The organism is Klebsiella sp. C283 (assembly GCF_048822555.1).
In the GTDB taxonomy this organism is placed as follows: Bacteria; Pseudomonadota; Gammaproteobacteria; order Enterobacterales; family Enterobacteriaceae; genus Klebsiella; species Klebsiella quasipneumoniae.
Map to the genome: position 1 here is coordinate 167,296 of NZ_JBMEZS010000010.1, position 56,802 is coordinate 224,097.

The following is a 56,802-nucleotide window of genomic DNA, read 5'->3' on the forward strand; positions in this document are numbered from 1 at the left end:
GGCGATAACAAAAAGTAATGATAAATCTACTGTCGGGGAAAAATGCTGACGGTATGGCGTTAAATACCGTCAGCCGAGGTTCAGGCCTTCGCCCGGCGGGTGCGGCGCAGCATCCATGCCAGCTGCCAGAGGTTGATGAAGACGATAATGGCGGTGGCAATAAATACCCAGCGGAAGCCGGCCATCGCCGATACGGAGGCGCCAATCAGCGGCCCGGCGACGTTGCCCAGATACATAAACGACTGGTTATAGCCAAAAATGCGCCCGGTGACGCTGTCGCTGCTGTATTTCAGCAGCAGGGTCTGCACCGCCGGAAGCATCGCGCCATCGGCAAAGCCGAGCAGAAAACGTAGCGTCCCCAGCTGCAGCGGGGTGGTGACAAAGGACATGGCGAAGAACATCACCACCGCGCAACAGAGCGTCGCCAGCAGGATCCGCGAAGTGCCGATGCGGTCGCCAAGCTTACCCAGCCGTGGGGCAGAGATCAGCGCCGACACCCCGGGCACCGCGGCGATCATCCCGGCCAGAAAAGCGATATTGTTGCTGTCCGGCGCCATCGACTTGATAAACAGCGCCAGGATCGGGCCAATTGAGCCGTTGCACAACTGGATCACCAGGGTGGTGAAAAAGAGGCTGATCACCAGCCCCGGATAGGGCAAGGAGGCAAAGACCTGTTTCCCGGTGAGACGATCGGTTTTGCTGACCGGCGGGCGGCCCCCCTCTTTGATCAGAAACAGGGTGACCAGAAAACTGATGGTCAGCAGGATCGCCGTAATAAAAAAGACCATCCGCAGCCCGACGTGGTCCGCCAGGAAACCGCCCAGCAGCGGGCCGCCGATCACCCCGCTGATTTGCGCCGTCGACAGGGTGCTCAGCGCCCAGCCGCTACGCTCGCGCGGCACCTGGGAGGCCACCAGCGCCATGGCGTTGGGGATATAACCGGAGGTTAAGCCCATGATCGCCCGCAGGATAAACAGCTGCCAGACGTTGGTGGCGAAGGCCTGGAGTAAAATGGCGATCGCCATTCCCAGCGAGGCGCGCAGCAGCATCAGCTTGCGGCCTTTGCGGTCCGCGAGGCTCCCCCACATCGGCGAGACGATCGCCGAGACCAGGAAGGTGACGCTGAAGGTCAGTCCCGACCACATCGACAGCGCTTCATGCGAGGTGACGCCCAGCTGGGAGACGTAGAGGGGTAAAAAGGGGAGAATTTGACTGATCGCCAGGCCGGTAAAAAAGCACCCAAACCAGACGGAGATGAGATTAACCTTCCAGGATTCCATAACTACGCGTATTCATTAATGATTTGCCAATTATTACCTAGCTTAGCAATTTCATTCCACTGGTGTACTACCATAGATGCGCTGGCGGTGAGTTTGGTGTTTTATGAATGCGCATGAGAGGCTGACGAAGCATTTTCTGGTTATTCAGGCTGCTCACAGGGCTTTATGCTCAAAAGCAGAAGCCCTGCCCGCGCATGCCAAAGTGAAAATGGTTGGCGTGCGCCGCGTTATACTCCGGCCCCAGCGCGTTGCCGAAGTAAGGGCAGCTGTTGCTCAACAGCGCCGCCAGCCAGGGGTGAGAGCGCTCGCTGCGCCAGCCCTGCAGGACGCTGATGCGTCTGCCGTCCGTCAGGCGGAAGCCGCTAACATCAAGGGCATCCGCCGTCGCGTGTTCACTGCGCCGCGCCTGTTCCCGATGGTAGATATTACGGCAGGCGAAGCTGCCGAGATGATCGATCTGGCGCAGATCGCTGGCCATCAGCTGACGGGTCAGCGGCTTCGCCTGCTGTTCGACGTACAGCGCACTGCTGAGCGCCAGCGGGCAGCTGGCGAGGAAACTGCTGCTCAGCTGCACCGAGCCAAAATTAGCCACCCGCACCACGTTACGCAGCGGGCAGGCGCCCTCGCTGTCGGCCACCGGCTGGCTGGCGATGAGCCGTCGGCGGTTGGCCTCCGCCAGCAGAGAGGCGCACTGGTCGGCCGTCAGGCTGCGCAACTTGAACGACGTCAGCCAGCCCGGGGGATCGTCAAGGGCCAGCGGCGCCAGCGGATTCAGGTGTGGCGGCAGATAGCGATATCCTACCAGGCCCGCGCCGAGCAGCCCGGCCAGCACCAGCAGCGTCTTTCCTCTCACGCCCGCTCCCGTCAATTGATCAGGTAAATATTATGGCAGGCAGGCGGCGGTTTCACATGGTATGTTATGCCCTTTGATGTAATCTGGATGGAAGTTGAAATGGCAAAGATGAGGGTTGGGATCGTTTTTGGCGGTAAGTCGGCAGAGCATGAAGTGTCGCTGCAGTCAGCGAAGAATATCGTGGAAGCGATTGATAAATCACGCTTCGATGTGGTTCTGTTGGGGATTGATAAACAGGGACTATGGCACATCAACGACGCCGGCAACTACCTGCTCAATGCTCAGGATCCTGCCCGCATCGCCCTGCGCCCTTCAACGGTGACCCTGGCGCAGATCCCGGGCCGTGAAGCGCAGCAGCTGATTAACGCCGAAAGCGGCCAGCCGCTGGCGGCCATCGATGTAATTTTCCCCATCGTCCACGGCACGCTGGGCGAAGACGGCTCCCTGCAGGGGATGCTGCGCATGGCCAATCTGCCTTTCGTCGGATCCGATGTGCTGGGCTCTGCGGCCTGTATGGACAAAGATGTGACCAAACGCCTGCTGCGCGACGCCGGGCTCGCCGTCGCCCCGTTTATCACCCTGACCCGCGCCAACCGCGCGCAGTTTAGCTTTGCCGATGTCGAAGCGAAGCTGGGCCTGCCGCTGTTCGTTAAGCCGGCCAACCAGGGATCGTCGGTTGGCGTCAGCAAAGTTAAAAACGAAGAGCAGTACCATCAGGCGGTGGCCCTGGCCTTTGAATTTGACCATAAAGTGGTGGTAGAGCAAGGCATTCAAGGCCGGGAAATTGAGTGTGCGGTGCTGGGTAACGACCACCCGCAGGCCAGTACCTGCGGCGAAATTGTCCTCAACAGCGAGTTTTACGCTTACGACACCAAGTATATCGACGACCAGGGCGCGCAGGTGGTGGTCCCGGCCGCTATCGCCCCGGAGATCAACGACAAGATCCGCGCTATCGCGGTGCAGGCTTACCAGGCCCTGGGCTGCAGCGGCATGGCCCGCGTCGACGTCTTCCTCACCGCCGACAACGAGGTGGTGATCAACGAGATCAACACCCTGCCGGGCTTCACCAACATCAGCATGTATCCGAAGCTGTGGCAGGCCAGCGGCCTCGATTACACCAGTCTGATCACTCGCCTGATTGAGCTGGCGCTGGAGCGCCATGCCGCGGACCGGGCGCTGAAAACCTCCATGAACTAAAACGCGTTTACCCCGCCTGGCAGCGGCGGCCTCAGGCCTCTTCTGCCGGGCGGCGGCGGATCACAAAGCCCGCGATCCAGAAGCTTATCACCCAGGTGACCAGACCGACGGCGTAAGATTGCCAGCCCTGCGTCTCAAACCCCAGCAGCCCCACCACGCCATTAAGAATAAAAATTAACCCCAGCGCCACCGCGTAGTAGTGCCAGTCGCGGCGAATTTTATCAGTGAGCTTCATGCGGCCTCCAACAGCAAAAAACGCATCTTCGCATAGCCGCCCGCGGCGGTCTGTAGCGATATGGAGAATGTTGCTGGATTGCGACGCCGGTCTCCCTTTTCCCTTCCTGTGGCGCGGTTAACACAACGGCGAAAACAGGATTATTCCTGGAGGGCAATTACCAGCAATCTGATACTGGCGACGGCGTTGCACTGCCAGAATACCTGCCATAGAGCTGGAGAAAAAACCAGCAGTACAGAGGTGGGAGGGCCTATGGCTGAATTCAGTTTTTCAAAATCGCTTTTGGGAAATAAAAAAAGAGGGGCGCTGACCGGCAGCCATGTCGCTTACGGACTGTTCGTCCTGATCTGCTGCTGGGCCGGCGCGCAGATGCTCAGCATGCTGATCCACGCCCCGGGAGTCTTTGAGCGCCTGATGCAGGCCCAGGACGCCAGCCGTCCGCAGGTCGACATCAGTCTCGCCGTTGGCACCCTCTTTGGCCTGATCCCTTTTCTGATCGGCTGCTCGTTCATCGGGCTGCTGGCGCTCATTGTGCGCTGGCGTCGGCGCCGTTAACGCCGCGCCATACAGCTTGCCCGCCGCTCATCGACCCGTTTCGCAAACCACGCCGTCGTCAGATTACGGGTGATTTTCGGACTCTCAAGCTGGATCCCCGGCAACATCTCCCGCGGCAGGGTTTTGCCCGCTTTTTTATCCGCGAGGCGGAAAACCTGTTGATAGAGGTCAGTCTTCTCAAACGCCAGGCTGTCGCCCTTTTTCAGCTGGCTATGGATCTCGCTGTCGCTCATCTCCAGCTGGCCCGCCAGGCGGCGCACCGCCAGCTCGGTGCTGCCCGGCTCATCGCTGTCATAGCGGATAAGGTCGCCGTCGAGCGCCAGTTTCACCCCGCTGGCTTTCACCACCGCGTTCTGGAAGGCGGCGTTACGGCTGGCATACCAGCCGGCGTTAAAGTCGGCAAAACGGTACAGCGGCACGCTGTAGCTGGCCGGGTAGTTCAGCAGATGATAGGTGCCAAACCACAGGCCGCCGCGCAGGCTGAAGACCTCCTGGCGCACCGTACCGTTCATTTTCCACGGGTAGCCGGAGGTGTGCTGCTCGGCAAAGGCGATGCTGACCTGCATTGGGCCGCCGGTGTGCACCGGGTTCAGGGAGCCGAACAGCTTCTGCCCCATCGGCACCATCCCGATAAAGTCATCAAAAATAGCGCTCAGCTGCTTTTCCGTCTTCACGTTGTCCAGACGGTCGCTGTAGCTTTTGCCGTTTGGCGAGGTGATCTTCAGCGCGGTATGGACCAGAAACAGCGGAATGTGCATTTTTTCCGCCCGGCGGTCGATCTCCTGCCAGGCGATTTTATTCAGCCCCGGCACCACCGGGTCGGACTGATAATTGGACTCCTGCTGCGCGACCGCCAGCACCGAGCAGACGTTCTCTTCCGTCGGCGCCAGCTTCTGGCTGTCAAAGGCGGTGGCGATGGCTTGCGCCCAGGCCTCCCGATCCTTGACGCTGGCGGGCATTTTCTGCCGCACCACCGACGCCACGTCAACGGGCTTCTCGCCCTCTTTCAACACCGGCGCCTGTTGGCTGGTACAGGCGCTTAGCACCACGGCCGCCAGCAGCGTCAATGAACCGGGTATAATGCGCGATAAACGTGCGGCCATCCTGCTTCCTTGTCTTGATTAACGTAATGTCGGGATCGCTTCCTGCAACGGTTTGCCGTCCAGTTCGCGCTCAAAGCTGCGCAGACGTTTGTAGATGGACATCAGTTCCACCAGCGTCGTCCACGAGCTGATCAGGTACTGGAACGAACCGCGCACCTGGCCGAAAACGTTGGTAATTTGCGTCATCAGCCCGAGGGTAATCGTACCGGCAACGATCGACGGAAACAGCAGGAAAAGGCCGAAAACGTTATCCACCTGCAGATAGAGAATGCGGGCGATATTGAAATACATATAGTGGAAATAGAGACGGAAATAGTTGCGACGCACCGCGCTGAACAGCTCGCGCACCGTCGGCGGCGTGGCGCGGGTTTCATCGTCCTCGCCGTAGACCAGCTCTTTACGATAGGCCGCTTCCACGCGCTGGTTTTTAAACTCCAGACCCGGCAGCTTAATCCCCACCACCGCCAGCAGGCCGGTCCCCATCAGCGACCAGACGATCGCGGCAATCACCAGGCCATACGGCAAGTGACCGACGATGGGCAGGTCGGGAACGTGTTGCGAGAGCGTCACCAGCACAGGCAGGAAGGCGATCAGGGTCATCACCGCGTTGATAAAGCTCACGCCCATATCCTCCAGGGTGGAGGCAAAGCGCATGGTGTCTTCCTGCACACGCTGCGCGGCGCCTTCGATATGGCGCAGATGCTGCCAGTGGGCCATGTAGTGTTCGTTCATCGCCGTGCGCCAGCGGAAGACGTAGTGGCTGACGAAAAAGTTGTTCATCACGCCGATGATCACCGCGATGAGCGCGATGCCGAGAAAGATGCCGATCTCATGATAAAACTGGTTGATGCTGACCTTATGCGGGGTGGCCAGCGCGCTCTGGATCAGGTCATAGAACGGCGCATACCAGGCGTTGATCGCCACCCCCACTTCCACCAGAAACCAGGTGACGAAGATGATGAGCGACGTGCCGAGAATCGACCAGTACTGCCAGCGATGCGGGCAGTAGACAAACCAGAACAGCGCAAACACGCCGACGCAAAACAGATAGTAAGCGTAGAACACCAGATAGTTGAGCGACCAGAAGCGCGCCGCGCTGATCGCCACATCCTGCGATGCCCCGGTGACCCGCAGCAGCCAGTCGCCGCCGCCCGCCTGCCAAAAGATCACCGCCAGCAGCGACCAGATAAAGGCAGAAATAAAAAACGGCCCCGGTTTGGGGAAAAAAGATTTAAACATCATTGTCTCCTGCTAACTTCTTATCGTTCTGCTATTGCTGTATACGACGCATACGTCGGCCGCCGCGTTAAAGCGCTCTCGCGGGGCAGACGGATGATAAGACCGGATATCAACAGCTTAGTTCTGCTGCCAGGCGTGCAGAATTGTTTCTGTGGGTTTCACCTGTAAAGGATTGCCAGGAACGGTCAGCGTACGCCACACCTCATTGTAGTGGGCGATCAGCGTCGCGGCCTGCGCGGCGGGGCGGTTGGCGGTGGTGTGGGCATCTTCCGCGATAACAATGCCGTATCCGCGGCTGGCGCCGTTTTTAATGGTGGTGTCGAGGCAGTAGTCGGTGGCGCAACCGCAGATGACAAACTGCTGAATGTCGTGTTCCCGCAGCACCTGCTCCAGCGAGGTGTGATAGAAGGCGTCGCAGGCGGTTTTAGTGACATAGAGCGCGCCGGCCGGCTGCTCCAGCTCAGGGAGCAGGGCGAAGCCTTCGCTGCCGGCTTCGAGGCCGCCGGCCTCATCATGTTGAATAAAAATGACCTTATCCGCCGCGCGCACCAGACGATTAATTTGCGCGACGCAGCGCTCACGCGCCAGACGCGGCGTGGCGAACACGCCGTTTTGCATATCCACGACCATCACTACCCGTTGAGCCGCCATTGTTTTCTCCCGCAAACCTTCAGCCAAACGGTCATCATACGCGCCGGCGAAAAAAGCCGATATCCGAAAGCGTAAAAAAGTCTTTTTTACGCACCGTTACCTTTTTCCTGCAGGAATGTCGTGAATCCCGCTTTGTTCTGCGCCACTTCGTAGTATAAATACCCTCTTCTCTTTTATTTATTTAATGGATGATTTCCGTTGAAACGTAGTTTGCTCATTTTTGCTGCGCTGTGCGCGGCGTCGTGGACCTCGGCGCAGGCCGCACAGCCCACCGTTGACCCGGTTTTCGCCTCGGATGTGGTCGATCGTTACGCCAATCATATCTACTACGGCAGCGGCGCCACCGGCATGGCGCTGGTGGTGATCGATGGCAATCAGCGCGTGTTTCGCAGCTTTGGCGAAACCCGCCCCGGGAATAATCAGCACCCGCAGCTCGACTCGGTGATCCGTATCGCCTCCCTCAGCAAACTGATGACCAGCGAGATGCTGGTGAAGCTGCTCGACCAGGGGGTGGTGAAACTCGACGATCCGCTGAGCAAATACGCCCCGCCGGGCGCCCGGGTGCCTGACTGGCAGGGAAAACCGATCACCCTGGTGAATCTCGCGACCCATACCAGCGCCCTGCCGCGCGAACAGCCTGGCGGCGCCGCCCATCGCCCGGTGTTTGTCTGGCCGACCCGCCAGCAGCGCTGGAGCTGGCTCTCTACCGCGACCCTGAAGACCGCGCCGGGCTCGCAGGCGGCCTACTCCAACCTGGCCTTCGATTTGCTGGCGGACGCGCTCTCCACTGCCGCCGGCAAACCTTATCCGCAGCTATTTGAAGAGCAGATCACCCGACCGCTGGGGATGAAGGACACCACCTTTACCCCGTCGCCGGACCAGTGCCAGCGGCTGATGATCCCGGAAAAAGGCGCCAGCCCGTGCAACAACACCCTGGCGGCGATCGGCAGCGGCGGAGTCTACTCGACGCCGGGGGATATGATGCGCTGGATGCAGCAGTTCCTGTCATCCGATTTCTATACCCGCGGCCAGCAGGCCGACCGGATGCAGACGCTGATTTATCAGCGTAACCAGCTGACCCGGGTGATCGGTATGGACGTGCCGGGCCGCGCCGACGCGCTGGGGCTTGGCTGGGTGTATATGAAGCCGAAGAATGGCCATCCGGGGATTATTCAGAAAACCGGCGGCGGCGGCGGGTTTATCACCTATATGGCGATGAATCCGCAGGCTAACGTCGGCGCTTTTGTGGTGGTGACCCGCTCGCCGTTAACCCGCTTCAACAATATGAGCGATGGCATCAACGACCTGGTCAGCGAACTGAGCGGCGCGCAGCCCAACATGCAGACGGCCAGCCAGTAAGCCCGGAGGAGGTTTCGCCGATGCGACATAACGATCGTTTTGGCGAAACATCCCGCTGCCATTTCAGTTACACTACCGTCTTTCATTTCACAAAATCAGGCAAACCATGACAGATTTAATCACTCGCCCCCGCCGCCTGCGTCAATCCGCTGCGCTGCGCGCCCTGTTTGAAGAGACAACACTGAGTTTGAACGACCTGGTGTTGCCGATCTTTGTTGAAGAAGAAATTGATGATTACAAAGCGATCGAGGCTATGCCCGGCGTGATGCGTATTCCGGAAAAATATCTGGCGCGTGAGATCGAACGCATCGCCAATGCCGGCATTCGCTCGGTGATGACCTTTGGCATTTCTCATCACACCGACGCCACCGGCAGCGATACCTGGAATGAAAATGGTCTGGTGGCGCGTATGTCGCGGATCTGTAAGTCCACGGTGCCGGAGATGATCGTCATGTCCGATACCTGCTTCTGCGAATACACCTCCCACGGCCACTGTGGCGTGCTGTGCGACCACGGGGTGGACAACGACGCGACCCTGGAAAACCTCGGCAAACAGGCCGTTGTCGCCGCCGCCGCCGGCGCGGACTTCATCGCCCCTTCCGCCGCGATGGATGGTCAGGTGCAGGCGATTCGCCGCTCGCTGGACGCTGCCGGCTTCACCAATACGGCGATCATGTCCTACTCGACCAAGTTCGCGTCTTCCTTCTACGGCCCATTCCGCGAAGCGGCCGGTACCGCGCTGAAGGGCGATCGGAAAACCTATCAGATGAGCCCGATGAACCGCCGGGAAGCCATTCGCGAGTCGCTGCTCGATGAAGCCCAGGGTGCCGACTGTCTGATGGTGAAACCGGCTGGCGCCTACCTGGATATTCTCCGCGATATCCGCGAGCGCAGCGATCTGCCGCTCGGCGCGTATCAGGTCAGCGGGGAGTACGCGATGATCAAATTCGCCGCCCAGGCGGGCGCTATCGATGAAGAGAAAGTGGTTCTGGAAAGCCTTGGCGCGATCAAACGCGCGGGCGCCGACCTGATCTTCAGCTATTTCGCCCTCGACCTGGCCGAGAAAAAAATCCTCCGTTAAGCCTCCCTCTCCCCGGTGGCGCTACGCTTACCGGGGCTACCAAACCTCATCCCCGGTGCGCTGTATTTATCGCGACCACCACACCGTAGCCCGGATAAGGCGCTTGCGCCGCTATCCGGGGACAGGCGCTAACCAATATCTGTAGCTAAAACTTTGCGCGCCGCTTTCCACCTTCTGCGCCTTCTCCTTGGCGTACCGGATTTCGCCTTCTAACGTGTTAAACCACATCATAAATACCGAATTCCAGGAGATCCTGTGGTGGCTTATCGACGTTATTACATTAAGGGGGGAACCTGGTTCTTCACTGTTAACCTTAAAGACCGTAGAAGCATGCACCTAACTGAAAACATAGAATTATTGCGCTACTCTGTCGCTGTTGTTAAACAACATCGCCCCTTTATTATTGATGCCTGGGTGGTGTTGCCTGAACATCTGCATTGCATCTGGACACTACCTCATAATGATGACGATTTTTCTTCACGCTGGAGAGATATCAAAGGCTGTTTTACCAGAACGTTAAAACGACAACCCCTCTGGCAACCGCGCTTCTGGGAGCATGCCATACGCGATGAAGATGATTACCGCCGACACGTTGATTACATCCATATCAATCCACTTAAGCATGGCTGGGTCACCCGGGTGATCGATTGGCCATTTTCAACCTTTCATCGCGATGTCCAGCGCGGGCTATATCCCCCAAATTGGGCTGGCGATAGCTTTGATCTTAGCTGCGGTGAACGCCGATAGCCTCTCCCCGGTGGCGCTGACGCTTACCGGGGCTACAAATCGGCTCCAACCGTAGCCCGGATGAGGCGTTAGCCGCTATCCGGGAAACCTCCCCCGCTGCGAGCGAAACTTCACCCAACTGTAATCTGAACGACATCTCTACCTTCTACTGTCTGGGCAGGACGGAGGAGGAGCCACTATGTTTAGTCTCGACAACGTACTCGATGACCTGTGGCCTCAGGCGAGGCCCGCCCCCTGGCAAAAGAAACTGTTAAAAAAGCTATTTTATGAGGAAGAGTTTCAACAATTTGCCGACCGTCACCGCCACCTGAAGGGGCTTGATACGGTCGAACAGGTGCTGGAATACCTCAATATCCGCTGCGCTATCCCGGCGCACGATCTCGAACAAATCCCCGAATATGGCCCGCTGGTCATTATCGCTAACCACCCCACCGGCACCCTCGACGGCCTGGCGCTCCTGTATGCGGTATCCCGCGTGCGCCGCGATGTCAAAGTGGTCACCAACCGCATGCTCACCCATCTTGAGCCCCTGAGCTCGCTGTTTATCCCGGTGGATAATATTCATGGCCGCACCGCTAAAACGGCGCTGCAGCAGATGGACCAGCAGCTGCAGGCCGGCGGGGTGCTGATCTTCTTCCCGGCGGGGGAAGTCTCCCGCCTCACCCGTCGCGGCATCCGCGATAAAAAATGGCACTCGGGCTTTATTAAGCTGGCGGCAAAATATCGCGCCCCGCTGCTGCCAGCATGGATTAACGCCCACAACAGCGCCCTGTTTTACGCCAGCACCCTGGTCTCCGACAACCTGCCGATGCTCCTGCTGATGCAACAGATGTTTCGCCGGCGCAACAGCAGCCTGCCGGTGCGTATCGGCCAGCAGATCCCCTGGTCGAGCTGGTTCGATGCCCAGTCCAGCGCTCGCGAGCTTACCGGCCGCTGCTATCAGCACCTTGACCAGCTGCGCAAAGGGCTGCCGGGGCGGTTTAAAACCGAAAGCGCCATCGCCCGTCCGGAAGACCGGGCACGGCTTAAACGCGAACTGCACAAGGCAGAATGCCTGGGCCGCACCGCCGACGGCAAAGTGATTTACCTCTGGCAGCGCAACGGCCAGGAGGAGGCGCCGCTGCTGCGCGAGCTGGGACGCCTGCGGGAAATCGCCTTCCGCGCGGTCGGGGAAGGCAGCGGCAAACGGCGGGATATCGACCGGTATGACGACGACTATCTGCATCTGATCCTGTGGGATGAAGAAGATCTGGAAATCGTCGGCGCTTACCGCTTTATGCCGACGGCCATACAGCTGGCAAAGCGCGGCCTGGAGGGGATCTACAGCTCCAGTCTCTTCCACTACGACGGGCGGATGGACGACATCCTGCAGCACGGCATTGAGTTGGGGCGCAGCTTTATCCAGCCGCGCTACTGGGGTCGACGCGGGCTGGACTATCTGTGGTCCGGCATCGGCGCTTATCTGGCGCGCTATCCGCACTATCGCTATCTGTTTGGCCCGGTGTCGATTTCTGGCGGGCTGCCGCCCGCCGCTCGCGATCTGCTGGTGGCGTTCTACCGGCTGTGGTTCCCGGCGACGCATCCGATGGCGGAGTCGCGTCGCCCTTATCCGGCGTCGCTGCCCGACGTGCTGGCGCAGTTTGGCGGGGAGGATTACAACGACGACCTGGCCCGGCTGAAGTCCCTGCTGGGCAATCTCGGCTGCGCGATCCCGCCGCTGTATAAGCAGTACTCGGAAGTGTGCGAGCCGGGCGGAGTGCAGTTTATCGATTTCGGCAGCGATCCGGATTTCAATAACTGCGTGGATGGTCTGGTGCTGGTGGATCTCACCTACCTGAAGGCGAATCGCTATCAGCGCTATATTGGCGCGCATCTGGGTGCGCAAAAATCGGCATAAACGCTTTTTCCCGGCTTGCGGCGCGTTGCGCCTTAGCCGGGCTACGGTTCACCGTTTCCGACGGATCGGTCGCCCGGAAAAGCCGCGTCAGGCGCCGCCTCCGGGAAGCAGCGGGCAATGCAGCATCCGCTTTTCTCCGCGGCTCGCGGCTGATACAAGCCTTACCCCGCCCGGTAATACGGCTTATCGCCAAGGATCGTCGCCCGGTGCATGATCCGCCGCTGCGGCAGATAGTCGGCGTTGGCGTAATGCTGGGTTACCCGGTTATCCCAGATAGCGACATCGTTCGGCTGCCAGCGCCAGCGCACCTGAAACTCCGGTTTGGTGATATGGGCAAACAGGAAGCTCAGCAGCGCCGCGCTCTCTTTCTCGGTCACGTCGACAATCCGCGTGGTAAAGCCTTCGTTAACGAACAGCGCCTGCTTGCCGGTCACCGGGTGGGTACGCACCACCGGGTGCAGCAGCGGCGGATGCTTCGCCACCGCCTCCTGCCAGCGCCGATGCTCGGCTTCCGTGTGGTTGTACTTATACTCCTGGAACGATTTACGGAAATCGTGTTCCGCATGCAGGCCGCTCAGCAGCTGCCGGAAGGGCTCTGACAGCGCCTCCCAGGCGGCGATGCCGCTGGTCCACAGGGTGTCCCCGCCGGTCGTCGGCAGCGCTTTCGCCGCCAGAATGGCGCCGGCGGGCGGCGTGTCGATAAAGGTGACATCGGTATGCCAGTTATCATTATCCGGCGGATTATCGTTATGGGTATCGAGGACGATAATTTCCTCCACGCCCGGGGCATGAGGGTAGACCGGATGGATATGCAGGTCGCCAAACCGCAGCGCCAGGTCGCGCTGTTGCGCCGGGGTGATATTTTGCTCGCGCAGGAATACCACCTGATGACGCAGCACCGCGTGATACAGCTGTTCAAACTGGTTGTCGCTCAGCGGACGGGTTAAATCCGCCCCGGTCACCTGCGCGCCAATATACGGCCCCAGCGGGGTAATGCTCAGACGTTCACTCATTGTACTTCTCCATGCCAGGGCGTCAGGCGCCGCTGCAGCGCGCGCAGACCCAGTTCCAGTAAAAAGGCGATAATGGCAATCACCGCGATCCCCGCCAGCACCACATCGGTGGCGAGAAACTCGCCGGCGGACTGCACCATAAATCCTAACCCGCGGGTGGCGGCGATCAGCTCAGCGGCCACCAGCGTTGACCAACCGACGCCAAGACCAATGCGCAGCCCGGTGAGGATCTCCGGCAGCGCGCCGGGCAGGATCACCAGCCACAGCACCTGCGCCCGGCTGGCGCCCAGCGAACGGGCGGCGCGAATCCGCACCTGCTGCGCGCTTTTTACCCCCGCCAGCGCCGACATCGCTACCGGGGCGAAAATCGCCAGGTAGATCAGCAGGATCTTCGACGTTTCACCGATGCCAAACCAGATCACCATCAGCGGTAAGTAGGCCAGCGGCGGCACCGGACGATAAAGCTCGATCAGCGGATCGAGGATCCCGCGCACCGTTGAGTTGAGCCCCATGGCGATCCCCACCGGCACGCCGATCAGCACCGCCGCCAGTAGAGCGATAACGATCCGCGTCAAACTCGCCGCCAGGTGCTGCCAGAGCGTCGCATCCATAAAGCCCTGCGGCCCGGCGATAGTGATAAGCTTCTGCAGCACCTGGCCCGGCGGCGGCAGAAACAGCGGGCTAATCAGCTGCAGCGCTGCGACCGCCCACCAGACGGCCAGCAACACCGCCAGGGTCGCCACGCTGAGGGTAAGCTGACGGGAGAGCGGCCAGCGCCATTTCAGCGTCGTCTGACGCGGTTTGTCGTTCAGTACCACGCTCATGAGAAAGCCTCCCGTTGGTCAAACACCCGGCTCAAAATGTATTCCCGCTGTTCAATAAACCGCGGGTCGGATTTGATGCTGCGGCAGGGTTCGCCCGCGACAAAGCGGCGGCTGAAATCCAGCGGCAGCCGCTCCACCACCCGCCCCGGCCCGGGCGACAGCAGCACCAGCTCGGTGGCCATAAAGATGGCCTCTTCAATGTCATGAGTGATCAGCAGCACCTGTTTGCCGGTCTCATGCCACAGTTTCAGCAGCAATGTCTGCATCTGCTCGCGGGTAAAAGCGTCAAGCGCGCCGAAGGGCTCATCCAGCAGCAACAGCTGCGGATTCGCCGCCAGCGCCCGGGCGATGCCCACCCGCTGGCGTTGACCGCCGGACAGCTGCCAGATAAAGCGTTTTTCCGCCCCTTCGAGACCCACCTTCTTCAGCATCTGCGCCGCCGCTTGCCGGCGCTGCGCTTTATCCACGCCCGCCAGCTGCAGACCCAGCGCCACGTTATCCTGCACATTGCGCCACGGCAGCAGACCTTCATTCTGGAAGACCACGCCGCGCTCTGCGCCCGGCCCGGTCACCCGCTGACCTTCGAGGGTGATGCTGCCGTGCTGATAGGGCACGAATCCGGCAATCAGGTTCAGCAGGGTAGTTTTACCGCAGCCCGAAGGCCCCAGCACCACCAGCAGCTCCCCACTCTCCAGCGTCAGGTTGATATCCGCCAGCGCCGGTTTACCGCCGTAGTCGGCGGAAAGATGCGAGATTTGCAGCATCGCCGCCTCCTTTACTTCACGAAACGGTCAGTAACGTACTGACGATAATCGGTTCCCGCCGCGGGCACTTTGCCCTGCTCTTTCAGAAAGCGCGCGGTATCGACGATGGCCTGATTGACCGGCCCGTTCAGCGCCTGCGCCTGCTCAGCGGCGGTCAGGTAGGTGTTCCCCTTCACCAGCCCGGGGACATCGGCTTCCGGCACGCCGCTCAGGCGCGCCAGCTTGCTGATGTGGTCCGGCTGTTTCAGCCATGCCTCCGGGTTGGCGATGTAGGGCTGCTGGGCGTCGATGGCGCTTTTAGCAAACGCTTTGACGATCTCCGGATGCTGCTCGGCAAAGTCCTTACGGACCACCCAGACGTCGAGGGTCGGTGCGCCCCACTCCCCGACCTGCGCGGAATCGGTCAGCACCTTGCCCTCTTTTTCCAGTTCGTTAACCGCTGGCGCCCAGACGTAAGCCCCGTCGATATCCCCGCGCTGCCAGGCGGCGATAATCGCCGGCGGCTGCAGGTTAATAATCTGCACCTGGCCCGGCTTGATGCCCCAGTGTTTGAGCGCCGACAGCAGGCTGTAGTGGGTGGTGGAGATAAACGGCACGGCAATGCGCTTGCCGATCAGATCTTCCGGTTTGGTGATGCTTTTCTTCACCACCAGCGCTTCGGAGTTGCCGAGCTTTGAGGCGAGCAGGAACACTTCAATCGGCACCTGCTGGCTGGCGGCCACCGCCAGCGGGCTGGAGCCGATATTGCCGATCTGCACATCGCCGGAGGCCAGGGCGCGCACCACGCTGGCGCCGCTGTCAAATTTCCGCCAGTCGACGGTCGCCCCGCTGGTTTTGGCGAAGGTGTTGTCCGCCTGGGCGACTTTCGCCGGCTCAGCGGAGGTTTGATACGCCACGGTCACATTGACCGCCTGCGCCTGGAAGGCGGCGACGGCCAGCGCCGCCAGAAGAGTAATTCGCGATGTGAATGCCATAATGTCTGCTTCCCCTGAGTTGTTATAGGTGCAGTATTTCCGGCATCAGGATGGAGATGAAGTAATTAAAAATTCTGGCTAATAGCGAATCGTTTTTAGAACAAAAGCGGGAAAGGATAGTTGATTTTGCGCGGTGGGTTGGCGGCAGAGGGTTGGCGCCGGGTGGCGGCTACGCCTTGCCCGGCCTACAGATCGCGCAAGGTGTAGGCCGGGTAAGCGCAGCGCCACCCGGCACAAAACTCAGCGCTTCGCGTTAAGCTCAGCGATATCCTTCGGCGTGGTGCGGCAGCAGCCGCCGATCAGCCTCGCCCCGGCCGCCAGCCACTGCGGCAGATAACCCGCCAGGCTGGCGCAGGCTTCGCCATGATGGTGCCAGGTCTTGCTCACCGCATCATAATGTTCGCCGGAGTTAGGATAGACCACCAGCGGCAGCGCCGTCAGGCTGTGCAGATGCGCCAGCGCCGCGAGCGTATTTTCCAGCGCGATACAGTTGATGCCCACCGCCACCACCTGCGGGTTATCCGCCAGGGCGGCCATCACCTCGCGCAGCGGCGTGCCATCGCTGAGATGTTCGGCGTCGCGCAGCGTGAAGGAGTACCAGGCGCGGGCGCGGGGATACTCCTGCAGCAGGGCTGTCAGGGCCTGGATCTCGGCGAATGACGGCAGGGTTTCACAGGCCAGCAGGTCGGCGCCCGCATCCAGCAGCGCTTCGACGCGCGGGCGGTGGAAGGCCTGGAACTCTGCCGCGCTGCGCTGATAATCGCCGCGATACTCCGAGCCGTCGGCGAGAAAGGCGCCATACGGCCCCACCGAACCGGCGACCAGCAGCGTGCCGGCCTGTGGATTCTCGGCGAGGTACGCCTCGCGCGCTTTGCGCGCCAGCTCGACGCTTTTGCCGATCAGCGCCCGGGACTGCGCATCATCCAGGCCGCGCGCGGCAAAGCCGGCGGGAGTGGCCTGATAGCTGGCGGTGATCGCCACCTGCGCTCCGGCGCGAAAGTAGTCGAGATGCACATCGCGGATCAGCTGCGGGTTCTCCAGCAGCACTTTCGCCGACCACAGGCTGTCAGCCAGATCGCAGCCGCGGGCCTCCAGCTCGGTGGCCATGGCGCCGTCCAGCAGCACAAAAGGCTGGGCGGCAAGCAGGGCGGTAAACGGATTAGTCTGCGACATGTTGTGGCTCCTGAGTCATTTTCCGTGAACGAGTAAGATACCAGGCACCATAGCACAGGGCCACAAAGGGGATCCCGCACCACAGCGCAATTCTCTGGCTCGGGTCAAAAGCGAGGCCCACGCAGGCCACCAGGCACAGCAAAAAGCCCAGAATCGGCACCACCGGATACCAGGGGGCGCGATACTGCAGATCGCTCAGCGCCTTACCCTGCTGCAGATGGCGGCGGCGGAACATAAAGTGCGAGGCGCAGATGCTCAACCACACCGCCACCACCGCAAAGCCGGAGATCGCTGACAGCGCCACAAACACCGTATCGGGCGCCACCACGCTGGAGAACAGCGCCAGCACGCCGCCCAGCATACTCACCGACAGCGCGGTCACCGGCACGCCCCGTTTATTGACTTTGGCAAAGCAGGCCGGCAGCGTCTTCTCGTTCGACAGCGACCAGAGCATCCGCCCGGAAGCGTACAGGCCGGAGTTGGCCGCCGAGAGGATCGCCGTCAGGATCACGAAGTTGAAAATATCCGCCGCGTAAGGGATGCCCACCTTTTCAAACACCAGCACGAAGGGGCTTTTCTCCACCCCCGCCTGTTGCATCGGGATCAGCGCCGCCAGCACAAACACGGTGCCGATAAAGAAAATAATCAGCCGGGCGATGGTGGTGCGAATGGCGACCGGAATGACCTTATGCGGGTTTTCCGTCTCTCCGGCGGCAATGCCGATAAGCTCCGTCCCGGAGAAGGCGAAGTTCACCGCCACCATGGTCATCAGGATCGGCAGGCCGCCGTGCGGGAACCAGCCTTCGGCGGTGAGATTGCGCAGGCCCGGCGCCGGGGAGCCATCCTGCATCGGAATGATGCCGAAAATGGCCGCGCCGCCGAGAATAATAAACGCGATGATGGTGATCACTTTCACCAGCGAGAACCAGAACTCGCCTTCGGCGAAGAAGCGGGTCGAAATGATGTTAAGACCGAAAATCACCGCGCAGAACACCACGCACCAGATCCAGATCGGCACCTGCGGGAACCAGTACTGCATACAGAAGCCGGCGGCGGTGAAGCTTGAACCCAGCGCCACCGTCCACGTCAGCCAGTAGAGCCACGCCACGGTATAGCCCGTCGCCGGGCCAAGGTAGCGCGCCGCGTAAACGTGGAAGGCGCCGGTCTCCGGCATCGCCACCGACAGTTCGCCGAGGCACTGCATCACCAGCCAGACCACCAGGGCGCCAATCAGATACGCCAGCAGCGTTCCGGCCGCGCCGGTGGTGGAGATGATATAGCCGGTATTAAAGAACAGGCCGGTGCCAATCACGCCGCCGAGCGACAGCATGATCAGATGGCGCGTTTTCATGGTGCGCTTCAGTTGCCCACCTTGTTGTTGTGTTGTGCTTTGCATTTTATTTTCTCACGCCAGCCCGCTTGCCCGGGCCATGATGCGTATAAACGTATAGACATCTAAACATCCAAAAGAAGAAGTGTTATACCGTGCCACCGCGGAAAAAGCAAAGCCGCTGCACCAGGTCGCGCGCCGACAGCGTGCAGCCTGCCCCATTTTTGCGCAGCGCCGGTGAGCGCGCCACGGGCTGGCGCCTCATCGCGGCGGACAACGTTCTGGCACTCTCTTTGCAGCCTGTCGTTCAGAACCTTTCTATCTGGCGAGGCAACACGTATGACAGAGCAAACCACCACCTTAAAAAGAACGCTCGGCAGTTTTCGTTTATGGGGGATCGCCGTCGGACTGGTGATATCCGGGGAGTACTTCGGCTGGAGCTACGGCTGGTCGCAGGCCGGCACGATGGGGTTTATGGTCGTCGCCCTGGCGGTCGCCGCCATGTACTGCGCCTTTATTTTCAGCTTTACCGAGCTGACCACCGCCATCCCGCACGCTGGCGGCCCTTTCGCCTACGCCTACCGCGCCTTCGGGCCCACCGGCGGCTTTATCGCCGGTTTTGCCACCCTGATTGAATTCGTCTTCGCCCCGCCGGCCATCGCCATGGCCATCGGCGCCTACCTCAACGTGCAGTTTCCGGCGCTGGATCCGAAGTGGGTCGCCTGCGGCGCTTACGTGATCTTTATGACGCTCAATATCCTCGGCGTCGGCATCGCCGCCACCTTCGAGCTGATCGTCACCCTGCTGGCCATCTTCGAGCTGCTGGTGTTTATGGGCGTGGTCGCCCCCGGCTTCTCCTGGAGCCACTTCACCGCCAACGGCTGGGCGGGCGCGGAAAGCTTTAGCGGCCTGGCGCTGCCGGGGATGTTCGCCGCCATTCCGTTCGCTATCTGGTTTTTTCTCGCCATTGAGGGAGCTTCCATGGCCGCCGAAGAGGCAAAAGATCCGCAGCGCACCATTCCGCGCGCCCTGGGCGGCGGCATTCTGACGCTGACGGTGCTGGCGATCGGCGTGATGGTCTTCGCCGGCGGCGTCGGCGACTGGCGCGCGCTGTCCAATATCAACGACCCGCTGCCTCAGGCGATGAAGACGGTGGTGGGCAACGGCAGCGGCTGGCTGCATATGCTGGTGTGGCTGGGGCTGTTTGGCCTCGTCGCCTCCTTCCACGGCATCATTATGGGCTACTCGCGGCAGATCTACTCCCTCGCCCGCGCCGGCTATCTGCCCGCCGGGCTGGCCTCCCTCAACCGCCGCACCCGCACCCCGCATCTGGCGATCCTCGCCGGCGGCGTGGTGGGTATCGCCGCGATCTTCTCCGACTCGCTGATCACCATCAGCGGCATGCCGTTGACCGCCTGCATCGTCACCATGTCGGTATTTGGGGCTATTGTTATGTATATCACTTCCATGGCGGCGCTGTTCAAACTGCGCCGTAGCGAGCCGAAGCTGATCCGTCCGTTCCGCGCGCCGCTCTACCCGCTGGCGCCGGCCTTTGCCCTCGGCATGGCGGTGATCTGCCTGGTGGCGATGGTCTGGTATAACCTGCTGCTGGCGCTGATTTTCGCGGCGATGATGCTCGGCGGCTACCTGTGGTTCCGCAAAACCGCAGCGGCCCGTGAACGGGCGCCAGTGGATCCTCAACTGCGCACGGTCTCCTGAGGAGGCGGCATGTATAAAACCACGCTATCGGGCCAGGTATGGCGCTTTGATAGTCTGAAAACGCTGATGGCGAAAGCGTCGCCGGCCCGCTCCGGCGACGCCCTGGCGGGCGTTATCGCCCACTCAGCCGAAGAGCGGATGGCGGCGAAAATGACCCTCGCCGAGGTGCCGCTGACCGACATTCTCGACAATCCGCTTATCCCCTACGAGCAGGACGAAGTGACCCGCCTGATCCTCGACATCCATGATGCGCAGGGCTTTGCCGCCCTGCGTCACCTGACGGTCGGCGATTTCCGCGACTGGCTGCTGGACGATGCCACCGATACCGCCACGCTGCAGCGGGTCGCCCGCGCTATCACCCCGGAGATGGCGGCGGCGGTAAGCAAGCTGATGCGCAATCAGGATCTGATCCTCGCCGCCAGCAAATGTCAGGTGGTGACGCGCTTTCGCAACACCATCGGCCTGCCCGGCCACCTCAGCGTGCGTCTGCAGCCCAATCATCCCACCGATGACCTGAAAGGCATCGCCGCCAGTATGCTCGACGGACTGCTGTACGGCGCCGGGGATGCGGTGATCGGCATCAACCCGGCCAGCGACAGCTTACCGGTGCTGGCGCAGCTGAACGTGATGCTGGACGATATTATCCAGCGCTTCGCCATTCCCACCCAGTCCTGCATTCTGACCCACGTCACCAATACGCTGCAGCTGATTGAGCGCGGCGCGCCGGTGGATCTGGTGTTTCAGTCGGTGGCGGGAACCGAAGCGGCCAACAGCGGCTTCGGCATCAACCTTGCCATGCTGCAGGAGGCCCGCGAGGCGGCCCTCAGCCTCGGTCGCGGCACCCTCGGCAACAATGTAATGTATTTTGAGACCGGCCAGGGGAGCTGCCTGTCGGCCAACGCCCACCACGGCGTCGACCAGCAGACCTGCGAGGCGCGCGCCTACGCCGTCGCCCGCCACTTTGAACCGCTGCTGGTCAATACGGTGGTCGGCTTTATCGGTCCGGAGTATCTCTACGACGGTAAGCAGATTATTCGCGCCGGGCTGGAGGATCACTTCTGCGGCAAGCTGATGGGTCTGCCGATCGGCTGCGACGTCTGCTATACCAACCACGCGGAAGCGGATCAGGATGATATGGACACCCTGCTGACCCTGCTGTGCGCCGCCGGGCTCACCTTCCTGATCGGCGTGCCAGGGGCGGACGATATCATGCTTAATTACCAGAGCACCTCGTTCCATGATGCGCTCTACGCCCGTCGTCTGCTGGGCTTAAAGCATGCCCCGGAGTTCGCCGACTGGCTGGCGAAGATGCAAATTATCGATCCGCACGGCGCGCTGCGGCTCACCGATGCCCGCCATCCGCTGCTGTCCGTTCTGCCGCAAGGAGCCCCCGTATGAACCGTCCCGACGCCTGGAACCCGCTGCGTGAATTTACCGATGCGCGGATCGCCCTGGGCCGCAGCGGCGCCAGCCTGCCGACCCGCGAAGTCCTTAACTTTGGTCTGGCCCACGCCAGAGCGCGGGACGCCATTCATCAGCCGTTCGCCAGCCAGCAGCTGGTGGCGCCGCTGGCGGCGCTCGGCCTCGACACCCTGACGGTGCACAGCGCCGCGCCGGACCGTCATACCTATCTGCGGCGCCCGGATCTCGGGCGGCAGCTCGCCGACGAGAGTCGCGCCGACCTCGCCGCCAGCGGCGTCCGCCCCGCCGACCTGCTGCTGGTGATCGGCGACGGCCTCTCTTCCTGGGCGGTAGAGCGCCAGGCGGTGCCGTTGATCCGCGCCCTGCTGCCCTGGCTGCAGACGCTGGGGATCGGCCTGGCGCCGGTGGTGCTGGCCCATCAGTCGCGGGTGGCGCTGGGGGATGATATTGGCGAAACCCTGAAAGCCCGCGCGGTGGCGATCCTGATTGGCGAACGACCGGGCCTCTCCTCGCCGGACAGCCTCGGCGTCTACCTCACCTGGCAGCCCCATCGGCAGCGGCTGGAGTCGGAGCGCAACTGTATCTCCAATATTCGCCCGGAAGGGCTGAGCCATGACGCCGCCGCCTTTAAACTGGCCTGGCTGCTGGAGCAGGCTTTTTTACGACGGCTTACCGGCGTGCGCCTGAAAGATGAAAGCGATAATCCGGCGCTGCATGGAAAAATAAAACCATTGACCCCTTTAAAATAATAAGTCACGCGAGCCGAAGAATAGATTTTTAATATTACCTGGCGCACCTGAATATTATATTCGGGTGCGCGCTGAAATCGCCCGGCGGCGCTTCGCTGGCGCGAGCCTGTGGAAACCGTTCAACCGGTTTATAGTGCGTATTTTCCAGGCCGGATAAGGCGCCAGTCGCTACCCGGGAAAATACGTTCAGCGTATCAAAAGCCGTGTTGTCACCAGCCTTATGCCCTTGCCTGCAGGTAATAAGAATATTGCATGAGTAAAAACGAAACGGACGTTGTAAGGTAATTCAGCGCCTTAAAAATACCCGTCATACTTTAAGTTGCATGTGCGTTGGCTGCGTTCTCTCCCCCCAGTCACTGACTTCTGCAAGCGCCTGGGGACTCGCTCACATGCCGCCTTCATGCGACTCGAATTATTTAGGGTATATATCTCGTTATCTATTCAACATAACAGCCAATAATTCGCCAGATACGCTGGCGAATTATTCCTCAATGTTATGCAGTCATTGATGGTTAAAGATAAATAATCGACCGACGGAGAAATACCAATGAAATCGTTTTCCGGGAAAGCGTCTTTAATGGCCACGCTGGTAGCCGCGCTGGCCGGCGCGAGCAGCGCGCAGGCAGCGGAAATTAAAATCGGGGTGGTATTACCCCTGAGCGGCGCCCTCAGCGGCTATGGTCAGCCGTCGCAGAAAGGGCTGGACATTATTCAGACCATCACCCCGACGTTAAAAAATGGCGATACCATCAAGCTTATCGTTATCGATGATAAAAGCGACAAAGTCGAAGCGGCCAACGCCATGCAGCGGCTGGTCTCCAGCGATAAAGTGGATGCCGTGATCGGGGAAGTTACCTCCTCCAACACCCTGGCGATGACCAAGATCGCCGACGACAGCAAAACGCCGCTGGTCTCCTCCACCGCCACCAACGACCGCGTCACCCGCAACCATCCGTACGTCAGCCGGGTCTGCTTCTCGGACAGCTTCCAGGGGGTGGTCGGGGCCAATCTGGCCTCCCGCGATCTGAAAGCCAAAACCGCCGCCATCGTGTTTGACAGTAGCAACGATTACTCCGTCGGCCTGGCGAAAGCGTTCCGCACCCAATTCCTGAAAAACGGCGGCACCATTCCCATCGAGGTACAGGCTCCGGGCGGCAGCAAGGACTTTAAAGCCCAGCTGGCGAGCGTCAAGGCGAAGAATGTCGACATGATTTATATGCCGATCTACTACACCGAAGGGGCGCTGATTGCCGTGCAGTCAAAACAGCTGGGGCTCAACAAACCGGTGGTGGGCGGCGACGGTCTGGCCGCGGATCAGGTCTTCTTCGATGTGGGTAAAGACGCGGTCAACGGCTATATGACCACCGATTACTACTCGCCGAACGCCAAAGAGCAGACCCCGGCCGGGGAAACCTTCATCAAAGCCTGGGAAGCCAAATACCAGCAGCCGACCCATACCTGGGGCGCAATGGCGGCGGACGCCTATAACGTCATCGTCAACGCCATGAACCAGTGCAGCGATCCCCACGATCGGGTCTGCGTGAATGAAAAAATCCGCGCCACCAAAGATTTCCAGGGCGTGACCGGCACGCTGACGTTACAGAACGGCGACGCCATTCGCAGCGCGGTCATCAACGAAGTGAAAGATGGCAAGCTGGCGTTTCGTACCGTGGTTAACCCTTAAGTTGTGACGAGGCTACAAAATGGACGGCGCCATTTTTCTCCAGCAAGTGGTCAATGGAATGAGTCTTGGGGGCATGTACGCCCTGATTGCCATCGGTTATACGATGGTTTATGGCGTGCTAAGGCTGATCAACTTCGCCCATGCGGACGTGATGATGGTCGGCGCGTTTAGTACGCTGTTTTTATTTTCTTCGGTTGGGCTACCCTTCGGGGTAGCCGTTTTCCTGACTCTCGGGCTGTGCGGCCTGTTTGGCATGCTGATTGACCGGGTCGCCTATCGTCCGCTGCGCCAGGCCTCGAAAATTTCCATGCTGATCACCGCCATCGGCGTCAGCTTCTTCCTCGAAAACCTGTTTAACGTGCTGTTTGGCGGCAGCTCGCGCTTCTTCTCCGCCCCTGACTTTTTCAACCAGACCCGGGCCTTCGGCAGCGTCATCATTACCAACGTGGCGTGGATCGTGCCGCTGATCACCGTCCTGCTGCTGCTGGCGATCCTCTGGCTGCTGTACCGCACCCGCTATGGAATGGCGATCCGCGCGGTAGCCTTTGACGTCAACACCGTGCGTCTGATGGGCATTGACGCCAACCGGATCATCTCCCTGGTCTTCGCCCTCGGCAGCAGCCTCGCGGCGCTCGGCGGCGTGTTCTACTCCATCAGCTACCCGACGATCGATCCCCTGATGGGCGTGCTTATCGGCCTGAAGGCCTTCGCCGCCGCCGTGCTGGGCGGGATCGGCAGCGTCACCGGCGCGGTGCTGGGCGGCTTTATCCTCGGTTTTACCGAGGTGGTCGCGGTGGCGATCTTCCCCGAACTGGGCGGCTATAAAGACGCTTTCGCCTTCCTGTTCTTGATTCTGGTCCTCTTGTTCCGCCCGGTCGGCATTATGGGCGACGAACGTCTGGAAAGGAGCCGTTTCTGATGCTCAACGCGACGACCACCGCCGGGGCGCAGCTGCGCAACCTGGCCATTATTGTCATCTGTATCGCGCTGCTGGCCGGAATCAACGTGGTTTTCAATGACTACATTGTTCGCGTCATCAGCACCATTTTTATCTTTATGATCCTCGCGGTCAGCTACAACCTGATCAACGGCGTGACCGGCCAGCTGTCGCTGGAGCCGAACGGCTTCGTGGCGGTAGGCGCCTACGTCACCGCCCTGCTGATCCTCTCCAGCGACAGCAAAATAGATATGTTTGAAATGGCCGCCCCCAGCCCGTGGATCCTCAGCCTGCACGCGGGCTTCCTCCCCGCCCTGCTGATAAGCGGCCTGTGCGCGGCGGCGCTGGCGGTGTGCCTCGCCGTACCGGTCTTCCGGGTGCGCGGCGACTACCTGGCCATCGTCACCCTCGGCTTCGGGTTTATCATCAAGATCCTCGCCATTAACAACCCGCAAATCACCAACGGCGCCATCGGGCTGAACGATATTCCCCAACAGCCGCATCTCCTGTTCTGGTGCGGCCTGTTCGCCCTGCTGGCTACCGGCATGATCCTCCAGCTGGTGTGGTCGAAGTATGGCCGGATGATGAAAGCCATTCGCGACGACGAAGATGCGGCGATCGCCATGGGGGTCAACACCTTCCGCATTAAAACCTGCGCCTTCGCCACCAGCGCCTTCTTCGAAGGGATCGGCGGCGGTCTGCTGGCTTCCCTGCTGACCACCATTTCCCCGGGGCTGTTCGACTTTATGCTCACCTTCCAGCTGCTGATTATTATCGTCCTCGGCGGGCTCGGCAGCACCACCGGCGCCCTGCTCGGCACCGTGCTGGTGGTCGGCAGCGGCGAGTGGCTGCGCTTTCTCGACCAGCCGCTGCAGTTCTTCGGTCACGATCTCGGCGCCTATCCGGGCCTGAGAATGGTGGTCTTCTCCCTGCTGCTGCTGATTATCATGCTCTTCGCCCGCGAAGGGCTGCTGGGGAAAAAAGAGATTTGGCAGATCGGAAGAAGGAGCGGCGGTTATGGCGGAAAATAAAATCATCCTGCAGGTGCAGGACGTCACCATGCAGTTTGGCGGCCTGCGGGCCATCGACAACGTCAGCTTCCATGTTGATGAAGCGGAGATCTTTGGCCTTATCGGCCCGAACGGCGCGGGCAAGACCACCCTGTTTAACGTCATCACCGCCAACTATAAGCCCACCAGCGGCAGCGTCACCCTCGCGGGCACATCGCTGAAGGGGCTAAAGCCCAACCAGGTGGTCAACGCCGGGATCGCGCGCACCTTCCAGAATATCCGTCTGTTTAACTCGATGACGGTGCTGGAGAACGTGATGGTTGGACTCGACCGGGCCAGCCGCTATTCGTTGCTGGAGGCGGCCCTGCACATTGGCCGCTACTTTCCGGCCGAGCGGGCGGCGAAGGCCAAAGCGATGGCCATTCTGGAAGACATCGGCATCGCCCACTTCGCCCATATGCAGGCCACGAACCTGAGCTATGGCAACCAGCGCAAAGTGGAGATCGCCCGCGCGCTGGCCACCTCGCCGAAGCTGCTGCTGCTCGATGAGCCGGCCGCCGGGATGAACCCGAAGGAGACCGAGGATCTGGCGGAGCTGATCTTCCGCATGCGCCATGACTATCAGCTCAGCGTCCTGTTAATCGAGCACGATATGCCCTTCGTCAACCGCCTGTGCGAACGGGTGATGGTCCTGGAGTATGGTAAGCCATTGTTCAGCGGCCTGATGGCCGAGGCGATCCAGCATCCGGACGTCATTTCCGCTTATCTGGGAGAAGCCAATTATGCTTAACGCCAGGGAACTGAAGGTCTTTTACGGCGTGATCCAGGGACTGAAAGGCGTCGATATCGATGTTTATGACCGGGAGATCGTCACCCTGATCGGCAGCAATGGCGCCGGTAAAACCTCCACCCTCAATGGGATCGTCAACCTGGTGCGCTCCAGCGGGCGCGTCAGCTTCCTCAACGACGATATCTCGCGCAGCCAGACCCACCAGATCGTACGTCGCGGGCTGGCGCTGGTGCCGGAGGGACGCCGGGTCTTTACCAACCTGACCATCGAAGAGAACCTGCGCATGGGCGCTTACAATAATCTCGCCGGCTACACCCGCCTGCGCGATCGTATGTACGCCCTCTTTCCACGGCTCAAGGAGCGGCGCCATCAGATGGCGGGCACCATGAGCGGCGGCGAGCAGCAGATGCTGGCCATCGCCCGGGCGCTGATGAGCGAGCCGGTGTTATTGATGCTGGATGAACCGAGCCTCGGGCTGGCGCCGAAAATTGTCGGCGAGCTGTTCGGCATCATTAAGCAACTGCGCGAAGAGAATATGACGGTGCTGCTGGTGGAGCAGAATGCGACGGCCGCGCTGGCGATCGCCGATCGGGCGTATGTCCTGGAGAATGGTCGGATCACCTTGTCAGGCGCGGCGCGGGAGATGCTGACTAACCCGGAAATTAAGCGGATGTATCTGGGGGGATAAGGGTGGTTAAAACTGCCTGGGCTGCGGCGGCGCCTCCTGCGATGCCGCAACCTCAGGCAGTCTCTTGCTACACAAAGCACACCTCGTTCCAGTAGGCTTCTCGCGTCCTGCGTCGCTCAGTATGTCTTATCATGACGGAACCACCGGGTTTCCACGTTGCCAATGTCCACGCCGTAGAGGCTGGCCACCGGCAAGATCGCCTCCATGACGCGTTGAGTATCTTGCTGTCCGGCTTCACCGTTGGACAAAAAAGCCAGCCAGCCCGTTAACCGTTGCCACAATGCCACTTTCGTTTTCTCCTCTGTCGGGAAGCGAATCGCCTGGGTCTATTTCAACCACAGTTGGCCGGGCGCGGGAAATATTAATTCCGAATTTGCAATCCTGGCTGGCGCATATTACGCCCGGTCCTGTCACCCTCACCCTGGCCCTCTCCCTGAGGAAGAAGGGACCGCCCGGCACTCGTGACTGCGCCGGTAAAACGCTACCAGCGCATAGAGAATACCCACAGGTTTGTTAAGTTCTTTTTCGTTATAGATAAGAATTTTTTCTTCTTTGCCGCCGACGGGCAATGTGTGGGAGCGTGATGTCCACAAAACAAAACAGGGATTCAGGGGAAAAAATATGCGCAACAAAACCACAAAAATCGCACTGGCGCTGGGTATGCTGCTGCTCGCCTCGCAGGCGCAGGCCGACCAGCTGGCTGACATCAAAGCCGCCGGCGTCGTGAAAGTCGCCACCTTTGACGCCAACCCGCCGTTCGGCTCCGTGGACGCCAAAACCCACCATATCGTCGGCTACGACGTCGACTTTGCCCAGGCGCTGGCGAAAGCGCTCGGCGTCAAACTCGAACTGGTGGCCACTAACCCGGCCAACCGTATTCCGCTGCTGCAGTCCGGCAAAGCCGACCTGATCGTCGCCGACATTACCATCACCCCGGAGCGGGCCCAGGTTATTGATTTCTCAACGCCGTATTTCGTCACCGGCCAGCAGTTCCTCGTGCCGGCCGGCTCTCCGGATAAGCTTGATGAGTACAGCAAAGCGCGCATCGGCGCGGTGAAAGGCACCACCGGCGAACAGGCGCTGCACCAGCGTTTCCCGCAGGCTCGCGTCCTCTCCTATGACGATATTCCGCTGGCCCTGACCGCCCTGCGCAACGGCAACGTCCAGGCCATCACCCAGGACAGCACCATCCTTGCCGGTCTGCTGGCGGAAGCGCCGGATAAAGCCAAGTTTAAAATTCTGCCCGACCTGCTCAGCAAAGAAGAGATTGGCGTGGGGGTGAAGAAAGGCGAACCGGCCCTGCTGAAGGCCGTCAACGATGAGCTGGTGAAGCTGGAGAAAACCGGCGAAGCCGCGAAAATTTACGATGTCTGGTTTGGCCCTGCCACTAAAACGCCGCAGCCGCGCGCCTTTACCATAGAAGCGAAATAATATGTTCTCGGGTTTATTCTCCCACTCCGCGGCCCCGGCCGCGGATTTTTCACGTCTGCAGCGCGCCAGCATTACCTTTCGTGAGGTGGCCAAGCGCTACGGCGATCATCAGGTGCTCAACGCCATCAACCTGCAGGTCGATCCCGGCGAAGTGGTGGCGATCCTCGGCCCTTCCGGATCGGGAAAATCGACGCTGATCCGCCTGATCAACCAGCTCGAATCCTTAAGCGGCGGCGAGATCCTGATCGACGGCAAACCCACCAGCCGGCTGAGCGGCAGCGCCTTGCGCCAGCTGCGCAGCCGCGTCGGCTTTGTCTTCCAGCAGTTCAACCTTTACGCCCACCTGACGGCGCAGGAGAACATCACGCTGGCGCTGGAGCGCGTCCACGGCTGGGGAAAAAGCGCGGCACAGGAGCGGGCGCTGGCGCTGCTGCGTCAGGTCGGGCTGGAGGAGAAAGCGCAGCAGATGCCGGCGCAGCTCTCCGGCGGCCAGCAGCAGCGGGTGGCGATCGCCCGCGCCCTGGCCTCCTCGCCGCAGATTATCCTGTTCGATGAGCCCACTTCGGCCCTCGACCCGGAGATGATCGGCGAAGTTTTGCAGGTGATGAAAAACCTCGCCCACAGCGGGATCACCATGCTGGTGGTGACCCACGAGATGCAGTTTGCCCGCGAAATTGCCGACCGGGTGGTGTTTATCGACGGCGGCGACATTCTCGAGGTCGCCCCGCCGGCTGAGTTTTTCGCCCATCCGCAGCATGCCCGCGCGCGGCGTTTTCTGCAGAAGGTGCTGGATCCGCTGCACCAGGAGAGCCTTGAGTGACGCCGATGCTTGACTGGCACGGCGTCCTGAGCGGACAGCCGTTGCAATGGATTATCTCTGGTTTTCTCACCACCGTCTGGGTCAGCGTCGCCGGGATCCTGCTCGCCACTCTGCTGGCGGTCCTGCTGCTGGCCCTGCGTCTCGGCGGCGGCCGCGCGGGGCGCGGGCTGGTGGCCGCGTGGGTCTCGCTGTTTCGCAATACCCCGCTGCTGGTCCAGCTGCTGTTCTGGTACTTTGCCGCCTGGAACCTGCTGCCGCTGGCGGTGAAGAACGTGGTGAACGACGAGCACGCCTGGTCCATTCTGCCGGGCAACGTCTGGTGGCTGACGCCGGAGTTCCTCTGCTCAATGTGGGGGTTGGGGGTCTTTACCTCCGCCTTTCTGGTGGAAGAGATCGCCTCCGGACTGCGCGCCGTCAGCCACGGGCAGCGGGAAGCCGCGCTGTCGCAGGGCTTTACGCCGTGGCAGGAGCTGCGCTTTATCCTCCTGCCGCAGGGGCTGGCCAACGCCTGGCAGCCGATTGTCGGCCAGTATCTCAACCTGATGAAACTCTCATCGCTGGCCAGCGGCATCGGCTTTGCGGAACTGACCTATCAGGTGCGGCAGATTGAGAGCTATAACGCGCACGCCCTGGAGGCTTTTGCCGTCGGCACCGCGCTGTACCTGGCGCTGGGGGTGGCGATGGGCGTGGCGCTAACGCGTCTCGGCCCGGGAAGAAAACTGCAACGGAGCGCCCAACATGAACGCTAATCTGGCGGTGATCGCCGATAACCTTGATTACCTGCTGTGGGGCCGGCTGGCGGAGGGCCAGCCCGGCGGCGTGGCCCTGACCCTGCTGATGGCTATCGGCGCCACGCTGCTGGCGCTGCCGGGAGGCATTGCGCTGGCGGGCCTGGCCTGGCGCTACGGCGGACTGACGCGGCGTCTGCTGTTTCTGTGGGCGGAAATTATCCGCGGCATCCCGCTGGTATTTGTCATCTTCTGGCTGTGGTATCTGCTGCCGATGCTGACCGGCGGCGATCTGCCCGGCGCGGTGACCGTGACCCTGGCGCTGGCGTGGTTTACCGCCGCCTCGGTGATGCACTCGGTGCTGGCCGGGCTGCAGTCGCTGCCGAAAGGTCAGTATGAGGCGGCGCTGACCCAGGGTTTCGCCCCCGGACAAACGCTGCGCCTGGTGCTGCTCCCGCAGGCGCTGCGCAACGTTCAGCCGTCGCTGGTGGGGATCTTTATCGGCCTGCTGAAGGACACTTCGCTGGCGTTTATCGTCAACGTCCCGGAGCTGACCACCGTGGCCGGCCAGGTCAACAACCGGGTGCAGATCTATCCCCTGGCGATCTTCATCTTCACCGGCGCGGTGTACTACCTGCTGTGCTGCGGTCTGAGCCTGCTGGCCAGCCGGCGCTTTACCCGCCGCGCGACCGCCGGATAAGGTTCACTCCGCGGGGCGGGGCTTCAGCGGGCAGGTATCGCTGATCTTAATAAATTTGTCGTTATAGACCAGATAGTGGTTCCCCGGCTGGCGCAGCGCCGGCTGGCGAACCACGTCCCCGGGACGCAGATACCACGCGTCCCCCTCCTCTTCGGTCGAATCGCATCCTGGCTTAATCAGCAGCTTAAACCAGGTATTGCCGGTGTTGCTCACCGTCCCGGCCACTTTATCGAAAGACCATTTAAACTGCACCTCGCGCGGGCGCACCACCAGAATGGTATCCATCACCACCACCGGCTCCATGCTGACCTCGCCGCCGGTCGGGCTGCGCCTCGTCAGGTTGCGGGTGGGGATTTCGCGAAACGAGACCCGATAATAGCGCTCGCGATTGTCCCGCGGGCCATGATAGTAAAATTTGAAGTATTCGCTCTCCCCGGCCTGCAGCGCCAGCTGACGGGGGGCGAACAGCAGCTCGCCCTCCACCGGCCGGGAGCGCACTTCGCTGCCGCCCGGGCGATCGATGGCGCTGACGGCGATGCGGTACAGCCGCGCGCTTTTATTGTTGTTGACCACCCGTTTGCTGGCGAAATCCGCTTCAGCCGGCAGGGAAAAGGTCAGGTTGCCGACCGAGATAGCCTGCGCCAGCGGCGCTGCCAGCAGGCAGCCCACCGTCAGCAGGGCCTTAGTTAATATTGCGCCACGTCGCCTGGACATGAATCTCTCCTGAAGCGCTGACTTCGCCAAACCAGCCGTTATCGTCTACCGTCCGCAGCGAAATGGCGTTATCCATCGGAATCGAGAATTTCACCGTGGTCTTATCCATCTGCCCCACTTCGCCGGAGATATCGGTCCACGGCGTGGTCAGCCACAGCGCATCGGTCATATCCCGCCAGCTGTCATCGCACCCGGCGTCGTAGGTCTGCGTCGCGCCGCTGCGGGTGATAAAAGAGAGCGTCGCCGGGAACGGCACTTTCGCCGTACCGTCATCGGAGCTAAAGAGACAGTAGGAGCGCCCGCCAATCACCTGCGCCGGTCCGGTCACTTTGATCAGCACTTCGTCGGCGGCCGTTTTACCGCTGGTGGTGACGATGTAGCCGAAATCGAGCGCCGGTTCGCCGCTGCCGACATACCCCTCCCGCGACGGCGCCGAGGTATATTCGTCGGAGATAATGCTGATGCTGAAATCACGGGGCTTGATAATCAGCGTGTTGGAGGTGGAAAACTCATACCAGCCTGACTCCGGCGAGGTGGTGTTCTGGAAGCGAAAGTTGAACAGATCCTTGGTATTGATATCGCTGATCCCGAGATTCACCATCTGCTTAAAGAAGTTGCTGGAGAAGAACACATAGATTGCGTCTGAGCTCTTCATCTCGTTGAAGGTGTAGTAATAGGCGGTATTGCTCACCGGCTTCCATGAGCTGCCGTTGAGGCTGAACTGCATATCGTACGCCCCGACGGCCGAGGCCAGCGACGAGTTGGCGATCGCCGGGAAAATATGGATCGAGGTGTTGCTTAACCCATTGGTCTGCAACGTATAGTTGACCATCTTACAGCTTAACCCTGAGCGGCTGCCGATGGTCTGCGTCCGGCAGTCGGCGTTCCCTTCCCCGAGGGTCGGCACGCCATCGCTGTTGATAAACACCTCCGCCAGCGAGTGGGTGTTTATCAACCGCAGGCTCGCGGCTTTGGTGTGGGTGACGTTGCGCACATACCAGTTGCCGGAGGCTTGATCCTTACAGCGCGCGCCGCTGCTGGCGTCGTAGTTCACCGAGGTCTGGCAGGCATTGATGGTCATCGTGAAGCTGCCGCCGACCGGCATCTGCTGCAGATACTGATAGAAGGCGTCCGACATCATACCGTGCATCCACTTCGCGCCGCCGCTGGTCACCGTCGCGCCATAGAACCCGCTGGCGTCGGTGGTTTGCGGCAGGATCAGACTGGTGGCCATATCGCACCCGGCGTACCAGTTGATGCAGCGCAGGCCGGTTAAGGGGTGCGAAACCGGCGAGTTTTCCAGCCACATATCAAACTTCCAGTTGGCATTGAGCCCGGTGTTGTAGCCGTTATCGATATAGCCGAGACTCTGCTGATAGATGGTCCCGGAGCCGGTGTATTTTAAGCCGGTCCAGCGGTTGGCGCCGGTCATGCGCGGATCCAGCGCCCCGCCGGGGGTGACGAAAAAGTTGTCGTCGGCGTTGTTTTCCACAAACACAAACTCACGCGCCGGCGCATCCGACCACGTGGTCTTGGTCACCGCCGCCCTGAGCGCGGCGACCGGCCAGAGCAGCGCGAGGATCGTCAGGGCGATTAAGGGGTTAACTTTCATTCTCTTCTCCTGTCTGCTGCGCCGCCGCCCACGACGAGAGGCCGCTGCAAACCACATCCCCCACCCAGACGGCGCCGCGCGCCTGGCTGAGCTCCAGCGCCACTTCGCAGGTTTTATTGCCGCCGTAGCTGAAATCGATCGTGGGGTATTTCTTATCCACATCCATGACGAACTCGCCGTTTTCATCGGTGCGGGTACGGCCGATATGGTTGTTAATCCGCGCATTCGCCAGCAGCGTGCCGTCTTCCGCCCGAATACGACCGGAAACGGTGACCATCTGCTTCACCTCAGGCTCAATCACCGCCACGTTGCCGGGATAGAGGGTCAGATGACTCTTGCGCCCGCTGACGATGTCGTAACTGTCGAGCGAGTTTTTGCTGTTTTGCAGCTCCACCTCATAGCGGCCATAGGGAGAGAGCGGCAGATAGTTACGCTTGCCGCTGAGCGGGAAGATCCGCCCGTTGACCCTGGCGCTGATCTGACCGTCATCCTCCAGCCCGGTGTTGAAGATCACCCCGGCGTTGCCGTCGGTTCGTCCGCTGGCGGCGATATTTTTGCCCTGCCAGCCGACGCTGCCGCTGGCGGTGAGGTTGGTGTTGACGTAGCCGTCCGCCGCGCTGTTGACGTTCAGCGTGCCGCTGGCGTAGCGGGCGTCGAACTGGGCATACGCCCCGCCGCTGAGGGTTTTGTCATCCCCGGTATCGCCGGAGATGGCCCGCGACAGATTGGCGCCGATGGTGCGAATGGTGCCTTCATCAAACTGCTTGCGCGCTGAGAGGTTAGCCATGGTGTAGCCGTTCTGATGGGTCATCCCGGCGCTGAACCAGTTGCCCAGCGGCAGCGACAGATCGAGGGCGATATATTTCCCGGTGTTGGCGCTGCTGTCGCCATTGTTATAGCGCTGGATCCCCGCCCGCAGGCCGAGCGAGCCAAAGGCGCCGCTGTAGACCGTCTGATAGTAATCCGCGGTGTAGTAATGACTGTTGTAGCGACGGTCATCGTTGTAGCTGACGCTGAATGTCCCCAGCTTCGACCACAGCGCGTTCAGGTTGAGGGTGCCGCCGATCGCCCGGTTGTCGGCATCGCTGCGTCGCAACTGATCGCCAATGCGGGTTCTCTCCTGGTTGACCCACACTGAACTAAAGCCCCCCGGCAGCGTGGCGCTGATGCTGCCGACGCTGCTCCACGAGCTGTCGCTGGCCAGCATATTTTGCAGGTTAACGTTGATCGACTCGCCCAGCGGCAGCGTCAGGCGGGTTTCTCCCACCGCCTGGTTGTCGTAGCCATAGCCCGTTGCCGCCCAGCTTAGGGTGCTGAGCGACCCGGAGGCCGAGAGGCCCGCCAGCCAGCTCTCTTTCGCCGGCCGGGTCTTTTTCCCGCTCTCCGACCAGCGATCCATATGAAAACTGCCGCCCCACACCTGCCACGCCAGCGGCGCGCCGGCGCCGCGTCCCCGGCTGAACAGCTTATTGACCCGCTGGGTGCGTTTGCTGACCACCCGCCCGTTGACGATCACCTCCACCTCCACGTCGTAAATACCGTACGGCAGGCCGCGGGTATCCACTTCATGGTTCCCCATGGCGAAGTTCTGGACGCTCAGCAACCGGCCGTCACGAGTGAGATGCACCTCGCCCGCCGCCGGCAGAAAGGCGATCACCGGCGTGGCGGACTGGCTGTTGTCGAAGACGGTGGAGCTGGCCTGGTTCCCCCAGGAAAGGCCGTAAATCTTGCCCGCCGAAATAGCGGTCATCGGCCCCAGGGACTGCAGGTTCCAGGTGTCAAGCATCCCGCCGGCAAAGCGGTGGCCGGCGAAATCGCGTTCATACATGGCCTTATATAATTCACTGTCCTGCTGACCGCTGCCGATCCCGTACAGCGAGCCGTCGAGCACCACATGATGCTCACGCAGCGCCGTGACGTTGTTCAGCGACAGATAGCTGGAGGTGTTGCTCCCGCCGTTGCGCATCTGGTTGTTATAGACGCCGAGGTTATAGCTCAGGTTGCTGCTGAGGGCGTTGACGCTCGACTGGCCGATGTCTTCGCTGCGCGAGCGCAGCACGGTGCCCAGCGCCTCGCGCTTGACCACCAGCTGCAGCAGCAGCTGGCGCAGGCTGAGATCCAGCTGCGCGCTGTCGGTCAGCGTGATGGTGAGCGCCTCGCTGAACGGGGCGTTGGCGAGGCCAGTCAGCTGCTGGCGGGTCTGTTCGCTGACGCTGGCGTTACCCTCATTGTCCTCCAGCCGGATCTGCCGAACGCGCAGCTGGCCGCCGTCCAGCCAGATAAAGGCGCTGCCGATCCGCTGATCGTCCCGGGTGTCCTGGCTGCCGGCAAGATGAATATAGAGCGGAACGCTCATGCCGTCCTGCATCGCCTGGCTGAAGGCCTGCGGAATAATCACCCCGCCAATCTGCTGCGCCCCTGGGGCAGCCGCGCTGGCGTCGGGCTGAACGAACAAAAAAAACATGCCGAAGGCAAGTCGTGTTTTCAGTCCTGGGGAAATCCGTTGTAGAGGCATCGTCGTTATCCATCTGCACAGCTGTCTATTTCACGGGAACAAACTGCTCACCCTGCCAAAGCGCAACCCGCCCTTTTTTATCCGCCGTGTCCACGCGCGTAAAACGGCGTGATTTACCCGGCATCAGGTAGTAGTTTTCCTTACACTCCTTACCCTCGGCGGCCTTCAGGCAAGGGCCGTAGGCGAGGATCCGCAGCGTCGCGTTCCCGGTGTTGGTCAGGGAGCCGTTGGCGTACTGAAAGCGGTAGTTCACCTGCCGGGGCGCCACCACCAGGATGGTGCCGATGCGGGCGGAAGCGGTGGCCACCGCGCTGCGGGTGGCGTTATCGCGCTGGGCATCGCTGAGCGCCTGGTCGAACCAGACAATGCGGTAGTAGCGCTCTTTGTCATCCGCCGGGCCTTTGTAGAAGAAGCGGATCACATCGCTGGCCTGGGCGGGTAGCAGCAGGCTGGCGGGAGTGAGCAGCACCTCATCCGGTTTATCCATCGGGATAACCTGTCCGTCATCCAGCGGGGAAGAGAGCCGTTCGAGATGGATATTGATCAGCCGGCCGCTGTCGGTGCTGTTCTTGATCGTTTTGCTCAGCGTGCTGCTGCCGCTGTTCATAAAAGATGAGATATCGCCGACATCCAGCGCCTGTGCCGGCGACACTCCGGCTAGCAGCAGCCCGAGGGCCAGAAGGTGCTTTTTCATAACAATTCCGTCCGTGAAAAAAGCAGGGGGAGCCCCCCCTGCTGGTGCATCAGAAGGATCAGCTGGTCCAGGTGGCGTCGAACTGTACGCTAACGTCGCCGCTCCAGATCCCTTCCGGCAGGGTGCTGTAATCGGTCACGGCGGTGGTGCCGTCAGTGGTGCCGCTGATGATAGAGAAGGTGAAACCATCCTGCGCGGTGGTGCGGCCGCTGGCGTTGTAGCCATTAGCCAGCGCGCTGAGGTTGCCGCCCAGAATGTTGTTGGCGGTATCGATCATCACGGTATCACCGGTTTTTTCCACCGCTGCGCCGTTATAATCCACGCCCACGCTCAGCGTGGAGCCGGAGGTATCCAGCTGGGTTAAGGTGTTGGTGATAAGACGCGAGGTCAGCTTAAAGGCGGTCGCCGTTGCGTCACCCTCAATTGCCACGTCAAACAGACCTTTCTGTGAGTTAAAACCTTTCACGCCTTCGGCATACTGGAACGCCAGGCTACCGAGCGGGGTGACGACCAGTTTGCTGGTGGTGTCTTTTTTGGCGGTCGCAGACCAGGTCGCTACAGCCTGAGCCGTTACGTCAGCAGCCTGCGCCACACCCATACCGGTAAACGCCGTTACCAGAGCTATTGCCAGAACCTTTTTTTTCATCGCTTTTTCTTCCTGAGTTGAATTAAGGACATGATGTCCCGGTGAACCATTCAAAAATTAACTTGCCTGGGTGTTACTGAACTAACTTATATATTTTGGAATACAGCTTGGCCTCAGCATTGCGCCGATGGGTATACACTGTCTTCACGCTACAATTTTCAATTCTGGCGATCGATTTCGGCTGCATGCCCTGGGCGGTCATGCGGATAATTTTCATTTCCCGGTCTGTGATTTTATCTTTCTTAATATCTTTACGGAGAAACCTGCCATTAATCACATAGGCCAGCTCTTTTCGAATATCGCGACTCAGGCCAACATATACCACGCCGCGAATATCGCTATTGTAATACCAGTAATTCGCTAAGGCCTCTGACTTTCTGGCCGCAATTAATACGACCTGTTTCCCCTTTACCGCGGATAGCCATTCGCTGTCGCGCCTGATAAACTCGTTTAACGAAGCCGTATTGAGATTGATAAACACGAAATCTCTTCTGATTTTCTCTAGCGACAGATAAATTAATTCGTCGATATCAACAATCAGTTCGGATAATCCTTTATAGAAGTAGGAGTCATGGGCAGACCAAATATACTTATCGGAACAGCTTTTATATTCCATATAGTTTTTAACCTCATAGTCCTTGAAGTAATCATTTTTACAACGTCACTGCTTGCCAGGCCTATAAAGTTAACTGGCGTATTCCATTCCTTTAATAAATCGCCATTAAATAAGACACGAATTACCTATCAATATTGGATAAGCGGGGTTGAGCTATAATTATTTTCTGCTTGGCGTTGAATTTAAGTTTTTTCCTATAGAGTGTCAACATGCGGAAAGGCAATGAATTTCGCGCCCAGGTCAATATTTACAAAAACTGAAAATATCGTTTTTTTGAGGGAAGAAAAAAGACATTTATTTTCATAAGGTTATTGGCAATATTACCGTCGATTCTTAGCTGAATTTTATATTACCCAGGATCTTCACCCTATTATGTTAGGAATATTCTTAATGGAGGGTAGAGTGAAGCTGTCGAATAGACCAAGTTTATTAAAAAATAAAGAATATAAATCCAAAAACTAGCAATAACCAGGATGATTCACCAACACATAAGACTCATGAATAGATTAACCTGCCGCACAAAATAGTTATGTATATGTTAATACCTGCGGAATGTTGAATGCTAAACAAAGGCAGACGCATTATCTATTCGATATAACAGTTCTTATCAGCAAGATTAAACGAAGATTGACGAGGATTCTGGCCGTCAAGGGGCGCCAGTCTCCGCGCCCCCGAAAGCATAGCCGCTTTTCGGCGCTTCGCCAGCGCGCCACGCGCGCGCGGGTGGACCGCTCACCGCCGCCCTTTCCCGCCTGTTCACGGTTTGTTCGCAATACCGTCATCGAAATTTCACATAAAGACCTATTAATAGTGGCCAGTTAATGACGAACCTGGACACTCTTATGAACAGCTCTCTTGCCGCGGTGGCCGAAACTGATTTCCAGCCGTTCACCGATCTCAATGCCGGCCGGCAGCGGAAGGTCTTAAGCGTGCGCAACCTGAGTAAAGCCTACGAGGCTCAGCACAAGGTGCTGGACAGCATCAGCTTTGACCTGCACGCCGGTGAAATGGTCGGGGTTATTGGCCGTTCCGGCGCCGGTAAATCGACGCTCCTGCATGTTCTCAATGGCACCCACAGCGCCAGCGGCGGCGAAATTCTTAGCTACCCGGAAGTCGGTACCCCGCACGATGTCTCCCGGCTGAAAGGCCGCGCGCTCAACGCCTGGCGCAGCCACTGCGGGATGATCTTCCAGGACTTCTGCCTGGTGCCGCGCCTCGACGTACTCACCAACGTTCTGCTGGGCCGCCTCAGCCAGACTTCAACCCTGAAATCGCTGTTTAAAATCTTTCCCGCAGCCGACCGGGCGCGCGCCATTGCGCTGCTTGAATGGATGAACATGCTGCCGCACGCGCTGCAGCGGGCGGAGAACCTCTCCGGCGGGCAGATGCAGCGGGTGGCGATCTGCCGGGCGCTGATGCAAAACCCCGGGATCTTGCTGGCCGACGAGCCTGTCGCCTCGCTGGATCCGAAAAACACTCAGCGCATCATGGATGTGCTGCGCGAGATTAGCGAGCAGGGCATCAGCGTGATGGTCAACCTGCATTCGGTGGAGCTGGTCAGGACCTACTGCACCCGGGTTATCGGCGTCGCCAACGGACAGCTTATTTTTGACGATCACCCCTCCCGGCTGACGCAGGATGTACTGCAGCAGCTGTACGGCGATGACGTTAGCCAATTGCATTAATTTCACTCACACGGGCAAGATAATGAAAAAATATATGACTGGCGCAGTTCGTTTATCCGCAATGGTCGCAGGCATGATGATGGCATGGCAGGCAGCGGCGGCGCAGCCGAAAGAGCTGAATCTGGGCATTCTCGGCGGCCAGAACGCCACCCAGCAAATCGGCGATAACCAGTGCGTGAAGACCTTCCTCGATAAAGAGCTGAACGTGGATACCAAACTGCGTAACTCTTCCGACTATTCCGGGGTGATTCAGGGTCTGCTGGGGGGTAAAGTCGACTTGGTGCTGAGCATGTCCCCCTCCTCTTACGCCTCGGTTTATCTCAATAACCCGAAAGCGGTGGATATCGTCGGCATCGCCGTGGACGACAAAGATCAGTCTCGCGGCTATCACTCGGTGGTGATTGTCAAAGCCGACTCCCCGTATAAAACGCTGGACGATTTAAAAGGCAAAGCCTTTGGCTTCGCCGACCCGGATTCCACTTCCGGGTATCTGATCCCTAACCATGCGTTTAAAGAAAAATTTGGCGGCAACGCCGACAACAAATACAACAACACCTTCTCCAGCGTCACCTTCTCCGGTGGCCACGAGCAGGACATCCTCGGCGTGCTGAATGGCCAGTTCGCGGGGGCGGTGACCTGGGCCTCGATGGTTGGCGATTACAACACCGGCTACACCACGGGCGCGTTCAACCGCCTGATTCGCATGGATCATCCGGATCTGATGAAGCAGATCCGCATTATCTGGCAATCGCCGCTGATCCCGAACGGCCCGATCCTGGTGAGCAATGCGCTGCCGGCGGACTTTAAGGCAAAGGTCGTGGCGGCGGTGAAAAAACTGGATACTGAGGATCACGCCTGCTTTATCAAAGCGATGGGCGGTACTCAGCACATCGGCCCGGGCAGCGTGGCTGACTTCCAGCAGATTATTGATATGAAACGCGAGCTGGTGAGCGCGCGTTAATCCTGCCTCAACGCCGCCGGCTTGCCCGGAGGTGAGCGGCGGCGCTACGTTGAAGATCCCCGACGCATGAAGACGACCCACATCGAATTTGAACGCTATTACCAGCAGGTACGCTCGCGGCAAAAGCGCGATGCCGTCTGCTGGTCGCTGCTGTTGCTGGCGCTTTATTTTGCCGCCGGCAGCGCCGCGGAATTTAATCTGCTGACTATCTGGCACTCGCTGCCCCACTTCCTGGACTATATGGCAGAGACCATTCCGCCCCTGAGCGCCGGCAACCTGTTCGCCGACGTGCAGACCAAAGGGTCGCTGGCCTGGTGGGGCTATCGCCTGCCGATCCAGCTGCCGCTGATCTGGGAAACTCTGCAACTGGCGCTGGCCTCAACCCTGGTGGCCGTCGCCATTGCCACGGTTTTCGCGTTTCTTGCCGCCAATAACGCCTGGTCCCCGGCGCCGGTGCGCTTTGCCATTCGCGTGCTGGTAGCGTTTTTGCGCACCATGCCCGAGCTGGCGTGGGCGGTGATCTTTGTGATGGCGTTCGGCATCGGCGCGATCCCGGGCTTTCTGGCGCTCATGCTGCATACCGTCGGCAGTCTGACCAAACTGTTCTACGAGGCGGTGGAAAGCGCGCAAAACAAACCGGTACGCGGCCTGGCGGCCTGCGGCGCATCGCCGCTGCAGAAAATTCGCTTCGCCCTGTGGCCGCAGGTGAAGCCGCTGTTTCTCTCCTACGGCTTTATGCGGCTTGAAATCAACTTCCGCTCGTCGACCATTCTCGGGCTGGTGGGCGCGGGCGGCATCGGCCAGGAGCTGATGACCAACATCAAGCTCGACCGCTACGATCAGGTGAGCATCACCCTGCTGCTGATCATTCTGGTGGTGTCGGCGCTGGACATGCTGTCCGGTCGTCTGCGCCTGTGGGTACTGGAGGGTAAGAAATGAGCGTCTGGCACATGCAACCGGATATCGCCGCCAGCCGTCGGCAGCATAAACAGCTCTATCAGGTCCAGGGGCGCTACCTGCGCTACGTCGGGCTGGTGGCGCTGGCCTGCGTGCTCTATTACGTCTGGTTTTTTCTGCAGTTCGGCATCAGCGGCGAACAGCTGACCACCGGCCTGCAGCAGATTGGCCGCTATCTGGCGCGGATGTTCGTCTGGCACGACTTCTGGAACTGGCCGTTTGGCTATTACTTCACGCAAATCGGCATTACCCTGGCTATCGTCTTCGCCGGGACGCTCACCGCCACGGTGCTGGCGCTGCTGCTCTCCTTCTTCGCCGCCCGCAACATCATGCGCGGCATGGTGCTGGGGACCCTCGCCCTGCTGATGCGCCGCCTGTTTGATGTGCTGCGCGGGATCGACATGGCTATCTGGGGGCTGATTTTCGTGCGCGCGGTAGGCCTCGGGCCGCTGGCCGGGGTGCTGGCGATCATCATGCAGGACACCGGTCTGCTGGGACGGCTGTACGCGGAAGGACACGAAGCCGTGGACCGCTCCCCCGGGCGCGGGCTGACCGCCGTGGGCGCGAACGGCCTGCAAAAGCATCGTTTTGGCATTTTTACCCAGTCGTTCCCGACCTTCCTCGCGCTGAGCCTGTACCAGATTGAATCCAACACCCGCTCCGCGGCGGTGCTGGGCTTCGTCGGCGCCGGCGGTATCGGGCTTATCTATGCCGAGAATATGCGCCTGTGGAACTGGGATGTGGTGATGTTTATCACGCTGCTGCTGGTGGCGGTGGTGATGATCATGGACACCCTCTCCGCCTGGCTGCGCCGTCGCTATATCGGCGGCGCCGTAGTGCCGCTGTATCAGGAGGAACGCTAGCGCGCCTTTGTGCCGGGTGGCGGCTGCGCCTTACCCGGCCTACTCGTCCGGCACTGACTGTCTGTAGGCCCGGCAAGCAACTGCGCCGCCGGGCGAGCGTTGATTACCTCCCACACAACCCTGTTGCACGGTTAGTTTGTCGGGTGGCGGCTCACGCCTTACCCGGCCTGGAGGGTTCGTGCGACCTGTCTTTGATTTACCCACTTGCGCCACTGAAACTGCCGGTGCTGACGGCCTCAAAATCGCTGAGACGTTCCCGGAAGGCCGGGGCAGCCCGCATGGATGCGGGCTGAGGGCCGTGTTTTGCACGGACGCTGCCTCGGCCCGACCCGAAGCCTGCAGGGATAAGTCGAAGGTACCGCGTAGCGGCGATTTTGCTGGCCGGAGCCCGGGGGTACAGGGGGCGGCGGCGACTGGCCGCCCCCTGTGCGCTCCCTGCGCCATAAGGGACATAGCGCAGAAGACTAACCGGGAGCGCAAACTACGCTGAAGCCACAGATAACATAAACAACCACACGGCAGTGCTTCCCCTCTCCAGGAAACAGTCCGGCTGGCGTTCAGGCCCGCGCAAGCGTAGCGCCGCCGGGCGAGACGTCAGGCGCGGTACCCGTGATGTTGCCGGGTGGCGGCTGCGCCTTACCCGGCCTACAAGTTCCTCTCACAGGCTCACCCCCCGTAGGCCCGCGCAAGCGTAGCGCCGCCGGGCAACGACCGCCGGCACGAAGCCGCCGTTATGCCGGATGGCGGCTGCGCCTTACCCGGCCTGGAGGGTTCGTGCGACCTGTCGTTGATTCACCCACTTGTGCGACTGAAACTGCCGGTACTGACGGCCTCAAAATCGCTGAGACGTTCCCGGAAGGCCGGGGCAGCCCGCATGGATGCGGGCTGAGGGCCGTGTTTTGCACGGACGCTGCCTCGGCCCGACCCGAAGCCTGCAGGGATAAGTCGAAGGCACCACGCAGTGGCGATTTCGCTGGCCGGAGCCCGGGGGTACAGGGGGCGGCGGCGACTGGCCGCCCCCTGTGCGCTCCCTGCGCCATAAGAGACATAGCGCAGAAGACTAACCGGGAGCGCAAACTACGCTGAAGCCACAGATAACATAAACAACCACACGGCAGTGCTTCCCCTCTCCAGGAAAGAGTCCGGCTGGCGTTCAGGCCCGCGCAAGCGTAGCGCCGCCGGGCGAGACGTCAGGCGCGGTACCCGTGATGTTGCCGGGTGGCGGCTGCGCCTTACCCGGCCTACAAGTTCCTCTCACAGGCTCACCCCCCGTAGGCCCGCGCAAGCGCAGCGCCGCCGGGCAACGACCGCCGGCACGAAGCCGCCTTTATGCCGGATGGCGGCTCACGCCTTGCCCGGCCGACAACGACTGAACCCGCAGAAACATTTATCCGTTCCGCTATTCCAGCCGCCAGCTCAGCACCGGCCAGCCATATCCGGCACCGGCCGCCTGCAGCTGCGGACAGGGATTGACCAGCCGCACGCGATCCGCATGCAGGCACAGCGGCAGATCGTTAATGGAATCGGTGTAAAAAGTCACCTCGCCGTCATACTGCGGATGCGCCTCGCGCCACTGCGCCAGACGCGCCACCTTCCCTTGCTGATAGCTGGGGATCCCGGCAATCTCCCCGCTGTAGCCGCCGTCGACCATCGCCACGTCAATGCCCAGCGCCTGCTCAATCTCCAGCGCGGCGGCCACCGCCTGCACCAGCAGGCTAACCGAGGCGGAGATAATCAGCATCTGCTCCCCCTCGGCCCGCAGACGACGAATCAGTTCCCACGCCTGGGGATAGACCCGGGGCAGGATCGCCTCGCGCACGCAGCGGGCCACCAGCGCGTCTACGTCCGATTTCGGTATTCCGGCCAGCGGCGCCTGGATCAGGGCCACATAATCGGCGATATTCATCTCTCCCCGGTCATAATCCGCCATCAGCCGCGCCTCGCGGGCAAGATACCCCTTCTGCGTCGCCAGCCCTTCGCGAACCATAAACTGGCTCCAGATCGTACTGCTATCGCCCTGTATCAGGGTGTTATCGAGATCGAAAATCGTCAGCGTGTTGCCCATGGTACCTTCCCTTACTGGTCAAAATAAGCTGCCGGGAGCATGCGTAAAAAAGATGACAGGAAAATGAACCGGACGCCACCGCGCCCGGCTCGCCGTCAGCCGGCGCGGACCTTGCCGGTGCGGAACACCAGCACGATCCCGCCGACGATCGCCACCATACCGACCATCGCCGCCGCCGGCAGCCGATTGCCCAGCAGCAGATAATCCAGCAGCGCCGTGATCGCTGGCACCAGATAAAAGAGGCTGGTGACATTGACGATATTCCCCGCGCTCAGCAGACGGTACAGCAGCAGTTGGGCGACCACCGAAATCAGCAGCCCGAGAAACAGCACCGGAATAATCAACCCGACGTTAACGGTAAACCGGAAGCCGCTGACCGGGGCGATCAACAGGCACAGCCCCAGACTAACGGCATACTGAAGCGGCAGGACATCCGCCGGCGACTGGCGGCTGCGCTTTTGCCACAGCGCGCCAAAGGTCATCAGCAGCAGAGCCGCCAGCGCAAACAGGATCCCTGTCATCGCCATCGGCGACATCGCCAGGCTGCGCCACACCAGCAGCACCAGCCCCGCCAGGGCAATCAGCAGCCCCAACAGCCGCCGCCCCTGCAGGCGGCGCTCCACCACGCAGAGCGTAAGGATGGGCTGGATCCCCATGATGGTGGCGATAAGCCCCGGCGTCACGCCGTTGGCCATCGCCTCGAAGTAACAGACCGAATAGCCGCCAATCAGCATCAGGCCGGTGGCCGCTGTCTGCAGGCGAGTGCCCGGCGCGGGCAGCCAGCGTCGACGGGCGATGACCAGCGGCGCCAGCGCGACCAGGGCAACCAGAAAACGAAAGACCAGCAGCGCCATCGGCGAGGCGTTGTCCAGTCCCCAGCGGGTAAAAATGGCCGCGCTGCCCCACAGCAGCACAAAGGTGGCCGTTGTCGCCTGCGAGGCGAGCAGAGAATAGCGAACGTGCATAGCATGCTCCCGAACGTCAAACACAAGGTATCAAGCGTCATACCGGCAGGTAAGCGCCTGGAAAGACGGCGTTAAGCGCCGAAAACAACCCGGTCTGGAGGGGGAGGCGGTGGGCAGAGCGTGGCGAAGCAATAATGAGGCGCAGACGTCATCCACCCCGCGTCGAAAGCGGCGCCGGGTAAAGTCTCGGTGGCGATGGCGTTATGCGTCATGGAATGCCTCGTGAGATGTTGATGACAGAATCCTGGCACAGGCTGTTGCGAAGTGACAACTGCCCTTTATGGCTGATCCATCCCATCGTTGTTTATTTTTAATCGTAAATAAACGTAAAGGCGGCATCAGGTTATTTAGCCGTTCTTTTTAATCGGCTATAAAACAAAGCAGTCTGCTTGCTACTTCGAAAATAACGATATGAAGCCAAAACTGAAGCATGCTCTCTTGTTAATTCCTTTTTTGTTGTTGGCAGGATGCTCCTCCTCACCGAAACAGGCAAAACACACAAAATCTCATGCGGATATGACCATTGACGGCGGATCGGACGATCTGATCCCGGTGGTGGCGGCCCTGCATGACCAGATGCACACTTGGCAGGGAACCCCCTATGAATGGGGCGGGACTGAACAAAGCGGCGTCGACTGCTCGGGTTTCGTCTGGCGCACGCTGAAGGATCGCTTTAACCTGCCGATGGAGCGGATCACCACCCGTGAGCTGTTGCACATGGGCGTGCGGGTCAATAAGCGCGATTTACGTCCCGGCGATCTGGTTTTCTTCCGCACCCGGGCCGGGATGCACGTTGGCTTTTACGATACCGATCATAATTTCCTTCACGCCTCGAGCAGCCAGGGCGTGATGCGCTCTTCGCTGGACAACCCTTACTGGGAGTCGGCGTTCTATCAGGCGCGCCGTCTGCCGAAGGAGTATAACGCGCAGATCACCATGAACAGCGACACCCTGCATCTGGCGAAGAACCGCCGCTAAAAAAAAGCCGCAGCCTGGGCTGCGGCGGGTGGTTCTGAAGTTGATCAGAACTGGTAGGTCATGCCCAGCGCGACGATGTCGTCATCGTTGATGCCGAGTTTGTTATCGCTTTTCAGCTGGTTGATTTTGTAATCCACGAAGGCGTTCATGTTTTTGTTGAAGTAGTAGGTCAGGCCCACGTCAATGTAGTTAACCAGATCTTCGCTCCCCACCCCTTCGATATCCTTCCCTTTCGACAGCACATAGCCGAGGGACGGACGCAGACCGAAGTCGAACTGATACTGCGCCACCGCTTCAAAGTTCTGCGCTTTGTTGGCAAAGCCGCCGCTGATCGGGGTCATCTTGCGGGTTTCAGAGTACATGGTCGCCAGATAGATGTTGTTGGCGTCATATTTCAGGCCGGTCGCCCAGGCTTCCGCTTTCGAACCCTGGCCGCGGGCCAGCAGGTTCTGATCGTTGGTACGGTCGGAGCTGGTGTAGGCCGCGCTGACGGCGAAGTCGCTGCCGCCGAAGTCATAGCTTAACGAGGTGCCGACGCCGTCGCCGTTCTGTTTCTTCGCTTCACGACCTTCGTTTTTACCCTGGTACTGCAGGGTCATATCCAGGCCATCCACCAGACCGAAGAAGTCGGTGTTGCGGTAGGTCGCCAGACCGCTGGCGCGCTTGGTCATAAAGTTATCGGTCTGAGCAGAGGAATCGCCGCCGAATTCCGGGAACATATCGGTCCAGGCTTCCACGTCGTACAGGGCGCCAAGGTTACGACCGTAGTCGAAGGAGCCGTAGTTCTTCAGCTTCAGCCCGGCAAACGCCAGACGAGTCTTCTGGCTGGAGTCGCTCTCGGTTTTGTTACCGGAGAATTCAGATTCCCAACGGCCATAGCCGGTCAGGTCTTCGTTAATCTGCGTTTCGCCTTTAATACCGAAACGCACGTAGGTCTGATCGCCATCCTTGCTGTCATAGTCGCTGAAGTAATGCATGGCTTTGATCTTGCCGTACACATCCAGCTTGTTCGCGTTCTTATTATAAACTTCCGCTGCCTGCGTCGCCGTCGAAGCCACAAAGCCCATCATCATTAATGCCAGAGTACTCTTTTTCATTATTCAGTCCTGGTGATTTATTTATACGCGCTATTCAATTGCGGGCGCTCGCCCATCAAAAACAGGAGGTTTTTTAACGCCGTGAGATTAAATATTTATGACAAGGTGGAACTTTTTATAAAAAAGCGTATTTAAATGTATCTGACATATTTTTGTCATACTCCCTCTCCAGAATGCCCGATCCCGCGCAATAAAATGGCGCGCCCGCCGCCCCGGGTGTTGGCAAGCGGGCCGACTCCTGCTACAACATCAGCTCGATATCGATATTCCTTTTGAACGGCAGAGAATCATGAGTGAAAGCCAGACGCTGGTGGTAAAACTGGGCACCAGTGTTTTAACAGGCGGGTCCCGTCGCCTGAACCGCGCCCATATCGTCGAGCTCGTGCGCCAGTGCGCACAGCTGCACGCCATGGGACACCGTATTGTCATCGTGACCTCCGGGGCCATTGCCGCCGGGCGCGAGCACCTTGGTTACCCGGAACTGCCCGCCACCATCGCCTCCAAGCAGCTGCTGGCGGCGGTGGGACAAAGCCGTCTGATCCAGCTGTGGGAACAGCTGTTTTCTATCTATGGCATTCACGTTGGCCAGATGCTGCTGACCCGCGCCGACATGGAAGACAGAGAACGGTTCCTCAACGCCCGCGACACCCTGCGCGCCCTGCTGGATAACAGCATCGTCCCGGTCATTAACGAAAATGACGCCGTCGCCACCGCGGAAATCAAAGTGGGCGATAACGACAATCTCTCCGCGCTGGCCGCGATCCTCGCCGGGGCGGATAAGCTGCTGCTGTTAACCGACCAGCCTGGCCTGTTCACCGCCGACCCGCGCAGCAACCCGCAGGCGGAGCTGATTAAAGACGTCTACGGCATCGACGACGCGCTGCGCGCCATCGCCGGCGACAGCGTCTCCGGACTCGGCACCGGCGGCATGGGAACCAAGCTGCAGGCCGCGGACGTCGCCTGCCGCGCGGGGATTGATACTATTATCGCCGCCGGCAACCGCCCGGACGTCATCGGCCACGCGATGGAAGGCCTGCCGGTAGGCACCTGCTTCCACGCGCAGGAGTCTCCGCTGGAGAACCGTAAGCGCTGGATCTTCGGCGCGCCGCCGGCCGGTGAACTCACGGTCGATGCGGGCGCGACCCAGGCAATCCTCGAACGAGGCAGCTCGCTGCTGCCAAAAGGCATCAAAATCGTCAGCGGCAACTTCTCCCGCGGCGAAGTGATCCGCATCCGCAATAGCGAAGGACGCGATATCGCGCACGGCGTCAGCCGCTACAACAGCGACGCGCTGCGCCTTATCGCCGGCCAGCACTCGCAGCAAATCGATGCCATTCTGGGCTACGAATACGGCCCGGTGGCCGTCCACCGCGATGATATGATCATCCGTTAAGGAGCTGAAAATGCTGGAACAAATGGGTATTGCCGCCAAAGCGGCCTCCTGGCAGCTGGCGTTACTCTCCAGCCGGGAAAAGAACCAGGTACTGGAAAAGATCGCCGATTATCTGGAAGCGCAGACCGACGATATTCTGCGCGCCAACGCGGAAGATTTAGCGGAAGCTCGCGCCAATGGTCTGAGTGAAGCGATGCTCGATCGCCTTGCGCTGACCCCGGCGCGTCTGAGCGGCATCGCCTGCGATGTGCGCCAGGTGTGCAATCTGGCCGACCCGGTCGGCCAGGTGATCGACGGCGGGCTGCTGGACAGCGGTCTGCGTATTGAACGTCGCCGCGTCCCGCTGGGGGTGATTGGCGTGATATATGAAGCGCGTCCCAACGTGACGGTCGACGTCGCCTCCCTGTGCCTGAAAACCGGCAACGCAGCGATCCTGCGCGGCGGGAAAGAGACCTGGCGCACCAACGCCGCCACGGTGAAGGTGATCCAGCAGGCGCTGCAGGAGTGCGGTCTGCCGGCCGCCGCGGTACAGGCTATCGAGAGCCCGGATCGCGCGCTGGTGGGGGAAATGCTGAAGATGGATAAATACATCGATATGCTGATCCCCCGCGGCGGCGCGGGCCTGCACAAGCTGTGCCGCGAACAGTCAACGATCCCGGTGATCACCGGCGGGATTGGCGTGTGCCATATCTTCGTTGATGAAACCGCCGAGATCGCCCCTGCGCTGAAGGTCATCGTCAACGCCAAGACCCAGCGGCCGAGCACCTGCAATACCGTGGAAACGCTGCTGGTACACCGCAACATCGCCGACACCTTCCTGCCGGCGTTAAGCAAGCAGATGGCCGAGAGCGGCGTCACCCTGCACGCCGCCCCCTCCGCCCTGCCCGCGCTGCAAAACGGCCCGGCGAAGGTCGAGCCGGTGAAAGCGGAGCAGTATGACGACGAGTATCTGTCGCTGGATCTGAACGTCAAAGTCGTGGCCGATATGGATGAGGCTATCGCCCATATCCGCGAGCATGGCACCCAGCACTCCGACGCCATCCTGACCCGCACCCTGCGTAACGCCAACCGCTTTATCAATGAAGTGGACTCTTCCGCGGTCTATGTGAACGCCTCCACGCGCTTCACCGACGGCGGCCAGTTCGGCCTCGGCGCGGAGGTGGCGGTCAGCACCCAGAAGCTGCACGCCCGCGGCCCGATGGGACTGGAAGCGTTAACCACCTATAAGTGGATTGGTTTCGGCGACGATACCATTCGTGCGTAAATGAGAACGGGCGATGCAAAAATAGGCAGTTGATTCCACTGACTATTGACGCATCGCCCGCTAAGTTCTAACCTTTTGCCTCGTGATTCACGCTCGTGAACAACTCTTGCAGGGCCGATATAGCTCAGTTGGTAGAGCAGCGCATTCGTAATGCGAAGGTCGTAGGTTCGACTCCTATTATCGGCACCATCTTTTCTAATAAAATCATCTGGTTACCGTTGCATTGTTTTGCTTTTTTAACACGAATGTGCATTTTTGCGCGTTGTGCGTGTGGCAAAATTGTGGCATATACAGTGAAATTGTTTGTGGCTCAATGCAAAGGTATGCTAACAGCACGTGTTACCTTTTAGCTCCCGCCTATCTTGCCTTTTGAGCAATATTTCTACTTCTTGTTACGGACGTTGTCAGGCCTGCACGGTTAGGTTGAAAGGATGTTACTACAACAACATACACAGGCATTCAAACGCGTTTAGTCGTCCATTTGGGAATTTGCATTGACTTGGCTACCCATTCGCATTTTACTTGGACATCTCTAACAAAAATGCAACCAATACCCAGTTAAACTGGAAGGTAGCTTTGAGCGAACTGCGGACATTGCTAACAACGTTCTGTGTAACAGCGGGGCACAGCTCGCGAAATGTTTAATAATTCACCAGTTCTGGCATAGTGCAAATACAACGTAATTCATGCAAGGATGACATACATGTTGAACCTTATCGTGGTCGGTAATCCCGATTATTACAGTTTCTTCTCTGACAGTAAGGGTGAAGAGTCTTTTCCAGTTTCCCGGCTTTTTGAATCCACCCCTGACTCACTCAGAAAGAAACTGCTCCCCCTGACCAGCAAAACCTATCAGTTTCTTCAGGAACTGCCGGTCATCTTTATGACAGAGCCGGAGTTTGAAGTTGATGAGGAAGGCAATACAGGCGGTTATTACAGTCACATCCGCATTGGGAGAATAAGTAACATCAGAGCAAAAACTATAAACCGGGAAAAAGTTCTCGCTTTTAACTATGACTTAACCGATATTATCGGCAAAAAATTCTTAACCAGTGAAAAAGAATACGTGATGAAGCTGGAACTGGGCAGCTTCGGACTGAACAGAAATTTCTGGGCAGTCAAAGATATAGACGTTAAAGAATTTTTCGAAATATTAGGTATCAGTGTAAAAGCCCCTGAAGCTTCCGCTGCGGTTAAAACCGAAGCACCTGACAATAATGAAGACCTTGAGGTAATTTCGGATATCAATGAATATCTGGAAATCATACTGAATCATCCTCAGGAAAATAATGAAGAGGTGTTTTACCGGGGTCACTCCGACATCAGCTATCAGTTAGAACCTTCGCTGTTCCGCAAGAATACGCAGGGCAACTATCGCTACCGATATCACGAGTCGGATATGATTACCGAGCTGCTGACGGTTCAACCTGCCGAGTTCAGAGATGACCGCTATATGCTGGATAAGCTTGTACGCATGCAACATTACGGCTTACCCACCCGCCTGCTTGACGTCTCAACTAACCCGCTCATCGCACTCTATTTCGCGTGTTCCAAAATCAAACGAGATAAAGATGGAAATGAAATTGATGGCAACGTCATTATATTGACGGCACCCAAAAGTGAAATTAAGTTTTTCGACTCCGATACTGTAAGTTGTATAGCCAATCTTTCCCGGCTTCCATCACGTATCAAAAGCAACCTGAATACCAGCTTGGCGACTCAGGCATTTAATGCCACCGAAGAGTGCGGGCAGTTGCTTCATCTGATCCGTGATGAGAAGTCCTATTTCAAAAACATTATCGATCCGGCACATCTGAGTAAAATCGTTCTAAATAGCTGCGCGGAATAGTAGATCACTTTGAGGGAACTCAGCCCGAATTGTGCGATCTGATCAATCGCTGAATATCCCAAATCACCAACCGGACTGAGCGATGCCGATCATAGCACCAATTCCCCGTGACGAACGACGCCTGATGCAGAAAGCTATCCATAAAACGCGTGATAAAAATTATGCCCGCAGACTGACCGCCATGCTGATGTTGCACCGGGGCGAGCGCGTCAGTCATGTGGCCAGAACACTCTGCTGTGCCCGCTCATCGATTGGTCGCTGGATTAACTGGTTCACTCTGTCTGGTGCTGAAGGCCTGAAGTCATTACCGTCAGGACGTGGCAGGCGCTGGCCGTTCGAACATATTTGCGCATTGCTGCGTGAGCTTGTGAAGCATTCTCCCGGCGATTTCGGTTATCAGCGTTCCCGCTGGAGTACCGAACTGCTGGCGATAAAAATCCGTGATGTCACCGGTTGTCCACTACATGCCTCAACCATCCGGAGATGGTTACCTGCTGCCGGGCTGGTATGGCGCAGAGCAGCGCCGACACTGCGTATCCGTGACCCACACAAAGAAGAAAAAATGGTCGCTATCCATGAAGCACTGGCGAAATGCAGTGCGGAAAATCCCGTGTTTTACGAAGATGAAGTGGATATTCATCTCAACCCGAAAATCGGTGCTGACTGGCAGTTACGCGGGCAGCAAAAACGTGTTGTCACACCGGGCCAGAATGAAAAGTACTATCTTGCCGGTGCGCTGCACAGCGGTACGGGAAAAGTCAGCTACGTAGGTGGAAACAGTAAAGGTTCATGTTTATTTATCAGACTGTTAAAACATCTTAAGGCGACATACCGGCGGGCAAAAACGATTACGCTCATTGTCGATAACTACATTATCCACAAAAGCCGTGAAACGTTGCGCTGGCTGAAAGCAAACCAGAAGTTCAGGGTCATTTATCAGCCGGTTTACTCGCCATGGGTCAATCATGTCGAACGGTTGTGGCAGGCGCTTCATGAGACAATAACCCGAAATCACCAGTGCCGTTCAATGTGGCAACTGTTGAAAAAGGTTCATCACTTTATGGATACCGTCAGCCCATTCCCCGGTGGAAAACACGGGCTGGCTAAAGTGTAGCGGTATTAGGATCAGTTATTTAGTTAAAGGGCGGTTCAGCAACGCCCGCATTTCGTCTCAGGCTGGAGCGTTCCTCTTATTTGGCGAAAACGTGGACCTGCCAGAAACGGGGCTAAGTACGCTGAACGTCAGAAAACTGGTGATTAGAAACAAGGAACGCCTGATGCAGCAGCTCAGCCGCTTCGGCATCAACGAAAGCACGGTTTATCCGGGTATAGAGAAAGCTGCAACGGAAATCGCCAAACTCTACGATGGTCGGAGCTGATAACAGATAGGCATACGGTGCCACTGTATGCTTTCCCTGTGCTATCTGGCCGTTAGGCATGAGCGCTGTAGCCCACTCCTAACTGCATGTATATGTGCTGGAAGAGTAAAAAGAAATCTCAAGCGTTTCTAACTTATTGTATTATTTATTGTTTACCTTCTTCTCTCTTCGATTTAATTTGCTATTTTGAAGGCTATCACCCCAACTTCCGTTTCTGGCACAGAGCGGACAAGCTCACTGGGCCAAAGGTCTGCTGTGAGCGAGGAGAGGAAGTTCCAGTGTTCTGCAACAGACGAAGGCCCTAATCAATGGATAGCTGGGAATGGTTAATATGCCATTGCTCTAAGTTAAAAGAATCTGTGTGCTCCTGGCTCTGGTAGTCTCAATGAAGATAATATTATCAAGGTGCAGTGATTGTTTTAAATACATCAAAAAAATAAGATGGGAAGCCTTGTAGCATTACTTCAAATCTCTCTGGGTTTTGTCGAATCATGTGTCGGGCGTCAAAACTAACTTGAATAGCACCTTGAGTCGTTCCTTCTGCAAGACACTGGGCAATTACGCGTTCAGCAAATCCCGCTTCAAAAAAGGCAATGCAACTCTGATTCGGAAGTCCATATTTCAATCGCTTCTGAAGAAGATCAACATATTCTCTAAAAACCTCACCCGCCTGTTCTGAAGAGAACGCGAGAAAGGATTCCTTTACCGCTGCGAGCAACAGCGCAAACTCAAAGCCAAATGTTTGTTCACACAGGTCTACAACCACATCAAGATCAAATTTTCTTTGGTTCGCACCATAGGGATAGGATGCACCCAATTTGTCAAGCCGTTGAACGAGAGCTGCAAACGAATCTCCAGCCAGCCACCCCAATGCTAATGTCTTTAGTGCCCCATTAGGAACTGTGTCACTCAACCGTTTTTCATTAGATAAGAGTACTAAAAGCGGCCATAGCACATCAAACAGGTGATCGGCAGAGGTTGCTCCCTCGAGTGCGTTTGCATTTGTAGTGACCCATGATTCGATTGCCAATGCTTGATCAATACCTAACAAAGTCCGCCCGAAACGCTTCTGGATCGCTGTATCTGGAACAAAAAGTTCGATCCTTCGCGCCACAGACTCGAAGATATCTGTCAGGAGTATTTGTTGCTCCTCAGTGGCAAGCGAGTAGGCAAGTGTTTCAGTAACCAATTCTCGAGAGTTGTCCACAAAAGTTTCGGGCTGAACATCACTACGATATGTCATTAAGAAGCTTTCAATTGCTTCAATTATCTTTTTCTTGGATTTAAGTTGTTCGATTAGTGAAGCGACCGAAAAGTTCTGTTTAGGAATATTGATAGGAACGCTCTCTACCCACTTTAAAAGAGTTTCCCAGTCATTGACAATGTAAGTGGCTACTTCAGCAGAGCTTGAAGAGCTTAGAGTAACTGTTCCGAGGTCATTTCGCAGAGGCTCGAAAAGAGAAAGCAATGTACTTCCAGTTGGCTCAGCACTATCAGGATTGATTAGATTGATCGTTTCTTGCCAACGGTACGTCTTTGCGAAACGCTCGTCATAGAGACGGGGGTCAGTGAAAATAACAGTACCCTCACCGTACATTCCGGCACGTCCAGCGCGTCCCATGAGATTATGGAAGTCGCGTACTTTGATCGATTCACGCCCCTGCATTGCGCTTGTTACAAGTAGGTATCGAATCGGAAGGTTAACACCCTGTGCAAGTGTCGAGGTGCAGATGATCAATCGAATAAGGCTTTGCCTCATAGCATACTCAATAGCCAGACGAACACCTTGGGGAGTGTTGCCGTGATGAGCAAAAATGCCTAAAGCAGCTGCTTGTGTCAAATATGCATTAGCACCAAAATTACGTTCGAAGAGATAAACAAAGCGACGAATCTCATCAGGGTCACTATGGGCAGAAGGTGGCTCAAGTGAAATTCCACGACGAAAAATATCTTCGGCGGCCTCACGAACAATTTTTGCAGCAGAAGACTTTCTTCCTGTAAAAATAGCAACCCCACCATTTTTCAGCAGGCGTAAACTAAGATATAACGCTATGGAGCCACTCTCCTGAGTAGGGAAAAAACGATCCTTTCTTTCCTTAGGTAATCGAGGCATTTTTTCTGAAACAATAACTCGCGGGACAAAGAATTTCTGATCGCTATCAGAGGCCACATTGAACTGAAGTTGACCATCTTTACCTTTCGGAAGGCTGGCAAAGGCAATGAGTCTACTAGCCTGTAAGGCTCTACTGGAGACAACCTTTGAACCGTCATTTAATAGCCATGCAGCAACAGAAGCAGCATTCTGAATTACTGCTGAAATCAACACGCTCTGGGCATTTTCGTGTAGCATTCGCTTAATGGATGTTAACAGCAGTTCATAAGTTACACCCCGGCTGCCTGTGTCAAACTGATGCCCTTCGTCATAAACTACCAGTCCAGCTTTCTGAACAATGTCTGGCTCTTGTCGAAGTATGTAAAGAAGCTTTTCCGGGGTAAGAATAATGACCTGTGGCTTCGATTCGACCTCTGAGTCAAATATTCCAGATTCCAAATCGAGAAAATCTGATAAGTTAGAAAAATCGAACTCGACATCTGGTTGCAACGCGTCACTGGGTTGATTGACGTCATAGCCATCATCCTTGAATGCCTTTTCAAGATCGTTTGCTATCTCCTGGCATAGTGCCCGGAAGGGAGCGATAACTAAGGCCAATTTCGTACGAGCAGAAAGAAATGCCGACCTAATAATAAGCTCGGTAGCTCTAGATTTCCCGGCGCTCGTCGGCATCTGAACTACTCCTGATATCCCTCTATACAATCCAGCCTCTCCTAGCAAGCGCTGAGATGGCCACATTTCCTTAATTGACATAGAACGCGATAAATATGTCTCCCACTTTTCTTGCGGGAGGTTGCTATAGCGTGGAAGTAATGTCCAAGCAGAATTAGCGATGCGAGTGGCACTAATCGCTCCGAGCAAATCGGCCATAAGTAGGTCATGTGCAGACGCATGGCTATAGGCCCATTCGCGCAATGATTTAATTGCATCATAGGCTCTCTGCCGGCCATTCCGGCCATTCCTGAAGTGTTGGCACAAAACATCCAAAATATCTTTTGCACGTGAAGACTCTAATGTCTCGTTGGTATGCTCCCAAGGCCGATCCATCGCAGTTTTAACTGCTATAGCTAAAGTATCGTGCTTAGGAAAAACTAGTTGGCTCAGTTTAGATAATTGGACTGAAGCATTTCCGGGTACATCGCCAAGATAAAAACCAGCAGCTGCAAGTATGCGAAGATTGAAGGAGAGTTCTTTGTTAAGCAGGGAATCGTCAAAAGCTTGAAGGACTTGAGCTGAAAAAATAACCTCATCCAGTGGGGTTTGGGATTGTGCTTCAATCGAATTGCCGATGGTCTTAGCCACCACTTCGGACGCAAAGTCGCCGACAGTACCAACAGCTAATGGAAACTGCATCTGCAAATCGAGATCATCAGGAAGCTCTATATGGTCTCCTTCAGGAACTCCATACTCAAACATTTTTCCTTTTGATAGCGTAACTGCCGCCGCATATCGAGCACGTTTTTTAGGCTTCATTTTCTGCCCT

Annotated in this window: 53 protein-coding genes and 1 tRNA gene (1 of these 54 only partly in view); 28 read left to right on the forward strand and 26 right to left on the reverse strand. The window is 58.5% G+C overall.

The features are described from left to right. Positions 1-80: 80 nt before the first annotated feature. A complete protein-coding gene (locus tag ACOI7Z_RS20235; protein ID WP_023288571.1) occupies positions 81-1,280 on the reverse strand; it encodes a multidrug efflux MFS transporter in 1,200 nt (399 codons plus the stop codon). Positions 1,281-1,449: 169 nt separating this feature from the next. Next, entirely contained in the window at positions 1,450-2,133 is a 684-nt protein-coding gene (locus tag ACOI7Z_RS20240) for an extensin family protein (RefSeq protein ID WP_023288570.1), read from the reverse strand. 99 nt (positions 2,134-2,232) lie between these two features. Here ACOI7Z_RS20240 and ddlA point away from each other — a divergent pair, with 99 nt between their 5' ends. Then, a complete protein-coding gene (gene ddlA, locus ACOI7Z_RS20245) occupies positions 2,233-3,330 on the forward strand; it encodes a D-alanine--D-alanine ligase (RefSeq protein ID WP_023288569.1) in 1,098 nt (365 codons plus the stop codon). 31 nt (positions 3,331-3,361) lie between these two features. On the opposite strand, the gene ACOI7Z_RS20250 is transcribed toward ddlA, so the two are convergent. Continuing rightward, entirely contained in the window at positions 3,362-3,565 is a 204-nt protein-coding gene (locus ACOI7Z_RS20250) for a DUF2754 family protein (RefSeq protein WP_004204881.1), read from the reverse strand. A 252-nt stretch (positions 3,566-3,817) separates the two neighbouring features. On the opposite strand from ACOI7Z_RS20250, the gene ACOI7Z_RS20255 reads away from it, so the two are divergent. Beyond that, a complete protein-coding gene (locus tag ACOI7Z_RS20255; protein ID WP_023288568.1) occupies positions 3,818-4,120 on the forward strand; it encodes a YaiY family protein in 303 nt (100 codons plus the stop codon). On the opposite strand, the gene ACOI7Z_RS20260 is transcribed toward ACOI7Z_RS20255, so the two are convergent. The 3 genes from ACOI7Z_RS20260 to ACOI7Z_RS20270 form a co-directional block, all read right to left on the reverse strand. Beyond that, positions 4,117-5,223, reverse strand: coding sequence for a DUF1615 domain-containing protein (locus ACOI7Z_RS20260; RefSeq protein ID WP_080935952.1), 1,107 nt, complete (start codon positions 5,221-5,223; stop codon positions 4,117-4,119). The two genes, ACOI7Z_RS20255 and ACOI7Z_RS20260, sit on opposite strands and share 4 nt — an antisense overlap. An 18-nt stretch (positions 5,224-5,241) precedes the next feature. Continuing rightward, on the reverse strand, positions 5,242-6,462 hold the full coding sequence (gene sbmA, locus ACOI7Z_RS20265; RefSeq protein WP_032453450.1) for a peptide antibiotic transporter SbmA: 1,221 nt from the start codon (positions 6,460-6,462) through the stop codon (positions 5,242-5,244). Between the two features lie 117 nt (positions 6,463-6,579). Continuing rightward, positions 6,580-7,092, reverse strand: coding sequence for an isochorismatase family protein (locus tag ACOI7Z_RS20270; protein ID WP_072096510.1), 513 nt, complete (start codon positions 7,090-7,092; stop codon positions 6,580-6,582). Between the two features lie 219 nt (positions 7,093-7,311). Here ACOI7Z_RS20270 and ampH point away from each other — a divergent pair, with 219 nt between their 5' ends. The 4 genes from ampH to ACOI7Z_RS20290 all read left to right on the forward strand — a co-directional run bounded on the left by ampH (position 7,312) and on the right by ACOI7Z_RS20290 (position 12,197). Beyond that, positions 7,312-8,472 carry a D-alanyl-D-alanine-carboxypeptidase/endopeptidase AmpH gene (gene ampH, locus ACOI7Z_RS20275; protein WP_044521218.1) on the forward strand — a complete coding sequence of 387 codons (1,161 nt, stop codon included), beginning with the start codon at positions 7,312-7,314 and terminating at the stop codon, positions 8,470-8,472. Positions 8,473-8,578: 106 nt separating this feature from the next. Beyond that, positions 8,579-9,553 (forward strand): porphobilinogen synthase, encoded by a 975-nt coding sequence (hemB, locus tag ACOI7Z_RS20280; RefSeq protein ID WP_002890201.1) that lies wholly within the window; start codon positions 8,579-8,581, stop codon positions 9,551-9,553. 255 nt (positions 9,554-9,808) lie between these two features. Continuing rightward, positions 9,809-10,300 (forward strand): REP-associated tyrosine transposase, encoded by a 492-nt coding sequence (locus ACOI7Z_RS20285; protein WP_072013399.1) that lies wholly within the window; start codon positions 9,809-9,811, stop codon positions 10,298-10,300. A gap of 178 nt (positions 10,301-10,478) precedes the next feature. After that, entirely contained in the window at positions 10,479-12,197 is a 1,719-nt protein-coding gene (locus tag ACOI7Z_RS20290; RefSeq protein ID WP_087849704.1) for a lysophospholipid acyltransferase family protein, read from the forward strand. A 161-nt stretch (positions 12,198-12,358) separates the two neighbouring features. Here the strand turns inward: ACOI7Z_RS20290 and tauD are convergent, their stop codons facing one another. The 7 genes from tauD to ACOI7Z_RS20325 form a co-directional block, all read right to left on the reverse strand. Then, on the reverse strand, positions 12,359-13,210 hold the full coding sequence (gene tauD / locus ACOI7Z_RS20295; protein WP_087849703.1) for a taurine dioxygenase: 852 nt from the start codon (positions 13,208-13,210) through the stop codon (positions 12,359-12,361). After that, positions 13,207-14,034: a taurine ABC transporter permease TauC gene (gene tauC / locus ACOI7Z_RS20300; protein WP_008805332.1), complete on the reverse strand. Its 828-nt coding sequence runs from the start codon at positions 14,032-14,034 to the stop codon at positions 13,207-13,209. Before tauC ends, tauD begins: the two co-directional genes overlap by 4 nt. Next, positions 14,031-14,798, reverse strand: coding sequence for a taurine ABC transporter ATP-binding subunit (tauB, locus tag ACOI7Z_RS20305; protein ID WP_042939276.1), 768 nt, complete (start codon positions 14,796-14,798; stop codon positions 14,031-14,033). The genes tauC and tauB overlap by 4 nt, the downstream gene beginning before the upstream one ends. An 11-nt stretch (positions 14,799-14,809) precedes the next feature. Further along, the gene (gene tauA / locus ACOI7Z_RS20310; RefSeq protein WP_087849702.1) at positions 14,810-15,772 is read right to left on the reverse strand and encodes a taurine ABC transporter substrate-binding protein; all 963 of its coding nucleotides are present in this window, start codon (positions 15,770-15,772) and stop codon (positions 14,810-14,812) included. A gap of 240 nt (positions 15,773-16,012) precedes the next feature. After that, positions 16,013-16,945 carry a homocysteine S-methyltransferase gene (gene mmuM, locus ACOI7Z_RS20315; RefSeq protein WP_087849701.1) on the reverse strand — a complete coding sequence of 311 codons (933 nt, stop codon included), beginning with the start codon at positions 16,943-16,945 and terminating at the stop codon, positions 16,013-16,015. Further along, positions 16,932-18,341, reverse strand: a complete 1,410-nt coding sequence (mmuP, locus tag ACOI7Z_RS20320) for an S-methylmethionine permease (protein WP_087849700.1) — start codon at positions 18,339-18,341, stop codon at positions 16,932-16,934. The genes mmuM and mmuP overlap by 14 nt, the downstream gene beginning before the upstream one ends. A gap of 82 nt (positions 18,342-18,423) precedes the next feature. Then, positions 18,424-18,552, reverse strand: coding sequence for a hypothetical protein (locus tag ACOI7Z_RS20325; RefSeq protein ID WP_072199122.1), 129 nt, complete (start codon positions 18,550-18,552; stop codon positions 18,424-18,426). 62 nt (positions 18,553-18,614) lie between these two features. Between ACOI7Z_RS20325 and eat the strand changes: the two genes are divergently transcribed. The 3 genes from eat to eutC are packed head-to-tail and all read left to right on the forward strand — an operon-like array spanning position 18,615 to position 22,165. After that, positions 18,615-19,994, forward strand: coding sequence for an ethanolamine permease (eat, locus tag ACOI7Z_RS20330; protein WP_023288557.1), 1,380 nt, complete (start codon positions 18,615-18,617; stop codon positions 19,992-19,994). 9 nt (positions 19,995-20,003) lie between these two features. Further along, on the forward strand, positions 20,004-21,392 hold the full coding sequence (locus tag ACOI7Z_RS20335; RefSeq protein WP_087849699.1) for an ethanolamine ammonia-lyase subunit EutB: 1,389 nt from the start codon (positions 20,004-20,006) through the stop codon (positions 21,390-21,392). Next, a complete protein-coding gene (gene eutC / locus ACOI7Z_RS20340) occupies positions 21,389-22,165 on the forward strand; it encodes an ethanolamine ammonia-lyase subunit EutC (protein WP_023288555.1) in 777 nt (258 codons plus the stop codon). Before ACOI7Z_RS20335 ends, eutC begins: the two co-directional genes overlap by 4 nt. Before the next feature lie 441 nt (positions 22,166-22,606). Here the strand turns inward: eutC and ACOI7Z_RS20345 are convergent, their stop codons facing one another. Continuing rightward, positions 22,607-22,750 (reverse strand): hypothetical protein, encoded by a 144-nt coding sequence (locus tag ACOI7Z_RS20345; RefSeq protein WP_032428606.1) that lies wholly within the window; start codon positions 22,748-22,750, stop codon positions 22,607-22,609. Between ACOI7Z_RS20345 and ACOI7Z_RS20350 the strand changes: the two genes are divergently transcribed. The 5 genes from ACOI7Z_RS20350 to ACOI7Z_RS20370 are packed head-to-tail and all read left to right on the forward strand — an operon-like array spanning position 22,743 to position 27,274. After that, positions 22,743-23,849 carry an ABC transporter substrate-binding protein gene (locus ACOI7Z_RS20350; protein WP_072096492.1) on the forward strand — a complete coding sequence of 369 codons (1,107 nt, stop codon included), beginning with the start codon at positions 22,743-22,745 and terminating at the stop codon, positions 23,847-23,849. The two genes, ACOI7Z_RS20345 and ACOI7Z_RS20350, sit on opposite strands and share 8 nt — an antisense overlap. Before the next feature lie 19 nt (positions 23,850-23,868). Then, positions 23,869-24,768, forward strand: a complete 900-nt coding sequence (locus ACOI7Z_RS20355) for a branched-chain amino acid ABC transporter permease (protein WP_002890128.1) — start codon at positions 23,869-23,871, stop codon at positions 24,766-24,768. After that, positions 24,768-25,817, forward strand: a complete 1,050-nt coding sequence (locus ACOI7Z_RS20360) for a branched-chain amino acid ABC transporter permease (protein ID WP_087849698.1) — start codon at positions 24,768-24,770, stop codon at positions 25,815-25,817. The genes ACOI7Z_RS20355 and ACOI7Z_RS20360 overlap by 1 nt, the downstream gene beginning before the upstream one ends. Continuing rightward, positions 25,804-26,586: an ABC transporter ATP-binding protein gene (locus ACOI7Z_RS20365; RefSeq protein WP_032453292.1), complete on the forward strand. Its 783-nt coding sequence runs from the start codon at positions 25,804-25,806 to the stop codon at positions 26,584-26,586. Before ACOI7Z_RS20360 ends, ACOI7Z_RS20365 begins: the two co-directional genes overlap by 14 nt. After that, positions 26,579-27,274 carry an ABC transporter ATP-binding protein gene (locus tag ACOI7Z_RS20370; protein WP_004204908.1) on the forward strand — a complete coding sequence of 232 codons (696 nt, stop codon included), beginning with the start codon at positions 26,579-26,581 and terminating at the stop codon, positions 27,272-27,274. Before ACOI7Z_RS20365 ends, ACOI7Z_RS20370 begins: the two co-directional genes overlap by 8 nt. Positions 27,275-27,390: 116 nt before the next feature. Here the strand turns inward: ACOI7Z_RS20370 and ACOI7Z_RS20375 are convergent, their stop codons facing one another. Next, the gene (locus tag ACOI7Z_RS20375; protein ID WP_002890108.1) at positions 27,391-27,561 is read right to left on the reverse strand and encodes a hypothetical protein; all 171 of its coding nucleotides are present in this window, start codon (positions 27,559-27,561) and stop codon (positions 27,391-27,393) included. Positions 27,562-27,895: 334 nt separating this feature from the next. Here ACOI7Z_RS20375 and ACOI7Z_RS20380 point away from each other — a divergent pair, with 334 nt between their 5' ends. Genes ACOI7Z_RS20380 through ACOI7Z_RS20395 form a run of 4 tightly spaced genes read left to right on the forward strand, consistent with a single transcriptional unit; the run spans position 27,896 to position 30,953 of the window. Continuing rightward, positions 27,896-28,705: an ABC transporter substrate-binding protein gene (locus ACOI7Z_RS20380; protein ID WP_002890106.1), complete on the forward strand. Its 810-nt coding sequence runs from the start codon at positions 27,896-27,898 to the stop codon at positions 28,703-28,705. A 1-nt stretch (position 28,706) separates the two neighbouring features. After that, entirely contained in the window at positions 28,707-29,525 is an 819-nt protein-coding gene (locus ACOI7Z_RS20385; protein WP_023288551.1) for an amino acid ABC transporter ATP-binding protein, read from the forward strand. Beyond that, positions 29,522-30,274: an amino acid ABC transporter permease gene (locus tag ACOI7Z_RS20390; protein WP_023288550.1), complete on the forward strand. Its 753-nt coding sequence runs from the start codon at positions 29,522-29,524 to the stop codon at positions 30,272-30,274. The genes ACOI7Z_RS20385 and ACOI7Z_RS20390 overlap by 4 nt, the downstream gene beginning before the upstream one ends. After that, on the forward strand, positions 30,264-30,953 hold the full coding sequence (locus ACOI7Z_RS20395; protein ID WP_087849697.1) for an amino acid ABC transporter permease: 690 nt from the start codon (positions 30,264-30,266) through the stop codon (positions 30,951-30,953). The genes ACOI7Z_RS20390 and ACOI7Z_RS20395 overlap by 11 nt, the downstream gene beginning before the upstream one ends. A gap of 3 nt (positions 30,954-30,956) precedes the next feature. Here the strand turns inward: ACOI7Z_RS20395 and ACOI7Z_RS20400 are convergent, their stop codons facing one another. From ACOI7Z_RS20400 to ecpR, 6 genes are all read right to left on the reverse strand, one after another. After that, positions 30,957-31,667 carry a fimbria/pilus periplasmic chaperone gene (locus ACOI7Z_RS20400; protein WP_087849696.1) on the reverse strand — a complete coding sequence of 237 codons (711 nt, stop codon included), beginning with the start codon at positions 31,665-31,667 and terminating at the stop codon, positions 30,957-30,959. Next, a complete protein-coding gene (gene ecpD / locus ACOI7Z_RS20405; RefSeq protein ID WP_087849695.1) occupies positions 31,636-33,279 on the reverse strand; it encodes a fimbrial adhesin EcpD in 1,644 nt (547 codons plus the stop codon). The genes ACOI7Z_RS20400 and ecpD overlap by 32 nt, the downstream gene beginning before the upstream one ends. Then, complete coding sequence (locus ACOI7Z_RS20410; protein ID WP_087849694.1) at positions 33,269-35,794, reverse strand: fimbrial biogenesis outer membrane usher protein; 2,526 nt, start codon at positions 35,792-35,794, stop codon at positions 33,269-33,271. The genes ecpD and ACOI7Z_RS20410 overlap by 11 nt, the downstream gene beginning before the upstream one ends. A 25-nt stretch (positions 35,795-35,819) precedes the next feature. Beyond that, entirely contained in the window at positions 35,820-36,488 is a 669-nt protein-coding gene (locus ACOI7Z_RS20415; RefSeq protein WP_023288546.1) for a hypothetical protein, read from the reverse strand. A gap of 58 nt (positions 36,489-36,546) precedes the next feature. Continuing rightward, positions 36,547-37,134 carry a common pilus major fimbrillin subunit EcpA gene (gene ecpA, locus ACOI7Z_RS20420; protein WP_023288545.1) on the reverse strand — a complete coding sequence of 196 codons (588 nt, stop codon included), beginning with the start codon at positions 37,132-37,134 and terminating at the stop codon, positions 36,547-36,549. A 73-nt stretch (positions 37,135-37,207) separates the two neighbouring features. After that, entirely contained in the window at positions 37,208-37,750 is a 543-nt protein-coding gene (gene ecpR / locus ACOI7Z_RS20425; protein WP_023288544.1) for an ECP biosynthesis operon DNA-binding transcriptional regulator EcpR, read from the reverse strand. An 842-nt stretch (positions 37,751-38,592) separates the two neighbouring features. Here ecpR and phnC point away from each other — a divergent pair. From phnC to phnE (ACOI7Z_RS20445), 4 genes are all read left to right on the forward strand, one after another. Continuing rightward, on the forward strand, positions 38,593-39,435 hold the full coding sequence (gene phnC / locus ACOI7Z_RS20430; protein ID WP_064158649.1) for a phosphonate ABC transporter ATP-binding protein: 843 nt from the start codon (positions 38,593-38,595) through the stop codon (positions 39,433-39,435). A gap of 22 nt (positions 39,436-39,457) precedes the next feature. Then, entirely contained in the window at positions 39,458-40,396 is a 939-nt protein-coding gene (phnD, locus tag ACOI7Z_RS20435) for a phosphonate ABC transporter substrate-binding protein (RefSeq protein ID WP_087849693.1), read from the forward strand. A gap of 66 nt (positions 40,397-40,462) precedes the next feature. After that, positions 40,463-41,335, forward strand: a complete 873-nt coding sequence (phnE, locus tag ACOI7Z_RS20440) for a phosphonate ABC transporter, permease protein PhnE (RefSeq protein WP_023288541.1) — start codon at positions 40,463-40,465, stop codon at positions 41,333-41,335. Next, on the forward strand, positions 41,332-42,216 hold the full coding sequence (phnE, locus tag ACOI7Z_RS20445; protein ID WP_086076573.1) for a phosphonate ABC transporter, permease protein PhnE: 885 nt from the start codon (positions 41,332-41,334) through the stop codon (positions 42,214-42,216). The genes phnE (ACOI7Z_RS20440) and phnE (ACOI7Z_RS20445) overlap by 4 nt, the downstream gene beginning before the upstream one ends. 1,399 nt (positions 42,217-43,615) lie before the next feature. Here the strand turns inward: phnE (ACOI7Z_RS20445) and ACOI7Z_RS20450 are convergent. Beyond that, entirely contained in the window at positions 43,616-44,281 is a 666-nt protein-coding gene (locus ACOI7Z_RS20450) for an HAD family hydrolase (RefSeq protein WP_023288539.1), read from the reverse strand. A 95-nt stretch (positions 44,282-44,376) separates the two neighbouring features. Further along, the gene (locus ACOI7Z_RS20455; RefSeq protein ID WP_087849690.1) at positions 44,377-45,246 is read right to left on the reverse strand and encodes a DMT family transporter; all 870 of its coding nucleotides are present in this window, start codon (positions 45,244-45,246) and stop codon (positions 44,377-44,379) included. Positions 45,247-45,657: 411 nt separating this feature from the next. On the opposite strand from ACOI7Z_RS20455, the gene ACOI7Z_RS20460 reads away from it, so the two are divergent. After that, on the forward strand, positions 45,658-46,224 hold the full coding sequence (locus tag ACOI7Z_RS20460) for a C40 family peptidase (protein WP_044521172.1): 567 nt from the start codon (positions 45,658-45,660) through the stop codon (positions 46,222-46,224). 44 nt (positions 46,225-46,268) lie between these two features. On the opposite strand, the gene phoE is transcribed toward ACOI7Z_RS20460, so the two are convergent. Next, complete coding sequence (gene phoE / locus ACOI7Z_RS20465) at positions 46,269-47,321, reverse strand: phosphoporin PhoE (protein WP_023288537.1); 1,053 nt, start codon at positions 47,319-47,321, stop codon at positions 46,269-46,271. A 289-nt stretch (positions 47,322-47,610) separates the two neighbouring features. On the opposite strand from phoE, the gene proB reads away from it, so the two are divergent. The 5 genes from proB (at position 47,611) to ACOI7Z_RS20490 (ending at position 52,941) form a co-directional block, all read left to right on the forward strand. After that, a complete protein-coding gene (gene proB, locus ACOI7Z_RS20470) occupies positions 47,611-48,714 on the forward strand; it encodes a glutamate 5-kinase (protein ID WP_008805306.1) in 1,104 nt (367 codons plus the stop codon). Between the two features lie 10 nt (positions 48,715-48,724). After that, positions 48,725-49,978 carry a glutamate-5-semialdehyde dehydrogenase gene (gene proA / locus ACOI7Z_RS20475; RefSeq protein ID WP_087849689.1) on the forward strand — a complete coding sequence of 418 codons (1,254 nt, stop codon included), beginning with the start codon at positions 48,725-48,727 and terminating at the stop codon, positions 49,976-49,978. Positions 49,979-50,091: 113 nt separating this feature from the next. After that, positions 50,092-50,167 (forward strand) — tRNA-Thr (locus tag ACOI7Z_RS20480). A gap of 514 nt (positions 50,168-50,681) precedes the next feature. Next, positions 50,682-51,827: an FRG domain-containing protein gene (locus tag ACOI7Z_RS20485; RefSeq protein ID WP_240513461.1), complete on the forward strand. Its 1,146-nt coding sequence runs from the start codon at positions 50,682-50,684 to the stop codon at positions 51,825-51,827. Between the two features lie 82 nt (positions 51,828-51,909). Continuing rightward, positions 51,910-52,941 (forward strand): IS630-like element ISSpu2 family transposase, encoded by a 1,032-nt coding sequence (locus ACOI7Z_RS20490; RefSeq protein WP_087849808.1) that lies wholly within the window; start codon positions 51,910-51,912, stop codon positions 52,939-52,941. A 665-nt stretch (positions 52,942-53,606) separates the two neighbouring features. On the opposite strand, the gene ACOI7Z_RS20495 is transcribed toward ACOI7Z_RS20490, so the two are convergent. Beyond that, entirely contained in the window at positions 53,607-56,792 is a 3,186-nt protein-coding gene (locus ACOI7Z_RS20495) for a DEAD/DEAH box helicase (RefSeq protein ID WP_240513446.1), read from the reverse strand. Beyond that, positions 56,782-56,802: the final stretch of a Hachiman antiphage defense system protein HamA gene (locus tag ACOI7Z_RS20500; protein ID WP_004215714.1), read on the reverse strand. The gene runs 810 nt beyond the window's last position; only the last 21 of its 831 coding nucleotides appear in the window; its start codon lies beyond the right edge, outside the window; its stop codon occupies positions 56,782-56,784. The genes ACOI7Z_RS20495 and ACOI7Z_RS20500 overlap by 11 nt, the downstream gene beginning before the upstream one ends.

Bases quoted from the DNA above. Each gene is read 5' to 3' on its own strand.
- ACOI7Z_RS20235 (WP_023288571.1), bottom strand. From the start codon at position 1,280: ATGGAATCCTGGAAGGTTAATCTCATCTCCGTCTGGTTTGGGTGCTTT.
- ddlA (WP_023288569.1), top strand. From the start codon at position 2,233: ATGGCAAAGATGAGGGTTGGGATCGTTTTTGGCGGTAAGTCGGCAGAG.
- ACOI7Z_RS20250 (WP_004204881.1), bottom strand. From the start codon at position 3,565: ATGAAGCTCACTGATAAAATTCGCCGCGACTGGCACTACTACGCGGTG.
- ACOI7Z_RS20255 (WP_023288568.1), top strand. From the start codon at position 3,818: ATGGCTGAATTCAGTTTTTCAAAATCGCTTTTGGGAAATAAAAAAAGA.
- ACOI7Z_RS20260 (WP_080935952.1), bottom strand. From the start codon at position 5,223: ATGGCCGCACGTTTATCGCGCATTATACCCGGTTCATTGACGCTGCTG.
- sbmA (WP_032453450.1), bottom strand. From the start codon at position 6,462: ATGTTTAAATCTTTTTTCCCCAAACCGGGGCCGTTTTTTATTTCTGCC.
- ACOI7Z_RS20270 (WP_072096510.1), bottom strand. From the start codon at position 7,092: ATGGTCGTGGATATGCAAAACGGCGTGTTCGCCACGCCGCGTCTGGCG.
- hemB (WP_002890201.1), top strand. From the start codon at position 8,579: ATGACAGATTTAATCACTCGCCCCCGCCGCCTGCGTCAATCCGCTGCG.
- ACOI7Z_RS20290 (WP_087849704.1), top strand. From the start codon at position 10,479: ATGTTTAGTCTCGACAACGTACTCGATGACCTGTGGCCTCAGGCGAGG.
- tauD (WP_087849703.1), bottom strand. From the start codon at position 13,210: ATGAGTGAACGTCTGAGCATTACCCCGCTGGGGCCGTATATTGGCGCG.
- tauC (WP_008805332.1), bottom strand. From the start codon at position 14,034: ATGAGCGTGGTACTGAACGACAAACCGCGTCAGACGACGCTGAAATGG.
- tauB (WP_042939276.1), bottom strand. From the start codon at position 14,798: ATGCTGCAAATCTCGCATCTTTCCGCCGACTACGGCGGTAAACCGGCG.
- tauA (WP_087849702.1), bottom strand. From the start codon at position 15,772: ATGGCATTCACATCGCGAATTACTCTTCTGGCGGCGCTGGCCGTCGCC.
- mmuM (WP_087849701.1), bottom strand. From the start codon at position 16,945: ATGTCGCAGACTAATCCGTTTACCGCCCTGCTTGCCGCCCAGCCTTTT.
- mmuP (WP_087849700.1), bottom strand. From the start codon at position 18,341: ATGCAAAGCACAACACAACAACAAGGTGGGCAACTGAAGCGCACCATG.
- eat (WP_023288557.1), top strand. From the start codon at position 18,615: ATGACAGAGCAAACCACCACCTTAAAAAGAACGCTCGGCAGTTTTCGT.
- ACOI7Z_RS20335 (WP_087849699.1), top strand. From the start codon at position 20,004: ATGTATAAAACCACGCTATCGGGCCAGGTATGGCGCTTTGATAGTCTG.
- eutC (WP_023288555.1), top strand. From the start codon at position 21,389: ATGAACCGTCCCGACGCCTGGAACCCGCTGCGTGAATTTACCGATGCG.
- ACOI7Z_RS20350 (WP_072096492.1), top strand. From the start codon at position 22,743: ATGGCCACGCTGGTAGCCGCGCTGGCCGGCGCGAGCAGCGCGCAGGCA.
- ACOI7Z_RS20355 (WP_002890128.1), top strand. From the start codon at position 23,869: ATGGACGGCGCCATTTTTCTCCAGCAAGTGGTCAATGGAATGAGTCTT.
- ACOI7Z_RS20360 (WP_087849698.1), top strand. From the start codon at position 24,768: ATGCTCAACGCGACGACCACCGCCGGGGCGCAGCTGCGCAACCTGGCC.
- ACOI7Z_RS20365 (WP_032453292.1), top strand. From the start codon at position 25,804: ATGGCGGAAAATAAAATCATCCTGCAGGTGCAGGACGTCACCATGCAG.
- ACOI7Z_RS20370 (WP_004204908.1), top strand. From the start codon at position 26,579: ATGCTTAACGCCAGGGAACTGAAGGTCTTTTACGGCGTGATCCAGGGA.
- ACOI7Z_RS20380 (WP_002890106.1), top strand. From the start codon at position 27,896: ATGCGCAACAAAACCACAAAAATCGCACTGGCGCTGGGTATGCTGCTG.
- ACOI7Z_RS20385 (WP_023288551.1), top strand. From the start codon at position 28,707: ATGTTCTCGGGTTTATTCTCCCACTCCGCGGCCCCGGCCGCGGATTTT.
- ACOI7Z_RS20395 (WP_087849697.1), top strand. From the start codon at position 30,264: ATGAACGCTAATCTGGCGGTGATCGCCGATAACCTTGATTACCTGCTG.
- ACOI7Z_RS20400 (WP_087849696.1), bottom strand. From the start codon at position 31,667: ATGTCCAGGCGACGTGGCGCAATATTAACTAAGGCCCTGCTGACGGTG.
- ecpD (WP_087849695.1), bottom strand. From the start codon at position 33,279: ATGAAAGTTAACCCCTTAATCGCCCTGACGATCCTCGCGCTGCTCTGG.
- ACOI7Z_RS20410 (WP_087849694.1), bottom strand. From the start codon at position 35,794: ATGCCTCTACAACGGATTTCCCCAGGACTGAAAACACGACTTGCCTTC.
- ACOI7Z_RS20415 (WP_023288546.1), bottom strand. From the start codon at position 36,488: ATGAAAAAGCACCTTCTGGCCCTCGGGCTGCTGCTAGCCGGAGTGTCG.
- ecpA (WP_023288545.1), bottom strand. From the start codon at position 37,134: ATGAAAAAAAAGGTTCTGGCAATAGCTCTGGTAACGGCGTTTACCGGT.
- ecpR (WP_023288544.1), bottom strand. From the start codon at position 37,750: ATGGAATATAAAAGCTGTTCCGATAAGTATATTTGGTCTGCCCATGAC.
- phnC (WP_064158649.1), top strand. From the start codon at position 38,593: ATGAACAGCTCTCTTGCCGCGGTGGCCGAAACTGATTTCCAGCCGTTC.
- phnD (WP_087849693.1), top strand. From the start codon at position 39,458: ATGAAAAAATATATGACTGGCGCAGTTCGTTTATCCGCAATGGTCGCA.
- phnE (WP_023288541.1), top strand. From the start codon at position 40,463: ATGAAGACGACCCACATCGAATTTGAACGCTATTACCAGCAGGTACGC.
- phnE (WP_086076573.1), top strand. From the start codon at position 41,332: ATGAGCGTCTGGCACATGCAACCGGATATCGCCGCCAGCCGTCGGCAG.
- ACOI7Z_RS20450 (WP_023288539.1), bottom strand. From the start codon at position 44,281: ATGGGCAACACGCTGACGATTTTCGATCTCGATAACACCCTGATACAG.
- ACOI7Z_RS20455 (WP_087849690.1), bottom strand. From the start codon at position 45,246: ATGCACGTTCGCTATTCTCTGCTCGCCTCGCAGGCGACAACGGCCACC.
- ACOI7Z_RS20460 (WP_044521172.1), top strand. From the start codon at position 45,658: ATGAAGCCAAAACTGAAGCATGCTCTCTTGTTAATTCCTTTTTTGTTG.
- phoE (WP_023288537.1), bottom strand. From the start codon at position 47,321: ATGAAAAAGAGTACTCTGGCATTAATGATGATGGGCTTTGTGGCTTCG.
- proB (WP_008805306.1), top strand. From the start codon at position 47,611: ATGAGTGAAAGCCAGACGCTGGTGGTAAAACTGGGCACCAGTGTTTTA.
- proA (WP_087849689.1), top strand. From the start codon at position 48,725: ATGCTGGAACAAATGGGTATTGCCGCCAAAGCGGCCTCCTGGCAGCTG.
- ACOI7Z_RS20485 (WP_240513461.1), top strand. From the start codon at position 50,682: ATGTTGAACCTTATCGTGGTCGGTAATCCCGATTATTACAGTTTCTTC.
- ACOI7Z_RS20490 (WP_087849808.1), top strand. From the start codon at position 51,910: ATGCCGATCATAGCACCAATTCCCCGTGACGAACGACGCCTGATGCAG.
- ACOI7Z_RS20495 (WP_240513446.1), bottom strand. From the start codon at position 56,792: ATGAAGCCTAAAAAACGTGCTCGATATGCGGCGGCAGTTACGCTATCA.